The organism is Serratia inhibens (assembly GCF_003591175.1).
Classification (GTDB): Bacteria; Pseudomonadota; Gammaproteobacteria; order Enterobacterales; family Enterobacteriaceae; genus Serratia; species Serratia inhibens.
On sequence record NZ_QYYG01000008.1, the window covers coordinates 1 to 56438 of the forward strand.

Here is a 56438-nt window from a genome sequence, read left to right on the forward strand (position 1 = left end):
CTTTTTCTTCTGGCGCGTTATCGATCTGGTCGAAAGCACGTGCAGAACCGCCGTAGGTTTTAGCCAGAACGGTGGTGATTGCTGCAGTCAGGGTAGTTTTACCGTGGTCAACGTGGCCGATAGTACCAACGTTAACGTGCGGTTTGGAACGTTCAAATTTTTCTTTAGACACGGCTATATTCCTTACTCTTATGCTCCCTCCTCATGGAGAGAGCACTGATCAATGTGTTAAACCCGACAGCTTATTTACCACGGGCTTCGATAACGGCCTGAGCGACGTTGTTCGGCGCATCATCGTACTTCAAGAACTCCATGGAGTAAGAAGCACGGCCTTTGGTCAGAGAACGCAGTTGAGTTGCGTATCCGAACATCTCGGACAACGGAACTTCAGCGTGAATCTGAACGCCAGTAGCGTTGGATTCCTGACCTTTCAGTTGACCACGACGACGGCTAAGGTCACCGATGACGTCACCAGTGTTCTCTTCCGGCGTTTCAACTTCAACCTTCATAATCGGCTCAAGCAAAACAGGTTTCGCTTTCTTAAAGCCATCTTTAAAGGCGATAGACGCAGCCAGTTTAAACGCCAATTCGGAGGAGTCAACATCGTGGAAAGAACCGAAATGCAGACGCACACCGAGATCAACAACCGGATAACCGGCCAGTGGACCAGACTTAAGCTGCTCCTGGAGGCCTTTATCAATGGCAGGGATGTATTCCGTTGGGATCACACCACCTTTAATGTCATTGATGAACTCGTAGCCTTTCGGATTTGAGCCCGGCTCCAGCGGGTACATGTCGATAACAACATGACCATACTGACCACGACCACCAGACTGCTTGGCGTGTTTACCTTCGATATCGGTAACTTTCGAGCGAATCGCTTCACGGTAAGCAACCTGTGGTTTACCCACGTTCGCTTCAACGTTAAATTCACGACGCATACGGTCAACCAGGATATCCAAGTGAAGCTCACCCATACCTGCGATGATAGTCTGACCAGATTCTTCGTCAGTCCATACGCGGAATGATGGATCTTCCTTCGCCAGACGACCCAGAGCCAGACCCATTTTTTCTTGGTCAGCTTTGGTTTTTGGTTCAACTGCAACGGAGATTACCGGCTCAGGGAACTCCATACGCTCCAGAATGATCACGTGGTTTGGATCACACAGAGTGTCACCGGTAGTCACGTCTTTCAGACCGATCGCTGCAGCGATGTCGCCCGCACGAACTTCTTTGATCTCTTCACGCTTGTTAGCGTGCATCTGAACGATACGGCCCAGACGCTCACGTGCAGCCTTCACTGAGTTCAACACGGTGTCACCGGAGTTAACGATACCGGAGTACACGCGGAAGAACGTCAGGTTACCCACGAATGGGTCGGTAGCAATTTTGAACGCCAGTGCAGCAAATGGCTCATCATCGTTAGCATGACGCTCAGCCGGCGTATCTTTACCGTCGTCCAGGATACCGTTGATTGCAGGTACGTCAGTTGGTGCCGGCAGATATTCGATAACCGCATCCAACATTGCCTGCACGCCTTTGTTTTTAAAGGCAGAACCACAGGTAACCAGGATAATCTCGTTGTTCAGCACGCGCTGACGCAGAGCTGTCTTGATTTCTTCCTCGGTCAGCTCTTCGCCGCCCAAGTATTTTTCCATCAGCTCGTCTGAAGCTTCAGCGGCAGATTCAACCAGGTTCTGGTGCCATTCTTCGGCCAGTTCTTGCATGTCCGCAGGGATCTCTTCGTATTCGAAGGTCACGCCCTGGTCAGCGTCGTTCCAGTTGACTGCTTTCATTTTCACCAGGTCAACGATACCGGTGAATTTCTCTTCTGCGCCGATAGCCAGCTGCAATGGCACTGGATTCGCGCCCAGACGAGATTTGATCTGACCAACAACTTTCAGGAAGTTAGCACCCATACGGTCCATTTTGTTAACGAACGCGATGCGTGGAACTTTGTATTTGTTAGCCTGACGCCATACGGTTTCAGACTGTGGCTGAACGCCACCAACAGCACAGTAAACCATTACAGCGCCATCAAGAACACGCATGGAACGTTCTACTTCGATGGTGAAGTCAACGTGCCCTGGGGTGTCGATGATGTTTACGCGGTGCGGCTCAAACTGCTTGGCCATACCAGACCAGAAAGCGGTAGTCGCTGCAGAAGTGATGGTAATACCACGCTCCTGCTCCTGCTCCATCCAGTCCATGGTGGCAGCGCCGTCATGAACTTCACCGATTTTGTGGTTTACACCGGTGTAGAACAGAATACGTTCGGTAGTGGTCGTCTTACCGGCGTCGATGTGAGCGCTGATACCGATGTTACGATAGCGCTCAATGGGTGTTGTACGAGCCATTTGATTCCTCTATTGCCTTAGGCGTTCAAGTTCGGTTAACCCAAGCGGGTTGGCTTCTTGAAGCGCCCGCTTGGTTAGCATAACTACTGCGTGGCAATTACCAGCGGTAGTGGGCGAACGCCTTGTTGGCTTCTGCCATACGGTGAACGTCTTCACGTTTCTTAACAGCAGAACCTTTGTTCTCAACTGCATCAGAAAGTTCGTTCGCCAAGCGCAGAGCCATGGATTTATCACCGCGTTTACGAGCAGCATCAACGATCCAGCGCATTGCCAAAGCATTACGACGGACCGGGCGGACTTCAACTGGTACCTGATAAGTAGAACCACCAACGCGGCGCGACTTAACTTCTACAGTCGGGCGAACGTTGTCGAGAGCTACTTCGAAAGCTTCCAGGTGATTTTTACCAGAACGCTGAGCCAGGGTCTCCAGCGCGGTATACACGATAGCTTCTGCAGTAGATTTTTTACCGTCTACCATCAGGATATTTACAAATTTAGCCAACAGCTCGGATCCGAACTTAGGATCTGGCAGGATTTTACGTTGGCCTATTACGCGACGACGTGGCATGGAAATACTCCGTTGTTAATTCAGGATTGTCCAAAACTCTACGAGTTTATTTTGACATTAAAGTGAAAATGTTTGGCCTTACTTAACGGAGAACCATTAAGCCTTTGGCTTCTTCACGCCGTACTTGGAACGAGCTTGCTTACGGTCTTTAACACCGGAGCAGTCAAGTGCACCACGGACGGTGTGGTAACGCACACCTGGCAAGTCTTTAACACGACCGCCACGGATCAGGATCACGGAGTGTTCCTGCAGGTTGTGACCTTCACCACCGATGTAGGAAGTCACTTCGAAACCGTTAGTCAAACGCACACGGCATACTTTACGCAGCGCGGAGTTTGGTTTTTTCGGGGTGGTGGTATATACGCGGGTACATACACCACGTTTCTGCGGGCAGGCTTCCAGCGCTGGAACGTTGCTTTTAGCAGCCTTCACAGAGCGTGGTTTGCGAACCAGCTGATTAATTGTTGCCATTAAAAAAGCTCCTGGTTTTGCTTCGTTTGTTGCTTCGTAAACATGTGATAAATCCCCTCGTATGCACTACTGGCAAAGTACGAGGCCGCAGAATTTTATGGCTGAGTGGTAGAGGTGTCAAGAAATATACAACATCACTCTCATCACCAAGCCATTTGGCTGTGGTGTTTTTCGGTTAATTCAACGAAGTGATTATAGCCGACGACCGTGATTTTGTGTGAAAAATGACCAATAAGACCTCTGGCTTCCAGGTCGTCCTTCAGCGCATAAAGTGATATGGGGGCATTGAGCAGCAATTCAAGGTGTGCGCTACCGGCCAACCCGGCCAGTACGCCATCCTGCAGCAGCAGCAGATCGTCGCCTTGTGTGGTCAAGCGCAGCAGCGCAGGCAAATCGCATTGAGTGGGAGAGTGGCTAAGGGTATACAGCATCGAATATCCTAAAAAGTCATTACCGCGTCATAACCGGCCAGCTGTTGGCGCAACTCATCCGGGGCCAGCACCTCGGCCTCCAGCACCCAGTCGGTCACCTGGCTCAGACCGCGCTCCTGCAAAGATGCCTGGCACAGATAACACTGCTCGACGTCATACAGCGGCAGTACCCCAAAGGTGGCGATATAATTGCGCGCCAAAATTTTTTCCGGTTGCTGCCCCGGCAATAGCTGCAATACGCCATCGCCGATAAAAAACACGCCCAGATCTTCGCTCAGCGCCGAAGTCGCCAACAACGCATCCAACCCTTCCCTGCCGCCGGCGCTACCGTGCGGGCCTTGAGTAAAAACAAAAGCGACTCGTTTCATAAATTCTCTCAGAACTGCACCAGACGGTCGCAACTCAGCGCCGCCTCTGCCAACGAACCCAACCCGCTAAGGGTAAAACCAGGGTGCAGATTAGCGGTTCCCAGCCCCTGCTGCGCAGCTTCCTGTTCATCGGTCACGCCGCGACGCAGCGCAGCGGCCACACAAACATTGAGTGCAATACCGTGCTGCTGCGCCAGTTGTACCCAGCCGCGCACCAGATCGAACTCATCGCTGGCAGGCGATGTCAGTTGGTTGGCGTTCAGTACCCCTTCACGGTAGAAAAACACGCTGGAGATACGATGCCCTTTCGCCAGCAGGGCTTGTGCGAATTGATAGGCGCTGCTGGCCTGTTGAGTGCCGTACGCCGGGCCGGTGACCAAAAGGCAGTAATCCAGCATCAGCGCTCGGTTCCCAGCAGGTCACCGCTTTTGAACTGGCGGATATACAGATACACGGTGTGCTTGGAAATATTCAGGCGATCCGCCACCTGATTAATCGCATCTTTGATATCAAAAATGCCTTTTTCATAGAGATTCAGCACCACCTGACGATTTTTGGCGTTGTTGGCGACATTACGATCGGCATTAACTTCCTCAATGGTGAACTCCAGCGTCTGTGCCACCAGATCGTCTACGGAAGAGGCAAAATTGACTGAGGGGGCCACTTCCTGAGTTTCCGGCGGCATGAAAGTTTGCATCACCTGGGAGAACGGCACGTCGAGGTTCATGTTGATGCACAACAGGCCGATCACCCGCTGCTCGCGATTGCGGATGGCGATAGTGACCGATTTCATCAGCACGCCGCTTTTGGCGCGAGTGAAGTAGGCCTTCGACACGCTGCTGTCATCCCCTGCCATATCATGCAGCATGCGCAGCGCCAGATCGGTGATCGGCGAACCGATCTGCCGCCCGGTATGTTCGCCGTTGGCGATACGCACCGCCGAGCATTTCAAATCTTCCAGCGCGTGCAGCACTATCTCGCAGTGACCGCCGATCAACATCGCCAGGCCATCGACCACGGCTTCATAAGACTTCAGAATTTCATGATCCGTCTGGCTAAACGGACGTTCATTCAGCAAATCAAGTTCGCTGGCTTCGCTGGATAAAAGCGAATTAGACATCGAAAATACCACCCTCAAAGATCGCCTGTGCCAGGGGGCGCAGCTAAAACGGCTCGTGCAGGCTCCCTTTTCACAGGCGGCATACCCTTGAGGATCTACAGGGCAGGCAGGCTGGTATCAGCATGAAACAGCACGACGGGCGTCCGCAGGCCAAACACGGCCGGGAACAGTTTTAGGTACACGCCCTAAGGGGCAGACGGATGACTCATAAGTCCGGATTATTAGTCTAGCAAAACTGCCAGAGTAAAGTCCTTGCGTTTGCGCGTGGTATTGACGTTAAGCCCGATGCCCGGCAGGCGTCAAGCAAACAGTGGGAGAGGGAAGTAAAAGTTACGCGTAATGGGGCATTCATCAGAGAGACTGAAATGAACACCGCCGCGAAAAAAATTCGCGGCGGTGAGGGTAATCAGACAGGCTTATTGCGCTTTGGCGTCAGCCGCTGCGTCAGCCGGTTTTTCAGCCTTGGCGTCTGCTTTCGGTGCAGCTTTCACATCCAGCAGCTCAACGTCGAATACCAGGGTAGAGTTAGCCGGAATACCCGGAACGCCCGTTTTACCGTAGGCCAGCGCCGGTGGGATGACCAGCTTGATTTTGCCGCCTTTCTTGAGGTGTTTCAGGCCTTCGGTCCAGCCTGGGATCACACCGTCCAGACGGAATGACAGCGGTTCGCCACGGGTGTAGGAGTTGTCAAACTCGGTGCCGTCGGTCAGGGTACCTTTGTAGTTCACTACCACAGTGTCGCTGTCTTTAGGCGCTTCACCCGCACCCGGTTTTTCTACCTTGTACAGCAGGCCGGATTCGGTTTTCTTCACGCCTTTTTCTTTGGCGAAGGTCTCACGGTACTTGGCGCCTTTCGCTTCGTTATCTTTGGCGTCTTGTTCCATCTTCGCCTGAGCGGAAGCCTTCACGCGCGCTTCGAAGCCCTGCAGCGTTTTTTCGATGTCCGCATCGTTCAGCTTGCTCTTGTTGGCGAAAGCGTCCTGAACGCCTGAGATCAACTGGTCTTTATCCAGTTTGATACCCAGTTTTTCTTGTTCTTTTAGAGAGTTGTCCATGTAACGACCCAGGGATGCGCCCAGTGCGTAGGCCGCTTGCTCGTCATCGTTCTTGAACTTGCCGGTGCTTGGCGCTGCAGCTGCAGCGTCCGCTGGTTTAGCGGCTTCTGCCGGTTTAGCCGCATCGGCAGCCATAACCTGAGTCGCATTCAGAGCAAAAGCCATGGTGGTTGCCAGAAGCGTGACTTTAAACAAAGATTTCATCCATTTCTCCAGTGTCTGAAGCGGTGCCCCAAACAATCATTAAGTAAGATAACCGGGCTACTATAGCTGTCTGAAAGAAAACAAAACAGTCACACAGGTAACCAATCGAGTCAAAGTGTGACTCCGGGTTTAAGGAGAAGTTTCCTTAAATGTGCTACCCGTATGATAAATCAGATTTTTCTTGCACTCACGCCATCGACGGTAACAAAATCAGCCAAGATAAGCGCTCTATTTTTCAGCACTTTACACCCTGTTCCGGCGCTTGTGGTTATCCCCCATTTCGGGAGGGGTGAAATAGCGCAGCGCAAAGCCGGCGGCAGCTGTTAACATAGCGCCAGATTCAGGATTAACCCGCTTCAGAGGTAGCATCATGCACAACGCCGATACCCAAAGCCTGTTACTGCGGCTGGAAGAACTGGAGAGCCGCCAGGCTTTCCAGGAAGTCACCATTGAGGAACTCAACCAGACCGTGGTGCAACACCAGCTTGAAATGCTGAAATTGCAGGAACACCTGCGCGTGCTGACCGATAAACTGCGCTCGACCCAAACATCGATGATCGCCTCGCAGTCGGAAGAGACTCCACCGCCACATTATTGATAAACAATAAAAAAGGGCAGCCGATGGCCGCCCTTTTTTGCAATTGCCGCGCCGCGATTAGTGGCAGCCGCAACCACCGTTACCGCAACCGCCTTTCTTAGCCTGATCCTGGTCATGCGCATGGTCATGATCGTGATCGTGGCCATGACCGCCGCAGCAACCGTCACCGTGCTCGTGGTGGTGATCGTGCTCGCCGTGTACGTGACCGTGCGCCAGTTCTTCAGCGGTAGCTTCGCGGATCGCGACAACTTCCACGTTGAAGTTCAGGTTCTGACCCGCCAGCATGTGGTTACCGTCAACCACTACGTGATCGCCGTCCACTTCGGTGATTTCGACCGGAACCGGGCCCTGATCGGTGTCAGCCAGGAAACGCATGCCAACTTCCAACTCGTCAACGCCCATAAAGACGTCTTTCGGCACGCGCTGCACCAGGTTTTCGTCGTAGTTGCCGTACGCATCGTTAGCGCCAACATTCACGTCAAAACGATCGCCTGCTTCGTGGCCTTCGAGTGCTTTTTCCAGACCTGCGATCAGAGAACCATGCCCGTGCAGATAGTCCAGCGGCGCACTCACCGGAGACTCATCAACCAAAACACCGTCTTCTGTACGTACTTGGTAAGCCAGGCTGACCACCAAGTCTTTTGCTACTTTCATGATATCTCCTACCGTTGGACACTTGGACGCAGCCCATCATCGGGTGCTGCGCCTTTACCGGACAGATTGTATCGGAAATCTGCCCCGCTGTACCCTTCAGCATAAAAAAACGCACCCGATAACGCTATTCCGGATGGAAAATACCTATCACCTGCTCCTGCGGCCGGACGTGCTTTTCTACCTGTTGTTCGGTCTGTCGCTGATGATGACCGCACTTGACGCACTCCACCACTTCGACCTGGTCTTCGCGCCAAACTGCCAGCGTATCCATAGCCTTACAGCTCGGGCAGACCGCCCCGGCGATAAATCTTTTACGTGTTGCGGACATCTTCTGTGCTCCAAATTATTCGTATTCATCCCAGCCGTCGAACTGGCGACTCTCTTTTTGCATTTCGCGATGGAAAAGTTCCTCCAGCTCGCGCCGCGCCTCTTTCACGCGGGAAATCTGCGCCACATCGCCATGATGCGGCGGCATCAGCTCACGCAGCATTCGCATGTCCAACCGGCGGAAGTGCTGCTGCGCGCGATAGGCCTGATGAGGATGCATACCCAACTCCATCAGTGCCTTGCGCCCCAGTTCCAGTGCGCTGGAGAAGGTTTCGCGGCTGAACTGTTTGACCCCGGCCTGCAGCAGTTCGTGCGCCTCCACGCGTCCGCGCGCGCGCGCCAGAATGCTCAACTCCGGAAAGTGCTGCTGGCACAAGCGCACGATCTCCATGGTGTCTTCCGGCTCATTGCAGGTGATGACAATCGACCTGGCCTTCGCCGCACCGGCCGCACGCAGCAGCTCGAGTTCGGTGGCGTCGCCGTAATACACCTTGTAGCCGTAGCGACGCAACACGCCGACCGCACTGACATCGCGCTCCAACACGGTAATGCGCATCTTGTTGGCCATCAACAGGCGGCCGATCACCTGACCAAACCGCCCGAAACCGACAATGATCACCTGCGGATCATCGTCCTCCACATACGGCGTTTCTTCGTCTTCATCCCTGGCGTTATACCGGCGCGCCAGGATGCGATCGATAATCTGCATCAGCAGAGGTGTAGTCATCATCGACAGGGTCACCACCACCAACAGCAAGGCGAGTTGGTCAGACTGCAACACCTTCTGCGCGCCCGCGGCGGAAAACAACACAAAGGCGAACTCCCCGCCCTGGCTGAGCACGCCGGCGAACTGCAAACGCACCGAACTGCGCAAGCCAAAGATACGCGACAGCGAGTACAGCACCCCCGACTTGATCGCCACCAACAGCACCACGCCGAGCAACACTTCGGCCAGATGGGTATAGAGCACGCCGATATTCAGCGCCATCCCCACCGAGATAAAAAACAGGCCCAGCAGCAGCCCCTTGAACGGCTCGATGGCGATCTCCAGCTCATGGCGATATTCGCTCTCCGCCAACAGCACACCGGCGATAAAGGTGCCAAGCGCCATCGACAGGCCGAGCGTATCCATAAACAACGCCGCCCCCAATACCACCAACAAGGCGGCGGCGGTGAAAATTTCGCGCACCCCGGAAGAGGCGATATAGCGGAACAACGGCCGCAGCAGGAAACGCCCGCCGATCAACATACCGCCGAACGCGGCTACCTTGATCGCAATTTCCGCCCAGTCGTCGCTGGTGCCGCCGGCGCCGGCCAAGATAGGGATCAGCGCCAGCGCCGGGATCACCGCCATATCCTGGAACAGCAGCACCGAGAACCCTAACTGGCCGCCTTCATTGCGGTTCATGCCCTTCTCGCGCATCAGCTGCAACGCCATCGCCGTCGATGACATCGCCAGCCCGATACCACCGATAACGGCGGCCTGCCAGGCGAAATGGCTCAGATAAAGCAGCGCCCCCAACACCGCGGCGGTGATCAACACCTGCCCGGCGCCAACGCCGAATATCGAACGCCGCAGTTCCCACAGCTTGGTCGGATTCAGCTCCAACCCGATGATAAACATCAGGAACACCACGCCCAGCTCGGAAAAGTGCAGGATCTCATCCACGTCGCGGATAAAGCCCAGCCCCCAAGGGCCGATGGCGATACCGGCGATCAAATAGCCCAGTACCGCGCCAATCCCCAGACGGCGGGCGATGGGCACCGTGACCACGGCGGCGAACAGGAACAGTAAAATTGCGGTCAGTAACGTCGAGCCTTCCATGATCATCGTCCTCCATGCGGCAGCGGGTTACGCAGCCAGTCGCCATAGGCCGTGGCGTGGCTTTCCAGCACCTCAGGCTTCTGCCGGCGCGCCCAATACACCAGCATCGGCGTCAGCCAGTGCATATGGCACATGGCGGCGGTCAGTTCGAACGGGCGCAGGATATCTTCCATCGGGTAACGGTTATAACCGCCGGTACGGTAGGCGCCTTCAGGTTCCCCGGTGGTGATCACCGAACGCCAGTATTTGCCCGCCAGCGCATTGCCGCCCATGCCGCTGGCAAACCCGCGCGACAGCACGCGATCCAGCCATTCTTTCAGCAATGCCGGGCAGCTGTAGGTATAGAGGGGATGTTGAAAAACAATGACCTGATGTTCACGCAGCAGTTGTTGTTCGTGGTGAATATCGATAAAAAAGTCAGGATAGTGCGCGTATAAATCGTGCACTGTGACATGTTCCAACTGCTGCGCCGGTCGAAGCAAAACCCGATTCGCGACCGAGTCATGGGATTCCGGATGGGCATACAGCAGCAAGACCTTGGGCGGCTGCGACATCATTCCCCTCCAAAGCGTCGTCAGGGTAACGGTTTTCCGTTACCATGCTCCGCAAAGACTAATAATAGGACAGCCTGTGTCCTGTTAACTTAGAATCCTCTCAATTTAACATACTCTGAACATACGGCGCTTTATGATTGTATTCTCCTCGCTACAAATCCGACGCGGCACCCGCGTCCTGTTGGACAACGCCACGGCGACGGTTAATCCAGGTCAGAAGGTCGGCCTGGTGGGTAAAAACGGTTGCGGCAAATCCACGCTGCTGGCGTTGCTGAAAGGCGAAATCGCCGCGGACGGTGGCAGTCACACCTTCCCCACTAACTGGGCGCTGGCCTGGGTCAACCAGGAAACGCCGGCATTGGACGTGCCGGCCATTGAGTATGTTATCGACGGCGATCGCGAATTCCGCCAGCTTGAAGCCGAATTGGAATTGGCCAACGAGAAAAACGACGGCCACGCCATCGCCACGCTGCACGGCAAACTGGACGCCATCGACGCCTGGACCATTCGCTCCCGCGCCGCCAGCCTGCTGCACGGCCTGGGCTTCTCCAACGAACAGCTGCAAAGCCCGGTGCGCGCTTTCTCGGGCGGCTGGCGCATGCGTTTGAACCTGGCGCAGGCGCTGGTCTGCCGTTCGGACCTGCTGCTGCTCGACGAACCGACCAACCACCTGGATCTGGACGCGGTCATTTGGCTGGAACGTTGGCTGAAGGGTTATCCTGGCACGCTGGTGCTGATTTCCCACGATCGCGACTTCCTCGATCCGATCGTCGATAAAATTCTGCATATCGAACAAGAAACCATCAACGAATATACCGGCAACTACTCCTCGTTCGAACGCCAGCGCTCGACCAAACTGGCGCAGCAGCAGTCGCTGTATCAGCATCAGCAGGAAAAAGTGGCGCACCTGCAAAGCTATATCGATCGCTTCCGTGCGCAGGCCACCAAAGCCAAACAGGCGCAGAGCCGCATTAAAATGCTCGAGCGCATGGAGCTGATCGCGCCGGCTCACGTCGATAACCCGTTCAGTTTCAGCTTCCGCCAGCCGGAAAGCTTGCCGAACCCATTGCTGCGCATGGAGAAGGTCAGCGCCGGTTACGGCGACAAGGTGATCCTGAAATCGATCAAGCTCAACCTGGTACCCGGCTCGCGCATTGGCCTTCTGGGCCGTAATGGTGCCGGTAAATCTACCTTGATCAAAATGCTGGCCGGCTCGCTGGAGCCGCTGAGCGGTGAGATTGGCCTGGCGAAGGGCATCAAACTGGGCTACTTCGCTCAGCATCAGTTGGAGTTCTTGCGCGCCGACGAATCGCCGTTGCAACACCTGAGCCGCATCGCTCCCCGGGTACTGGAACAGCAACTGCGCGACTACCTGGGCGGTTTCGGCTTCCAGGGCGACAAAGTCACCGAGGCCACCGAGCGTTTTTCCGGCGGCGAAAAGGCGCGGCTGGTACTGGCCCTGATCGTCTGGCAGCGCCCTAACTTGCTGCTGCTCGACGAACCGACCAACCACCTGGATCTGGACATGCGCCAGGCGTTGACCGAAGCGCTGATCGATTTCGAAGGCGCGCTGGTGGTGGTCTCGCACGACCGTCACCTGCTGCGCTCCACCACCGACGATCTCTATCTGGTGCATGATGGCCAGGTCGAAGTTTTCGAAGGCGATCTGGACGACTACCAGCAATGGCTTAGCGACCTGCAACGGCAGGAAAACCAGCAGGATGCGCCAGAGAAAGAAAACAACGGCAACAGCGCACAGGCGCGTAAAGATCAGAAGCGACGCGAAGCCGAATTCCGCACCCAGACTCAACCGCTGCGCAAGCAAATCGCCAAGCTGGAGCAGCAGATGGAAAAATTGGGTGCCGAGCTGGCGGCGGTAGAAGAGAAGCTGGCGGATTCTGCGCTGTATGACATCAGCCGCAAGGCCGATCTGACGGAGTGTCTGCAAAAACAAAGCCAGGCCAAATCCGCACTGGAAGAGACGGAAATGACCTGGCTGGATGCGCAAGAGCAGTTGGAACAGCTGACGAACGAGTTTGAATTGTAGGAGCGCAGCACGCTGCGCCCACGGCTTCACGCCTTGTAAAAAGGCTTATCCCCTAAAATGGTCGCACGGTGCATGATGCGCCGCTGCGGCAGATAATCCGCGTTGGCGTAATGCTGCGTCACGCGGTTATCCCAGATCGCGATGTCATTCTCCTGCCAGCGCCAGCGCACCTGGAACTCCGGCTTGGTAATGTGGGCAAACAGGAAGCTCAGCAATGCCTCGCTCTCCTTCGGCGCCAGATCGGCAATCCGCGTAGTGAATCCTTCATTGACGAACAGCGCCTGCCGCCCGCTTACCGGATGGGTACGCACCACCGGGTGCAGCAACGGCGGGTTTTTCTGCTTCGCCACCTGCCAGCGCTGATGCTCCTCGTCGCTCGACAAATGCTTATGCTCCGGGAATGACTTGGTGAAGTCATGTTCCGCCTTCAACCTGGCCAGCAGTTGCCTGAAGGGCTCAGACAGCGCCTCATAGGCCGCGATGCCGCTGGCCCACAGAGTATCGCCGCCGAAAGACGGCAGCGTCTTCGCCGCCAGTATCGCCCCCAGCGGCGGGTTTTCGATAAAGGTGACGTCGGTATGCCAGTTATCGTTGTCCGGCGGGTTATCGTCATGGGTATCCAGCACGATGATCTCTTCCACGTCGGTGGCGTGCGGGTAAACGGGATGGATGTGCAGATCGCCGAAGCGGCCGGCTAAATCACGCTGCTGCAACGGTGTGATCGGCTGATTGCGGAAGAACAGCACCTGGTGTTTGAGCAACGCATGATAAAGCTGCTCAAACTGGCCGTCGCCCAGCGGCCGTGCCAGCGCAACGTTGTCCACCAGCGCGCCGATGTAAGGCCCCAGTGGGGTAATCTTCAGACGTTCGTTCATTGCTGTACTCCATGCCACGGGGTCAATCGGCGCTGCAAGGCACGCAGCCCCAGCTCCAGCCCAAATGCAATAATCGCAATCACGCCGATCCCGGCCAACACCACGTCGGTGGCCAGAAACTCACCGGCGGATTGCACCATAAATCCCAGACCGCGCGTAGCGGCGATCAGTTCGGCTGCCACCAGCGTCGACCAACCGACGCCCAGCCCAATGCGAATGCCGGTCAAAATCTCCGGCAGTGCGCTCGGCAGCACCACAAAACGCAACACCTGCCAGCGGTTGGCGCCTAAAGCGCGGGCGGCTCGCACCCGTACCTGTGCCACGCTGCGCACGCCGGCTACGGCAGATAGCGCAACCGGGGCGAAGATCGCCAGGTAAATGAGCAGAATTTTCGAGGTTTCGCCGATGCCGAACCAAATCACCATCAGCGGCAGGTAGGCCAGCGGCGGCACCGGGCGGTAAATCTCAATCAGCGGGTCGAGAATGCCGCGCACCCTGTCGTTCAGCCCCATGGCGATGCCCACCGGAACGCCGATAATCACCGCCGCCAGCAGCGCCACCAAAATGCGTCCCAGGCTGGCCGCCAGGTGTTGCCACAGCGTAGCGTCCATAAAGCCCTGCGGGCTGGCGATGACCAACAATTGGTGCAAGACCTGCTGCGGCGCCGGTAAAAATAACGGGCTGATCAGATTCAGTGCGGTCACGCCCCACCAGGCAGCCAATACCACCAGCAAGGTAGCACCGCTCAGCAAGAGGTTACGGGGTATGCGAAAACGGCGCGGCGCCGCAACCTGCGGTTGGGCAACCTCTTTGAGGGCGGAATGCAGGCTCATAGCAATGCCTCGCGCTGTTGGAACACTTTGCCCAGCACATATTCGCGCTGCGCGATAAATTCAGGATCGGATTTGATCGACCGACATGCCTCGCCGTTGGCATAGCGCCGGCCGAAGTTCAGCGAAAGACGCTCCACCACCTGCCCCGGCCCCGGCGACAGCAGCAACAGTTCGCTGGCGAGGAAAACCGCCTCTTCAATATCGTGGGTGATCAGCAATACCTGCTTGCCGGTATCACGCCAAATGGTCAGCAACAGTTCCTGCATCTGCTCGCGGGTGAAAGCATCCAGCGCGCCGAACGGCTCGTCCAGCAGCAGCAAGCGCGGATCGGCGGCCAGCGCGCGGGCAATGCCGACCCGCTGGCGCATACCGCCGGAAAGTTGCCAGATAAAGTGCTGCTCGTAACCCGCCAACCCCACGCGTTGCAACATCTGCTGCGCCACCTCGCGGCGCTCCTGCTTGCCGATACCGGCCAACTGCAGGCCAAACTCGACGTTATCCACCACGTTGCGCCACGGAAGTAAACCCTCATGCTGGAACACCACGCCCCGCTCGGCTCCTGGGCCGTTAACGGACGCTCCATCGAGCGTGATGCTGCCAGCTGAAGGCTCAATAAACCCGGCGATCAAATTCAGCAGCGTGGTTTTGCCGCAGCCCGACGGGCCGAGCACCACCACCAGTTGCCCGGCGGCAATCTGGAACGAGACGTCGCGCAGCGCGGGGCGCCCCTGATAGTCTGCTGAAAGATGGTTAACGTTTAGCATGCGGCTCCCCTACGACTGCGGCGCAGCCTGCACCTGTTTCACAAAGCGGTCGGTCACATAGGCACTGTAATCGCTGTCGACCTGCGGAATTTTGCCCTGCTGTTTGAGGAACTCGGCGGTATCACGAATCGCCTTGTCCACCGGCTGACCAAGCTGGGTAATCTGCTCGGCCACCGGCAGATAGGTGTTGCCCTTCACCAGCACCGGCACCTGCTCCTCCGGCACGCCACTCAGGCGGGACAGCGTACCGAGATTGCTTTTGTCCTTCAGCCATTGCTCCGGTTGTGCCAGATAGGCTTTCTGGGCGTTCAACGCGCTGGCGGCAAAGGCGGTCACCACCTCCGGGTGTTTTTCGGCAAAGTCCTTGCGTACCACCCAGACGTCGAGCGTCGGCGCCCCCCACTCCCCAACCTGTGCGGAATCGGTCAGTACCTTGCCCTGTTTGGCCAGCTCGTTGACCACCGGCGCCCAGACGTAGGCGCCGTCGATATCACCGCGCTGCCAGGCGGCGGCGATGGCCGGCGGCTGCAGATTGAGGATCTTGACCTGTTCAGGCTTGATGCCCCAATGCTTGAGAGAAGCCAGCAGGCTGTAGTGGGTGGTGGAGATAAACGGCACCGCAATGCGTTTACCGATCAGATCCTGCGGGCCTTTAATGTCCTTCTTCACCACCAGCGCTTCGGAACTGCCGAGCTGCGAGGCGATCAGGAACACTTCGATAGGGAGTTTCTGGCTGGCGGCCACCGCCAGTGGGCTGGAACCGATATTGCCGATCTGCACATCGCCGGAAGCCAGCGCGCGCAACACGCTGGAACCGCTGTCGAATTTGCGCCAGTCAACGCTGGCACCGGACTGTTTGGCAAAGCTGTTTTCCGCCTGCGCTACCTTGGCCGGTTCCGCCGAAGTTTGATACGCCACGGTAACGTCGACCGCCTGCGCACTGGCCGCGCCGAGCGATAACACCAGTAGCGTTACGCCGCGTAATGAAAAGAGTTTGCTCGCCATGATCCGCTCCGTTGATAAAAGTCTGTTCAGTTGCTGACAGTTTTATCCGAGCGGTGACGAGCGATAAAAGAATAAAAAAATATTCTTTATTACCTATGGAAATATGAATCCCGTCAATTCGACCCACTCTCCCCCGGCTGCACTGCTGCGCTGGGCGGCATCGATAAACGCCATCCCTTGCACGCCTGTTTCAATCCCAGGCAATAAGGGGGCAGCCTGTGGCCCTTCCCGCAGTCGAAGGGCAGCTTCGCGGTAAATCTGGCCAAACCCTTCCAGATAGCCTTCAGGGTGGCCCGCCGGCACCCGTGCCAGCAAACGGTTCTCCACATACTGAAATGACGCCGCGCGGGTGATGCAATACGCCGGGGCATCTCGTGGGCGGATCCATAGCTGATTAGGCTGTTCCTGACAAAACGACAGACTGCCCTCGCTGCCGTATATCCGCAGCCGCAGGCCATTCTCATGGCCACAAGCGACCTGGCTGGCCCACAGTCGCCCTTTTGCGCCATTGGCGTAGCGCATCTGCACTCGTACGTCGTCGTCCAGCCTGCGCCCCGGAATAAACGAGCTCAGTTCAGCGCTGATCGCCTGCGGCAGCAACCCGCTGACAAACTGCGCCAATTGCCAGGCGTGAGTGCCCACGTCACCAATGCAGCCCGCGCCGGCCTTCTCCGGCTGCGCACGCCAACCCGCCTGCTTGTTGTCGGTCAGTTCCAGCGGCTGTGCCAGCCATTCCTGCAGATACTCTACCTCGATAAACCGGACTTCTCCCAGTTCACCGGCCAGCACCCGGCTGCGCGCCTCGCGCACCAGCGGATAAGCACTGTAGTTGTGAGTCAAGATCAACTGCCTGCCGCTGCGCCGTACCGTTTCGGCCAGTTGCAACGCCTCGGCGTAGCTGTTGCACAGCGGTTTGTCGCAAATCACATCAATACCGGCATTGAGAAAGGCAGTCGCTACCGGCGCATGCAAATAATTAGGGGTAACAATCGCCACCGCGTCGATGCCGTCGGCCCGCGCCGCCTCGGCCAGCGCCATCGCGTTAAAATCACGATAGCAGCGTGCCTCGTCCAGGTGCAGTGACGCGCCGGTGCGGCGGCAGTTTTCCCAGTCGGATGAAAACGCCCCGGCCACCAGCTCAAACTCATCGTCCATCCTCGCCGCCAATCGGTGCACCGCACCGATAAACGCGCCTTCGCCACCACCGACCATGCCCAGCCGTAACCTCATGATTTCTCCCCTATACCCAGCATTTTCCGGACCTGTTGGCGATCGCCGCTGCCGGCGGCAAAATCATCAAACGCCCGATCGGCGATCGGAATGATATGGCGGGCGATAAATGCCGCCCCCTCACGTGCTCCTGCCTCCGGCGATTTCAGACAGCACTCCCATTCCAGCGTCGCCCAACCGGCGTAACCGTACTGCGTCAGCTTGCTGAATATTGCCGGGAAATCGATCTGCCCGTCACCGAGCGAGCGAAAACGCCCCGGCCGTTCCAGCCACGGCTGATAACCACCGTATACCCCGCTGCGGGCGCTGGGCCGGTACTCGGCGTCTTTGACATGAAACGCCCGAATACGCGCGTGATAAACGTCGATAAAACCGAGGTAGTCCATTTGCTGCAAATGCAGATGGCTGGGGTCATACAGAATGTGGCAGCGCGGATGATTGCCGACCTGTCGCAGAAAGCGTTCGAAGGTGACGCCGTCGTGCAGATCCTCCCCCGGATGCAGCTCATAGCAAAGGTCCACACCCGCATCATCGAAAGCATCCAGGATCGGCCGCCAGCGCTGCGCCAACTGGCTGAACGCCTCATCCAGCAGCAAAGCGTTGTGCGGCGGCCAAGGGTAAAAATAGGGCCAGGCCAGCGCACCGGAGAAGGTTGCATGCGCCGTCAGCCCGAGTCTTTGCGACGCCTGTGCCGCCATCAGCAACTGCTCCGTCGCCCACGCCTGCCGCGCCTGCGGTTTGCCGCGCACCTGCGGTGGGGCAAAACCGTCGAAGGCCAGATCGTAGGCGGGATGCACCGCCACCAATTGCCCCTGCAAATGGGTGGACAGTTCGCTAATTGCCAGGCCGTGCCGGGCCAGGCATCCGAGCACCTCGTCGCAATACTCCTGGCTGTGTGCCGCCAGCTCAAGATTAAAGATCTGCGGCTGGCCGGTGGGGATTTGCAGGCTTTTAAATCCCAGCCCCGCCGCCCAACCGGCCAATCCATCCAGTGAATCAAAAGGTGCCTGCGCGCCGATAAACTGCGCCAGAAACAGCCCTGGTCCCTGAATCGTCTTCATATTACCTCCCTAGCATTACCGTTCTTTGGCTGCGTACCGCTTCGTCCGCCGCCAGCACCACACGCAAGCTGTTTAACGCATCCTGCCAATGTCGGCCGAGATCCAGCCCGCCCCGTATTGCCTGAAGAAAATAGCGCTGCTCGCTCAGGCACAATGCCAGATGGTCCGGCTCATCCTGGCAATCAATCCAGCGATCCGGCCGTACAAACTGATTGTTTTCATCCAATGCCGCATGATGAATGCGCAGCGATTCCGTACGAGTATGGGCGTCGACGTTATCGGACGCCCCCGCCGCCGTGTGGCGTGCAACGATCGAAATCGCGCCTTTCGGCCCAATCACGTCTTTCACGAAGAAGGCCGTTTCGCTGATCATTGGCCCCCAGCCAGCCTCATACCAGCCCACAGAACCGTCGGCGAAGCGCACCTGCAACTGGCCGTAGTTGTACATACCCGTTGGCAACTCTTCGCTAAGCCGCGCACCAATGGCACTGACGCTAATCGGTTCCGCCTGCGTCATCTGACACATCACGTCGAGGTAATGCACTCCGCAATCGACAATCGGTGACAGCGACTGCATCAGGTTGCGATGCACGTCCCACATCCGGCCGTGGCTCTGCTGATTAAGGTTCATGCGCATCACCAGCGGCTTACCCAGCCCGCGCGCCAGTTCCACGAATTGCTGCCATGACGGGTGATGACGCAGGATATAGCCCACCACCAGCTGCCGTCCGGCCGCACGCGCCGCCGCGATCACCCGCTCGGCGCCGGCCACGGTAGTGGCGAGCGGTTTTTCAATGAACAGGTGGCAGCCTGCAGCCAGAGCGGCCAGCGCATAAGCCTCATGGGTATCGGGCCAGGTGGTCAGACAGACAGCATCCGGCCGCGATGCCGCCAGCGCCTCGCTGAAGTCACCGTACTCCGGGTAACCGCCGCCCAGCAGGGCATTGAGCCGACGACGCGAATCACCGCGCGCCACCAATCCGCAAATCTCGACCCCCTCCAGAGAGTGATAGGCTGCGGCGTGTGACGCCCCCATATTGCCGCAGCCCACCACCAGCACGCGTAAATCAGCCGTCACGTTTCTCCCCCTCCGGAGTTTCCCGGTAGTTGAAAGTGAAGAAGAACAATGCCGCGATCACCAGAGCGCCGATGGCCGGATACCACCAGAAGTTTTGCCACTGCGGCAACGCCGCCGCCCCTTCCGCAGTCACCATGCGATTGAACAGCGCACCGCTGATCTGCGAACCGATCAACATGCCAAGGCCGTAAGTAAACAGCACCAGCAGGCTCTGAGCCTGACCTTTCACCTTGTCGCCTGCCACCTTGTCGGTGTAGATAAATCCGATCACAAAGAAGAAGTCGTAACACATGCCATGCAAGATGATGCCGAGGTAGATCATCCAGCGCAGCTCTTCGGTGATACCCAGCGCGAACATCACGTAACGCAGGCACCACGACAGCATGCCAACCAGCAACATCACCTTGATGCCCAAACGGACAAACAGGAACGGGATCAACAGCATAAAGAACAGTTCGGACATTTGCCCGAGCGACATCACGCCACCGACATTGGTGAATCCGGTTGCCGCCACGAAGGGCGCGGCATAAGCGTAGTAAGCCGCCAGCGGGATCGAAATCAGCGTGGCGCAGATGATAAACACCAGGAAATGGCGCTGTTTGAGCATGGCGAAAGCATCGGCGCACAGCAGGTCGCGCATTTTCACCGGTTTACCGCGTTCCGGCGCCGGGGTGTGCGGCAGGGTAAAGCTGTAAATGCCCAACGCCAGCGAGGCCGCCGCCGCCAACGTGAAGATGCCGGTACTGTCCGACAGGCCGCTGGCGCCGACAATCAACCCGGCGACAATCCAGCCCAGGGTGCCGAACGCTCGCACCACCGGGAAAGCTTTATCACTGTTGCTCAGGCTGTAAAACGCGACGTTGTTGCTCAGGGCTATGGTCGGCATATAGCAAAGCATATAGCCGAAGATAATCCACAGCAGGCCACTCTGACCGGAGGAAAAGAAGCCGGGCATCAGCCACAGCAACCCCGCGCCGATCAAATGCAAGATGCCCAGTACCTTCTGCGAAGCGAAGAAGCGATCCACCACCATGCCAAGCACGAAGGGTGACAGGATCGAGGCAATCGGCCCCGTGGAATAGGCATCACCTATGATGGCCGCCAGCCCGTATTTGCCCATTACCACGCCAAGCGTGACGTACCAGGCGCCCCAGACAAAAAACTGCAGAAACATCATCAGCGCCAACCGCGGCACCGCCCATTTGAATGCGACACTTCCGGCCCTCAGGACCACGCTGTCAGTTTGCATAACTCCCCCATCGGTATTGTTGTGATGTTGTCTAACCGCTTTCCGGCAGGAAGGACGGCATAACCACACCGCCGGGTTGCTGCGCTCGGCCTTTCACCTGCGCCAAATGTAATTCGCAAATCCGCCCGCCCCACTGCAACAGCACCTGGCTGAGAGCGGAACGTCGCGCCGGCACCAGCACCACCGGCACGCTGCCGCGATGATGACGATCCAGCATCCAGCCCAGCAGTTCGAGGGCAATCTCTTCGCTGTGGCAGCAACCCGGCCCGAGCAAACGTGAGGCCGGATGCGCCACCGAAGCCAGATAGCCGCCAATGCCGCCATCAAGCTCCCACACCGCGACGCGCCATAGCCCGCTCGCGTCATTAAGGAAATAGTCGATATCGTTTCGGCGTTCGATACCCAGCAGTTCACGCTCCAGCAGCAGGATGCCGGGCAAATCTTCCGGCCGTGCGGCGCGCACCCGACCGCGCGTCAGCCGGGGAAATGAAAAGCCCTGCGCCGGTACCGCTATCGCCATGTCCTGATAAACGGCATAGGGTGCAAAACCGGCGCGGTGATACAACGCATAGGAATCCAGATTCAGCGCGCTGGACAGCAGCCGCACCGGCAGATCGCCCGCCAATTCGTCGGCCTTGGCCAGCAACTGCGCGGCGATGCCGCAACCAAAGTAATCCGGATGAACATTCATGATGCCCAGCCCGAGATGAGTGTCACGCGGGTGGAAGAAACAGGAACCGCAAAGCACGCCTCGCTCGTCGCGGGCAATCCAGTGATGCCCGCGGTCCAGTCGATGGTAAATATCAACAAACAATTCGCAGCTGTCCGGCCCGGCGGGGAAAATAGCCTCCCGGCCATGGCGCTGATACCAGGTATTGGTCGAAAGATGAATCAGCCGAGCAATCTCACTGCGATCGCCACTTTCCGCCGGCTTCAGTTGCACTCGCATTCGCCACCTCTTTTCGGTTCTGAACTGAGCGAAATGATGCGAAATCGTAAAATGTAATCGATTTCATTTTCACCATGAGCAAAATGTAATCGATTTCTTTTTTTCAGCAACCTGATTAATGTAGGGAGAGGCATTCATTATTTGAATTTGTAAGCAACGTCACAAACCTGAGGTCGGGGTCATACTTTATCCCGAGCTTCGGCATATTGTGCGAGGCAAATGGGCAGAAGGAACAGCAAACCATGTCGATCGAAAAAGTGGCGAAAATGGCCGGAGTTTCCGCAGCCACGGTATCGCGGGTATTGAACGGCCAGCAGATCGTCAAACCGGTCACCCGGGAAAAGGTGCTGGCGGCAATCCGCGAATGTGATTATCAGCCCAATCTGCTGGCACGCCAGCTGCGCACCTCCCGCAGCCGTATGCTGCTGGTGCTGGTATCCAGCATCACCAATCCCTTCTGTTCGCTGGTGGTGCGCGGCATCGAGGAAGAGGCCGAACGTCACGGTTACCACATTCTGTTGTGTAACTCCGAATCCAATCCGACAAGGGAATCCGCTTACCTCAGCCTGCTAAGCGGCAAGGTGGTCGACGGCGTGATCACCATGGATGCCGTCAGTTGCCTGCCGGGCCTGACCGCCATGATCGGCGACTTTCCCTGGGTGCAATGCGGCGAAGGCGATCCTGACTTCCGCGCGTCCTCCGTGACCATCGATAACCATCAAGCCGCCGTTGCCGGCGTACGTCATCTGGCAGATCGGGGCCGCCGACGTATCGCATTGATCAACAGCGATATGCGCTACCTCTATTCGCAACAGCGGGAACAGGGCTACCGTCAGGCGCTGACCGATTTGGGACTGGAATATTGTCAGGTGGAGTACGTAGAGGGGCTGGAGTATGCCGCCGGCGCACAGGCGATGGCGCGCCTGTTGAGCGCCGAACAGCGGCCCGACGCGGTTTTCGCCATCTCGGACGTGATTGCCGGCGGTGCGATGAGCACCTTGCACCAGCAAGGATTGCGCATTCCCGAAGACGTCGCGGTGATGGGTTTCGACGGCGTGCCGTTCGGCGCTATCACCACCCCGCCGTTGACCACCATCGAACAACCTATGCATCAGTTTGGCATTCGCAGCGTGCAGCTATTGCTGGAGAAAATTAAAAACCCGCAGTTACCGCCGAGCAATGAAGTGCTGACATGGCGCCTGATAGAGCGAGGTTCAGGCTGAACGCCCGACGTCGGCGGCACGCGTTCCCCGCACCTTGCACCAGCGGTGCCGTGAATCCTTAAGGCGTGATATCTCCACGTAAAAACGTCCGTGCATAGCCGCCAATCAGCGTGCGATCGCCTTTCCATTCGCAAAACAGCTCACCGCCGCGGGCGGAAATCTGCCGGGCATGCAGTTTATGGCGCCCCAGGCGTGCAGCCCAATAAGGTGCCAGCGAGCAGTGCGCAGAGCCGGTCACCGGGTCTTCGCCGCCGTCGAGGGTAAAATAACGCGAGACAAAATCTACCTTTTCACCCGGGGCACTGACGATGACCGCGCGGCCGGCCAGCGCGATTAACGCCGGAATATCCGGCTGCAACGCCCGCACCTGAGCTTCGCTATCCAGCAACACCAACAACGCGGTGGCCTGCCATACGTCCTGCGGTTTCACGCCGAGCAGCGCCGTCAACCCGGCCGGCTCTGCTACCTTTTGCGGTAATCGCGAAGGGAAATCCAGGATCAACCGCTCGCCGTCGTCGGCATCACGCTTGACGTACAGCTCACCGCCGACCGAGCGGAAACGGATATCCTGCAGCGCCGGATTCATCGCGCTGAACATCACATGTGCCGCCGCCAGCGTACCGTGGCCGCAGAGATCCACCTCACGCTGCGGGGTGAACCAGCGAATCGCCGACATATCGCCATCGTCCCAGACAAAACTGGTTTCCGGCAGGCACAGCTCATTGGCAATGGCCTGCATCTCGGCAGTCGACAACGGTTGTTTCAGCAGGCATACACCCGCCGGATTGCCACGCAAGCCTTCACCGGTAAACGCCACTACGTGGAAGTAATTTTCCGCCATCCGCAATTCCTTAATGCCAGATAAGTAACACGCAGGCCGCAGTTAACAGCCCCATGGAAAGGTTAAAAATGATCCAGGCCTTTTTGCTGCGCAGCAAACGGCCAATCACCGTGCCGAACCCCAGCCAAATCACCCCGGCTACGACATTCACCACGAAAATACCCAGCGCAATCGCCAGAATAGAAGCGTTATATTTATCGCCCGCCAGACTGAAGCTCGCCACCGCGCCCAATGCCATCAGCCAGGCCTTGGGGTTGAGGAACTGCAACAGCCAGCCCTGATACAACCCTATAGGCTGCGGCGGCGCCACGTCGGTTTCCAGCTTTTCATAGGCGGCGGTAGCGACTTTCCACGCCAGCCATAACAGATACAGGCTGCCGAGGACTTTCAGGAGCAGGTGCAGCGCAGGGTAAACCAAAATCAGGCTACCGACGCCGAATGCCACCAGCAGCAAAATGCTTTGCATGCCGAGCATAATGCCCATCATCAACAGCAGTGAGCGCATAAAGCCAAAGTTGGCGCCGGAGGTGGTCAGTAACATATTGTTGGGGCCAGGCGTGATCGCGGCCACCCACAGGAAGCCTAACATCGAAAGAAATAAACTCGGTTCCATGAAGCGGGTGCTCCTCACCCGGGGTGTTTTTTGCAGTATTATTGTTAACTAATGGTATTGAAGCTAACAGTGCGCTATTGATCAGACAATAGCCGCCAATAAGATTTTTACTCAGGTTATGCATGAATCCTTTCGCCCTTTGACCGGGGCCAGTAACCCACATTTGCAAACGCTGCTGCCACGGCTGGTGCGCCGCCGCGTGCGGTTGAAACCGCACTGGCAGCGGCTGGAATTGCCCGACGGCGATTTTGTCGATCTCGCCTGGAGCGAAGATCCGGCGCAGGCCGCCGGCAAGCCGCGCGTGGTGCTGTTTCATGGGCTGGAAGGCAACTTCTACAGCCCCTATGCCCATGGTTTGCTCAGCGCCTGGCGTGAAAAAGGCTGGCTCGGGGTCGTTATGCATTTTCGCGGTTGCAGCGGCGTACCGAACCGCAAACAACGCATCTATCACTCCGGGGAGACGGAGGATGCACGATTTTTTCTGCGGTGGCTGCGTGCCACCCACGGCGAAGTGCCGACGGCGGCGGTTGGCGTCTCGCTCGGCGGCAACATGCTGGCCTGCTACCTGGCGCAGCAAGGGGCAGACAGCCTGTTGCAGGCGGCGGTGATCGTGTCCGCACCGCTGATGCTGGAGCCCTGTTCATTGCGAATGGATCAAGGGTTCTCGCGCGTTTATCAGCACTATCTGCTCGGGCAATTGAAACAAAACGCCACCCGCAAGCTGCTGCACTATCCCGACACCCTGCCGCTCAAACTGCCGCAACTCCGGGCGCTGCGCCGTATCCGAGATTTTGACGATGTCATAACCTCACGCGTCCACGGCTTCAGCAACGCCACCGATTACTACCGCCGTTGCAGCGCGCTGCCGCTGTTACCGGCAATTCAGACGCCGCTGCTGATCATCCATGCCAAAGACGATCCCTTCATGACCGACGCAGTGATCCCCGACATCGCCAACCTGCCGCGCAACATTGAATACCAACTGACCGAGTTTGGCGGCCACGTCGGCTTCGTCGGCGGCAGTTTGAACAAACCCCACATGTGGCTGGAATACCGTATTCCATCCTGGCTTTCCCCTTATCTGGAACCCGCAACGTGATTATCCCCTGGAAAGAACTGGAAACCGAGACCCTGAACAGCCTGATCGAATCCTTTGTGCTGCGCGAGGGCACCGACTACGGCGAACACGAACGTTCGCTGGAGCAGAAAGTGGAAGACGTTCGCCGCCAGTTGCAAAACGGCGAGGTACTGCTGGTATGGTCAGAACTGCATGAAACCATCAACATCATGCCGCGCGGACAGTTCCGCGCCGGGCAGGAAGAAATTTAGTGCCTGCCGGTTCTATGACTGACGGAAAAAATCAGGTAACAATGAACCATTGCAAACCCGCGCGCGGAATTTTGCCCTTGGCGAAAGGGCGTCAAACAGACCAATAACCCTACTCTGACGCCGGCGCATTTAACACGGAGTGACAACCACATGTCCGCCAAACATCCCGTTATCGCAGTGACCGGCTCCAGCGGCGCCGGCACCACCACCACCAGCGTAGCGTTTCGCAAGATATTCCAGCAGTTGAACATCCGCGCGGCGGAGCTGGAAGGCGACAGCTTCCACCGCTATACCCGGCCGGAAATGGACGCGGCGATCCGCAAAGCGCGCGATCTGGGTCGTCATATCAGCTATTTCGGGCCTGAGGCCAACGACTTCGGCCTGCTGCAACAGAGCTTTATCGAGTACGGCAAGAACGGCACCGGACGGTCGCGCAAGTATCTTCATACCTACGACGAAGCGGTACCCTATAACCAGGTACCCGGCACCTTTACGCCGTGGGAAGCGCTGCCGGCGCCGACCGACGTGCTGTTCTATGAAGGGTTGCATGGCGGCGTGGTTACCGAACATACCGACGTGGCCAAACATGTCGATCTGCTGGTCGGCGTGGTGCCAATCGTTAACCTGGAATGGATCCAAAAGCTGATCCGCGATACCGGCGAGCGTGGCCATTCCCGTGAAGCGGTGATGGATTCTGTGGTGCGTTCGATGGAAGACTATATCAACTACATCACGCCGCAGTTCTCGCGCACCCACATCAACTTCCAGCGCGTGCCGACGGTCGATACCTCCAACCCGTTCGCCGCCAAAGCCATTCCTTCACTGGATGAAAGCTTCGTGGTGATTCATTTCCGTGGGCTGGATCAGATCGATTTCCCTTATCTGCTGGCGATGCTGCAAGGCTCTTTTATCTCGCACATCAATACGCTGGTAGTGCCGGGCGGCAAGATGGGGCTGGCGATGGAGCTGATCATGGCGCCGCTGGTGCAGCAACTGCTGGAGGGCAAAAAAATCGGGTAATGGGCCGGAGTGCGGCGGCAGGCCGCGCCCCTTTATTCTTGCGCTTTACGCCACGTCGCGGATTTCAAAGCTGTGGGTCACGCTGGCGGCCTTGTTCAGCATCAGCGATACCGAGCAATATTTCTCGGCGGAGAGGTTCACCGCACGTTCAACGATCTTGTCCGTCAGATCCTTACCGGTCACGATAAAATGCAGGTTGATATGGGTAAATACGCGCGGCGCTTCTTCACGCCGTTCGGAGGTCAGTTTCACCTCGCAATCACGCACGTCATTCCGCCCTTTTTTCAGGATCGACACCACGTCGATAGCGCTGCATCCGCCCACCGACATCAGCACCATTTCCATTGGGCTGGGCGCTTTATCACCGGCGTTGCCATCCATCAATACCTGATGGCCGGACGAGGACTCCCCCAGAAACGTCAACCCTTCTACCCACTTAACTCTTGCCCGCATGCTGGTCACTCCGGTTAATTTCTTAAAATCAGGGTACGCTTTCGCATAGAAACTGGCAACGGAACCTGATGCTAATCATGTGCGAGCAAGACAACACGAGACACTCGCCTCACTCTGTGCTACAAACAGAGCCGCAATAAATCTTTCCGGGACACTGATTTCAGGGAAACTCCCAGAGAAAGGCTCCTTTACCGGTATGTTAATAGAATGTAGCTTGCAGCTCTCCCGGCAAGTTAATATGCTAGAGCGACAGCGTATATTTATGACACGCCTCAAAACCTGCTGCCAGCCACCCTTAAAACAACGGCGACAGCACGTTTTACAGGGAACTCTGACCCCTGTGACACAAGGCAGCGATAACAACAGAGGATAACAGCGAATGGTTCTCGGCAAACCGCAAACAGACCCTACACTCGAATGGTTCCTGTCTCATTGCCATATCCACAAATATCCATCCAAAAGTACGCTGATTCACCAAGGTGAAAAAGCCGAAACGCTTTACTACATCGTAAAAGGCTCCGTCGCGGTGCTGATTAAAGATGAAGAAGGTAAAGAGATGATCCTGTCCTACCTTAACCAGGGGGATTTCATCGGCGAGCTTGGATTATTTGAAGAAGGCCAGGAGCGTAGCGCCTGGGTCAGGGCGAAGACCGCCTGTGAAGTGGCTGAGATTTCTTACAAGAAATTCCGCCAGCTGATTCAGGTCAACCCGGACATCCTGATGCGCCTGTCAGCGCAGATGGCAAGCCGCCTGCAAGTAACCTCAGAGAAAGTGGGTAACCTCGCCTTCCTGGACGTTACCGGCCGCATCGCGCAAACGCTGCTGAACCTGGCGAAGCAGCCCGATGCCATGACTCACCCAGACGGCATGCAGATCAAAATCACCCGCCAGGAAATTGGCCAGATCGTCGGTTGTTCACGTGAAACCGTCGGCCGCATTCTGAAAATGCTGGAAGATCAAAACCTGATCTCCGCCCACGGCAAAACCATTGTCGTTTACGGCACGCGTTAATCACTGAAAAAACGGCGCGATGATTCGCGCCGTTTTTTTATGCCCCGACCGATCATGTGGCGTCGACTGATTTACCACCCGGAAGTCAATTACGCACTGCGGCAAACGCTGGTGCTGTGTCTGCCGGTGCTCCTTGGCCTGCTGATCGGCCACCTGCAACTCGGCCTGCTGTTTTCCCTGGTTCCCGCCTGCTGCAACATCGCCGGGCTGGACACGCCCCACAAACGTTTTTTCAAACGCCTGATCGTCGGCGGCTCACTGTTCGCACTCAGCAGCCTGTTGCTGCAGCAGGCATTGCTGTGGCAACTGCCGCTGCCGGCGTTGATGCTCGGCCTGGCGCTGCTGCTCGGCGTCAGCGGCGAAATCAGCCCGTTGCATGCCCGCCTGCTCCCCGCCGCGTTGATCGCCGCCATCTTTTCTCTCAGCATGGCCGGCACGGTGCCGCTGTGGTACGCCCCCTTACTGTATGTGGTGGGTACCGCCTGGTACGGCCTGTTCACCTGGTTCTGGTTCAAGCTGTGGAAAGAACAGCCGATGCGCGAATCGCTGAGCCAGCTTTATCTGGAACTGGCCGACTACTTTGAAGCCAAGTATTCCCTGTTAACCCAACATACCGATCCGCAAAACGCGTTACCGCCATTGCTGGTGCGCCAGCAAAAAGTGATGGACCTGATCAGCCTGCTGTATCAGCAACTCAACTTTTTGCCGCACGCCAATAATCTCGAGCAAAAGCGCCTGCAACGGACCTTTCAGGTCGCGTTGGATCTGCAGGAACACATTACCGTCAGCCTGCACCTGCCGGAAGAAGTGCAAAAGCTGGTGGAGCAAAGCCAGGCCGAGGCGATTATCCGCCGCAATGCGCAGGTGATTGCCGGCCGGCTGCGCACGGTGGCGCACGATATTCTCTACCATCAATACTCCCAGCGCTTCAGTATGACCCACGAGCTGGCGGCCCTGGAGAAAGTGGCCGCACAACACCCCGACAACCCGGTGGGCCAGTTCTGTTACTACCACTTCAGCCGTATCGCGCGCCTGCTGCGCACCCAGCATCCGTTATACCGTCGCGACCTGATGGCCAATCAAAACCGCCTGCCGTTCTGGCCGGCACTGTTCAGCTACCTGTCGCTCAAGTCCAATGCCCTGCGCAATGCGGCCCGGTTAGGAGTGATGTTGGCGGCAGGCAGTAGCCTGGGCATGTTTTTCAATCTGCCAAAACCTTACTGGATCCTGCTGACCATCATGCTGGTGAGCCAGAACGGCTACAACGCCACCCGGGTACGCATCCAGCACCGTGCGCTCGGCACATTGGCCGGGCTGGTGATCGCCGCCGGGTTGCTGCAGTTGCAAATGCCCGAGGGCGCTACCCTGAGCGTGATGTTGGTCATTACGCTGGCGGCCTATCTGGTTGCGCGTAAAAACTACGGGCTGGCGGTGATAGGCTTTACGGTGACGGCGGTCTATACCCTGCAACTGCTGGCGCTGAACGGCACGCATTTCCTGATACCTCGTCTGATCGACACTCTGATCGGCTGCGTGTTGGTGTTCAGCGGCACCATCTGGCTGTGGCCACAGTGGCAAAGCGGCCTGCTGCGCAAGAACGCCCATCAGGCGCTGGAGAAAGATCAACAGGCGCTTCGCCTGCTGCTGGAAGAGCAGGAACCCGATCCCAGCGCGCTGGCTTACGCGCGCATGCAGGTGAATCAGGCGCACAACGCGCTGTTCACCTCGCTCAACCAGGCGATGCAGGAGCCGGGGTTTGAATCCAGCTATCTGGCAGATATGCGCCTGTGGGTGACGCACAGTCAATTCATTGTCGAACACCTGAACGCCATGACCATTCTGGCGCGCGAGCACTATATGCTGACGCCAAAGCTGGCGCAGGAGTATCTGCAAACCTGTGAGATCGCGCTGCAAAGCTGCCAGCAGCGGCTGGAATACGACGGGCCGAGCGGCAGCAACAGCATCATGCAGCCACCGGATTTACACCCGGAAATGCCGGTCACCGAGATGGAGCGCCACCTGCGCCGCATCCTGTCCCACCTGAGCGTCATGCACACCATTTCGTCGCTGGCCTGGCGTCAGCGCCCGCATCACGGCATCTGGCTGAAACGCAAACTGCGCGATCAATAAGGGCGCCCTGCGGCGCCCCTTGTCATTCCTGGATGGAATTAAGCGTTAATCACGTCCTGCACCGCCAGTTCAAACAGTGCCATGCCATCCTCGATGTCTTTCAGTTCCACGACCAGAGAAGGGGCAAAGCGGATCACATTAGGGCCGGCGTTGAGGATCATCAGCCCACGCGCGGCCGCGGCGGTGAGGAAATCGCGCGCCTTGCCGTGATACGGTGGCGTCAGTTCAGCGCCAATCAGCAACCCCATGCCGCGAATGTCGCTGAAAATACCGTATTTCTCGCCAATTTCCCGCAATGCCTGCACGTACAGATGATGACGCTGTTCGATGCCGCTCAGCACTTCCGGGGTATTGATCACGTCCAGCGCCGCTTCCGCCACCGCACAGGCCAGCGGATTACCGCCGTAAGTGGTGCCATGGGTACCCACCTGCATCACCGAAGCAATCTCTTCGGTGGTCAGCATGGCGCTGACCGGGAAACCGCCGCCCAGCGCTTTGGCGGTGGTGAGGATATCCGGCGTCACGCCATAATGCATATAGGCGAACAGCTTGCCGCTGCGCCCCATGCCGCTTTGCACTTCGTCGAACACCAGCAGCGCTTGGTGCTTATCGCACAGTTCGCGCACACCTTTGAGGAATTCGGCGTCCACCGGAGTTATCCCGCCTTCGCCCTGGATCGGCTCCATCACCACCGCACAGGTATGGTCGTCCATCACCGCTTTTACCGCCGCCAGATCGTTGAACGGCACGTGCACGATATCCGCCGGTTTTGGGCCAAAACCATCAGAATACTTGGCCTGCCCGCCCACCGAAACGGTGAACAGCGTGCGCCCGTGAAAGGCGTTATAAAACGCGATGATTTTGGTTTTATACGGACTGTGGCGGCTAATGGCGTAGTGACGCGCCAGCTTGAAGGCCGCTTCATTGGCTTCCGCGCCTGAGTTGGCGAAAAACACCCGATCGGCAAAAGTGGCATCAATCAGTTTGCCGGCCAGCCGCAACGCCGGCTCATTGGTGAAGACGTTGCTGGTATGCCACAAGGTTTCCCCCTGCTGCTTCAGCGCCTCAACCAAGGCAGGATGGCAATGCCCTAACGCCGTGACCGCAATGCCGCCGGAGAAATCGATGTACTCTTTCCCCTGCTGATCCCACACGCGGCTGCCTTTGCCCTTCACCGGGACAAACTGGGCAGGTGCATAAACAGGCAAGATAACCTGATCAAAAGTGCTGCGGCTTACTGGGTATTTTTCGGTCATTATGGGGTCCACCCTAAAATTGATTCGGTACTTTCACTGCCATTAAGTGAAAATATAATCACAAAATATGCATAAAAAACCAATAAAGGGCAAACGCAAATCGTCTTCGTCGGCAAAAAAAAACTAACTGATTAACTTTTAAGGAAATTATCCAGCAGTTGGTGACCCTGCTCGCTCAAGATGCTCTCAGGATGGAACTGCACCCCTTCCAGTGCCAGCTGACGGTGGCGGATGCCCATGATTTCATCGCGAATACCGTCGCGCTCGCTCCAGGCAGTGACTTCGAAGCAGGCAGGCAGCGTGGCGGCTTCCAGCACCAGCGAGTGGTAGCGGGTAACGGTCAACGGGTTGTTCAGCCCGCGAAATACGCCGCTGTCGAGATGGCGGATCGCTGAGGTTTTACCGTGCATCACCTCGCGGGCGCGCACCACCTTTGCACCAAACGCCTGGCCCAGCGCCTGATGCCCCAGGCAAACGCCGAGGATCGGCAGCTTACCGGCAAAATGACGGATCGCGGCCAGCGAGATGCCGGCTTCGTTCGGGGTGCAAGGGCCAGGGGAGATCACCAGACGCTGCGGCGCCAGCCGTTCGATATCGGCCAGTTGCAGCTCATCGTTACGCTTCACCAGCACCTCGGCGCCTAATTCGCAGAAGTACTGGTAAAGGTTATAGGTAAAAGAGTCGTAGTTATCGATCAACAGCAGCATAGTGTTTCCAACGGACATCATCGTAGGGGGCAAGTATCTCGCCCCGATTTACACGGGCGCAGTATACAACGCCCCTGCAATACTGCCGCTATCGATAATTTCCGCTTACTTTTTACGGCCGCCCATGATCGAACCCAGCACGCCGCGCAGGATCTGGCGGCCGAGATCGCGCGCCATGCTCTTGGCGGCGGTCTGGACAATACCGTCGCGCTTGCCGCCGCGCGGGCCGGTGGAGCCGAACAGAATTTCGTTCAGGCCGCCCATCAGGCCACCGCCCGCCTGCTGCTGCGCCTGCGGTTGTTGCGCCGATTGGCCCGGCTGCGGGCTGCCGACGGTGGCGAACCCTTCCGACGACAGCTTCTCATAAGCCGATTCGCGATCGACCATATCCTCGTAGCGGCCATACAGCGGTGACTTGTTAATTGCGCTGTTTAGCCCTTCAGCCCCCAGCATGCCCATTTTGGACTCCGGCGCGATCACCATCGCACGCTCCACCACGTTAGGCCGCCCTTTCTCGTCGAGGAATGACACCAGCGCCTCGCCCACGCCCAGTTCGGTGATCGCCGTTTCCGCGTCGAAAGCCGGGTTGGCGCGCAGGGTTTGCGCTGCGGCTTTCACCGCTTTCTGATCGCGAGGGGTAAAGGCGCGCAGGGCATGCTGCACGCGGTTGCCCAACTGACCAAGCACGCTGTCCGGGATATCCAACGGGTTTTGGGTGACAAAATAGATGCCGACGCCTTTGGAGCGGATCAGGCGCACCACCTGCTCGATTTTGGTCAGCAGCGCTGCCGGCGCATCGTTGAACAGCAGGTGCGCTTCGTCGAAGAAGAACACCAGTTTCGGCTGTTCCGGGTCGCCCACTTCCGGCAGGTGTTCGAACAATTCGGCCAGCAGCCACAGCAGGAACACCGAATACAGCTTCGGTTGATTGATCAGCTTGTCCGCCGCCAGCAGGTTAATGATGCCATGGCCGTTGGCGTCGGTTTTCATCAGGTCGTTGATGTCCAGCATCGGCTCGCCGAAGAACTGATTGGCGCCCTGCTCCTCCAGCGTGAGCAGGCCGCGCTGAATAGCGCCGACCGAGGCGGAAGAGATATTGCCGTACTGGGTCTGGAACTGTTTGGCGTTGTCGCCCACGTATTGCACCATGGCACGCAGGTCTTTCATGTCCAGCAACAACAGCCCATTGTCGTCGGCGATTTTGAATACCAGTTGCAGCACGCCGCTTTGCACATCGTTCAGATCCAGCAAGCGCCCTAACAGCAGCGGCCCCAGATCGGAAACGGTCGCACGGATCGGGTGGCCCTTCTCGCCATAGATATCCCAGGGAATGATGGTGCAGGCCTGTGGCTGCCAGTCGCTAACCCCAATCGCCGACAGACGCGCTTGCAGCTTTTCGGAGGGCACGCCTTCGGTGCCGATCCCCGACAGATCGCCCTTCACGTCCGACAAGAACACCGGTACGCCGATACGCGAAAACTGCTCGGCCATTCTTTGCAGCGTCACGGTTTTACCGGTCCCGGTCGCGCCGGTAATCAGGCCATGGCGATTCGCCAAAGCGGGCAGGATCGCCAGATCCTGTACCGGTTTCCCGTCCTTCATCGCTTTGGCGATAATCCGTGCTTCACTCATTTTCTTTTCCTTTGACGCTGACCCGGCGCGAAAAGCGCCTGTTGATGTCAATAAAGCTATAAGCGCGGCGTAACCCCGTCAAGGACAAACAAAAAGGGCGTCATCAAGACGCCCATAAAGCCAATAATTTCAGAATCTGCTGATCCTCGTACTGGCAGTTTCTACCTGCTTGAACAATAAGCCACCGGTGATATAGTAAGATTTACGTTGTATATACGAGGTCATTATCATGTCTGAATCTACCGTGGTTATCCGAGTGGATGAGGAATTAAAAATCGCCTTTGCCAGCGCTGCCAAAGCAGCTGATCGCACCGCATCTCAGTTGCTGCGTGATTTCATGCGTGATTTTGTCAGTCGGCAAACTCATCAGAAAGAGTATGAGCAGTGGCTACAGGAAAAAGTGGATTTGAGCCGTAAAGCGCTTAATGAAGGAAAAATCACTGATAATGAAGCAGTTGAGGCCTACTTCGCTGAACGCAGGTCAAAACTGATAAGGTAATGCGATAAGGAAATATCGTGACACTCAAGTGGACGGAACCCGCGATTGCCGATCGTATGGCAATTTATGATTACCTGGAAACAAAGAATCCGGCCACAGCTATAGAAATTGATAGCTTGATTTCGGCAGATGCGACACGACTCTCACAAAACCCATCCAGTGGAAAACCAGGCCGAGTGCCCGGTACGCGTGAAATGGTTATTCATCATTCCTATTTTCTGGTTTATGAATTAATCAACGGATTAATCATTATGCTGGCCGTAGTTCATGCCCGCCGTCAGTGGCCCGCCAATTAATCATCCCCGCAGCCCCAGCTCTTCCTTCAGGGCTTTCAGGTAGCGACGGCTGACCGGCACCGGTTCACCGGCCGGCATGATCATCTCCGCCGCACCGCTGTCCTCGAAGCGAATTTCGCGCACCTGCTCCAGATTGACCAGATACTGGCGGTGGCAGCGCACCAGCGGCGTACGGAGCTCCAGCGTCCGCAGCGTCAGCTCGGTGAAACACTCCATGCCGTCATTGCGCACCACAAATACCCCGCTCAACCGCGAACGGACAGCCACCACCTCGTCAAAACGCAGCAGGTAGATGCGGCTGTGGCCGGTGCAGGGAATGTATTTCAGATAGCCGGCACTCTCATCCAGTGCGGCGACATTCTGCTGCCCACGGTGCTGCTGCAGGCGCTGCAGCGTTTTGCTCAACCGCTTCGGCTCCGCCGGTTTCAGCAGATAATCAAACGCATGTTCTTCAAAAGCCTGCACCGCGTACTCGTCGTAGGCGGTCAGGAATACGATATGCGGCATGCGGTTGGGATCGAGCATCCCCACCATCTCCAGCCCGGTGATGCGCGGCATCTGAATATCCAGGAACACCACGTCCGGCTGCAGACGGTGGATCCCACTGATGGCTTCTATCGCGTTGGCGCATTCGCCGACGATGCAGATGCCGTCTTCCGCCTCCAGTAAATGCCGCAGGTTATCGCGTGCGGAAGGTTCGTCATCGACAATCAGTACGTTTAACATCAGGCAACCCTCGCCAGCGGTACGTTGAGCGTAATGCGGGTGAATGTTTGCGGCTCGCAGGCTACCTGAACGCCATAACCGTCGCCGTAGCGTACGCGTATACGCTTATCCACCAGGTTCATCCCCAGCCCGCTGTTGTTCGGCTGCGGCTGGAACAAGCCAGCGTTATCAGTCACTTGCAGCAGCAGGCACGCCCCCTCGCGCCGCGCACCGATATCAATCCGTCCCACGCCCAACAGTTGCGACGTGCCGTGCTTGATGGCGTTCTCGACGATCGGTTGCAGCGAAAAGGCCGGCAACCGCACCGCCAACAGTTCTGCCGGCAGCGAAACCGCGATCTCCAGCCGATCGGCAAAACGCGCCTGCTCAATTTGCAGGTAGGCGTTCACGTGTTCAAGCTCGTCCGCCAGGCTGACCTCGTCATCCGAACGTTTCAGGTTTTTGCGGAAAAAGGTGGAAAGATACTGCACCAGCTCACAGGCCCGTTCGCCATCACGCCGGATCACCGCCACCAGCGTATTCAGGGCGTTAAACAGGAAGTGCGGGTTAACCTGTGCATGCAGCAGCTTGATTTCGGACTGCGCCAGCAGCTGTTTATGGCGCTCATACTGCCCGGCCATAATCTGCGCGGACAACAGGCTGGCGATACCCTCGCCCAGCGTACGATTGATGGTGCTGAACAACCGACTTTTGGGCTCGTACAGCTTGATGGTGCCGATCACCCGCTGATTCTCGCCGCGCAGCGGGATCACCAGGGTCGAACCCAGCTTGCAGTTGGGGTTGATCGAGCAGCAGTAGGAAAGCTCGTTACCGTCGGCGTACACCACTTCGTTGTTATCGATAGCGCGGTGCGAATGCCCCGATGAGATCGGCGTGCCCGGCAAATGGTGGTCATCGCCAATGCCGATAAACGCCAGCAGCTTCTCGCGATCGGTTATCGCCACCGCGCCAATGCCCAGTTCCTGATAGATCACCCGCGCCACCTTCATGCTGTTTTCCTGATCGAACCCCTGCCGCAGAATACCTTCGGTGCGTTCGGCAATCTTCAGCGCCTTGGCGGAAAACGCGCTGGTGTATTTCTCGAACATCGCCCGCCGGTCCAGCAGGATTTGCATGAACATCGCCGCCCCCAGGGTATTGGCGATCAACATCGGCAAGGCAATGTGCTCCACCAGCCGCAGCGCCTCGTCGAAAGGCCGCGCAATCGCCAGAATAATCGCCATCTGCAACACTTCGGTGACCAACGCCACGCCGGCGACAAACAACGGATTAAACAGCAGGTCGATACGTCTGTGACGCATGGCGATGCTGTGTACCAGCCCGCCGACCAACCCTTCCGCTACCGTGGATACCGCGCAGGCAATGTCGGTCATGCCGCCCAGCGTATAACGGTGCAGACCTCCGGTCAGCCCCACCAGAAAACCGACCGAAGGCCCGCCCAGCAGGCCCCCCAGCACGGCGCCGATGGCGCGGGTATTGGCTATCGAGCCTTCGACGTGCAGGCCGAAATAGGTGCCCATGATGCAGAACACCGAGAAGATGAGGTAGCACAACAATTTATGCGGCAGCCGGATGGTCACCTGCGTCAGAGGAATAAATAGCGGGGTTTTGCTCAGCAAATAAGCAATGACAAGATAAACGCACATCTGCTGCAACAACAGCAGAACCTGGGTAAATTCAAACATGGCAGCCGCTCATTCCGAGAGAAAACAAAGGCAAAACGCCGGGTTTCCGGTCTGATTATAAGCGGGCTATTAAAACATGCGGCGGGGAAGAAAACAGTGATGCAGGCAAAGCTTCGGAAGGAAGGAATGGCCGACCCCGGCGGGATCGGCGCAAAAAATTTATGGCAGCACTTTGGCTGACAAGATGACGATAGGCTTGCTCGGCACATTCTGGTACGGGCCCACATTGCCGGTCGGCGCCTGGGAAATTTTGTCCACCACGTCCATACCCTTAACCACTTTACCGAATACCGCATAACCGAAGTCGCGCTGGCCGTGATCCAGGAAGGCGTTATCCGCCACGTTCAGGAAGAACTGGCTGGTGGCGCTGTCTTTATCGGCAGTACGCGCCATCGAGATGGTGCCGCGCAGATTGCGCAGGCCGTTATCGGCTTCGTTCTTGATTGGCGCGTTAGTGGTTTTTTGCTGCATATCCGCAGTAAAACCGCCGCCCTGAACCATAAAGCCCGGGATCACGCGGTGGAAAACGGTGTTGTTGTAATAGCCGCTGTTCACGTAGTCGACGAAGTTCTTGGTGGAAACCGGAGCCTTCTGACTGTCGAGCGCCAATTCGATATTCCCTGCCGAGGTGGTCAGCATGACATGAGTTTCACCGGCGGCGAGCGCAGCGGGTGTCATTGCTGTCAGGGAACACAGCGCAACGAAGGTCACTAAAGTACGTTTGAACATTAACGGGTCCTTTCTCTGAGAGACAAACAACGGAAAAGCGCTTTGATTCTAAAGAGCTGTACCTGCGAGTGCCAGCCATTTACCTATATTTACGCAATTGAGGGGGCATATCTTGGCCAGCCGCAGTTTTTACTGCCAAAAGTATGATCGCCGATACCCTTTTTGCCAACTGCATCACGCCTTTTTTGCCCTTTTCACACCTTCGTCGTTTTTTGCGACACAACTCCCGGTTTAGTTCTCGATTCCCGTTACTCTAGACAAATGAGAGCGCTCTCATTTTAGAGAGACCGAGTTAACGCAGGTCCGCCGGCACCGCTGTCGCGCGATAACAGGAGAAATAACGTGAGTGAATTGATGACTGAAATCAGCCCCGATTTTGAAAGCACCATCATGGAACTGTTGGTGTTCTCCGGTGGTGCCCGCAGCAGTGCCCTGATGGCGTTGCAACAAGCGCGTGCCGGGGACTTTACCGCTTCAGCCAAACACATGGCCGAATCGAAACAGTCGGTGAAAAAGGCGCATCTTATCCAGACCCAGTTGATCGGCCTGGATGAAGGCTGCGGCAAACTGGCCATCAACCTGATTACCGTACATGCTCAAGACCACCTGATGAACGCCATGGTGATCCAGGATCTGGCGGACGACATGATTGAACTTTACCGCCGTCAGGCACTGTTGGAGACTCGCGCATGAATTCGTTGAAAATCGCCGTTATCGGCGGCGGCAGCAGCTATACGCCAGAGTTGGTCGATGGGTTGATCCAACGCATCGAAGAACTGCCGGTGACCGAATTGGCGCTGGTAGACGTTGAACCGGGCCGCGAGAAGGTAGAGATCATCGCCGCGCTGACCCGCCGCATGCTGGCGCGCAATGGGCTGGAACAGGTGAAGGTCAGCGTGCATTTTGAGCTGGATGACGCCATTCGCAACGCCCATTTCGTCCTGACCCAGTTTCGCATCGGCCAGTTGCCGGCGCGCGCCGCCGACGAACGTCTCGGCCTGAAATACGATTTGATCGGCCAGGAAACTACCGGCGTGGGCGGCTTCGCCAAAGCGCTGCGCACCATCCCGGTCATGCTGGATATTGCGCGCAGAGTGGAAAAACTGGCGCCGGACGCCTGGATCATTAACTTCACCAACCCGGCAGGCATCGTCACCGAAGCGGTCTCCCGCTACACCAAAGCGAAAATTATCGGCCTGTGCAACGTGCCAATCAGCATGCACCACATGATCGCCACTATGCTAAAAAGCCCCTATGAAGACGTGCAGCTGCAGTTCGCCGGGCTGAACCACATGGTGTGGGTACATCAGGTGCTGCAAAACGGCCATGACGTGACCGCCAGGGTGATCGACATGCTGTGCGACGGTGCAGCGCTGACCATGAACAACATCAAGGAAGAGCCTTGGCAACCGGACTTCCTGCGCGCCGTAGGTGCTATCCCCTGCCCGTATCATCGTTATTTCTACCAGACCAAAGAGATGCTGGCCGAAGAAGTGACCGCGGCGGCCGAGCGCGGCACCCGTGCCGAACAGGTGATGAAGGTAGAGAAAGAGCTGTTTGAGCTGTATGCCGATCCTCAGCTCGACAGCAAGCCTGAACAGCTGAGTTTTCGCGGTGGATCATACTATTCGGAAGTGGCGCTGGAGCTGATTCGTGCGATCCATAATAATCTCGGTACGCAATTAGTCGTCAATACCGCAAACCGGGGCGCCATTCGCGGCTTACCGGACGATGCCGTGATAGAAATCAACTGTATCGTCGATGCGCAAGGTGCGCACCCGCTGACCTTCGGCACGCTGCCGGACGCCATGCACGCACTGACCCAGCAGGTGAAGGCCTATGAGCGCCTGACCATCGAAGCCGCAGTGCATGGCGATCGCCGCAGCGGGCTGCTGGCGCTGGTCACCAACCCGCTGGTGGCCAATGCCAACGTAGCGCAACCGCTGCTGGAAGACGTGCTGGCGGTGAATGCGCCTTATCTGCCGCAGTTTAAATAACCGTCTGACGGGACGCGGTTGCTGATACATTGCTATACCTATATGCAGGGGTTCGGTACGCCGAACCCGGTTCAAGCCGTAATCAGGAGTCGGATGATGGTGACACTGGAAGATGTCGCAGCTTTGGCGGGCGTGTCCCGCGCCACCGTGTCACGCGTAGTGAATGGCGATACCAACGTTAAAGCGCCGACCCGCGAGAAGGTTGAACGGGCGGTAGCTCAACTCGGCTATACCCCCAATCCCGCCGCCCGCGCGCTGGCTTCCAGCCACAGCAATACGCTGGGCCTGGTCACCACCTCGTATCGCGGCGGTTTCTTCGGCGCGCTGATGGACTTTGTGCAAACCGAGGCGGAATCCCAGGGTAAACAACTGCTGGTGACCCAGGGCCGCAACAGTGCGGAAAACGAATGGCGGGCGATCCAGCGGCTGTTCAGCCTGCGCTGTGACGGAGTGATCCTGCATGTGCGTTTCCTCAGCGACGATCAACTGCGCCAATTGGCGGCGGAGCAACGCTGCTTTGTGCTGCTCGATCGCCTGGTGCCCGGTCTGGAAGACCGCTGTGTCACCTTTGATCACCCGCTCGCCAGCCGCATGGCGACGCAGCAGTTGATCGATGCCGGCCACCGGCGCATTGCCTGCATCAGCGGCCCAAGCGAACGGGCTTCCAGCCGGCTGCGGCTGCAGGGTTTCGAACAGGCGATGCAGGCCGCGCATATCAAGCCGCTGGCCTGCGTGGAAGGCGTTTACGACCTGGAGAGCGGCTACCGCTGCACCGACCGGCTGCTGCAACTGCAAACCTTGCCTACCGCCATTTACTGCTGTAACGAAGAGATGGCCATCGGCGCATTGTTGGCGCTCAACGAGCACCGCCTGCGAGTGCCGCAAGATATCTCGCTGATCTGTTACGACAGCGGCGAACGCGCCCCCTTCGTTCGGCCGGCGCTGAGCAGCGTACATTTTCCGATTACCGAAATGGCGCAATACGCCACGCGGCTGCTGATTGATCCCGCCACGCCGCACATCAGCTTCGCGCCGACGATCGTCAGCCGCGACTCGATTGTGACGATAAGCAAATAGATCACAAAAAAATTTCACGACCTTTCATTGATTGCATCAAAAAGTCGACAACCATCACAAAAACTCCCGTTGTCTGTGCTAGGATCCGCTCCCTGGTGGCCTGATCGGGACTTTTCCGCTTTTACCAGGAAAAGCCAGCGGCCTTAACCCAGCGTTATACCCTATGAATTTCAAATTGCAGCTGGGCGCCCAACTGCGGTCTGAAAGGCGACGGGAATAATCCTAACAGACATAATCAGGCCCATATAATGAATGACAGCAACCGTCTACGGCTTACCTGGATCAGCTATTTTTCTTACGCGCTGACCGGCGCTTTAGTTATCGTCACAGGGATGGTGATGGGGAACATTGCGGAGTACTTTAATCTGCCGGTTTCCAGCATGAGCAACACCTTTACTTTCCTTAACGCCGGCATCTTGATTTCGATCTTCCTCAACGCCTGGTTGATGGAAATCATTCCGCTGAAGCGTCAACTGATGTTTGGCTTTATCCTGATGGTGCTGGCTGTCGCCGGGCTGATGGTGACCAAGAGCCTGACGATGTTCTCCCTGTGCATGTTTATCCTTGGCGTGGTCAGCGGTATCACCATGTCGATAGGCACCTTCCTGATCACCCATATGTACGCCGGCCGCCAGCGCGGTTCCCGCCTGCTGTTCACTGACTCCTTCTTCAGCATGGCCGGGATGATCTTCCCGATTGTCGCCGCGATGCTGCTGGCGCGTCAGATCGGCTGGTACTGGGTGTATGCCTGCATCGGCCTGCTGTACGTAGGTATCTTTGTGCTGACCCTGTTCTCCGAGTTCCCGGTGCTGGGCAACAAAGGCGCCAATGCCGGCCAGCCGGTAGCAAAAGAGAAATGGGGCATCGGCGTGCTGTTCCTGTCGATCGCCGCGCTGTGCTATATCCTCGGCCAGTTGGGCTTTATCCAATGGGTGCCGGAATACGCCACCAAATCCTTCGGTATGGACCTTGGCCAGGCCGGTAAGCTGGTGAGCGATTTCTGGACTTCGTACATGGTTGGCATGTGGGTGTTCAGCTTTATTCTGCGCTTCTTTGACTTGCAGCGCATCGTCACTGTTCTGGCCGCTCTGGCGACCGGCGCGATGTACCTGTTCGTCAGCACCGACAATCCGCAACACCTGGGTTACTACATTATGGCTCTGGGCTTCGTTTCCAGCGCGATCTACACCACGCTGATCACCCTCGGCTCGCTGCAAACCAAGGTGTCTTCACCGAAGCTGGTTAACTTCATCCTGACCTGCGGCACCATCGGCACCATGCTGACCTTCGTGGTCACCGGCCCGATCGTGGCCAAAGGCGGTGCACACGCTGCGCTGACCACCGCCAATGGCCTGTACCTGGCGGTGTTCGTCATGTGTCTGCTGCTCGGTTTCGTGACCAAGCACCGCAGCCACGGTCACGTGACGCACTAATCTGCCGTCAGTGATGTGAAAAAGCATTTCGGCGTGATGGCGTTCAGTTAAGCAAAAATGCTTGACCATCATTGCAAAAAATCAAAGTCCGGTGAGCCTCCCTCACCGGACTTTTTACATATGCCGGCGGGCACAATGAGGTTATGCCACCGACAGTTGCCAATTCAGCACCTCCGATCACCGCCTCCGCTTGCTGTTCCGCAAAACTCTGGGCTCGTAAACATGGAGCAATAAGCGTTTTGCCACTCGCTATCAAGACCTCAACTAATTAAAGCGACTTTTAATGAGCATCCATGTTATTAAAGAGTTGTTTAATAATATTCATTCTTATTAAAGGAGAGTTTAATGAAGCGCATATCTGGCCGATTTGTGACAACCCAAAGTCATCAGGAAACCGTTAGTGCCTTTGTGCCCGCACCTTTACCACCATCTGCCCCTGACCTTAATTCCAAATCCTATCAAGAACTCAATCAGCGAGCTGAGCTTGCTCTGGCCAAACTATCGGGTATGACTGGCCTGGTGACATCCGGAGAGTGGCTCATCTACAGTGCAATACGGCGAGAAGCTTTACTCACTTCTCAGATTGAAGGGACTCAGGCGACGCTGACAGATGTTTTTGATGAAGAAGCCGGATTGTCTGTAACAAATGCGAATGATGTAGAGGAAGTCACCCGGTATCTACAGGCGTTCAGGTTTGTCCGTGAGCAGATACTCTCCCCGTCTGGATTACCTGTCTCGGTCCGCTTGCTCACTGAAGCCCACAAAGTGCTTCTGGATGGCGTTCGTGGTGCAAATAAGCAGCCGGGTAGTATACGAACCAGTCAAAACTGGATTGGCGGCACACGCCCAGGCAATGCAGCCTATGTTCCTCCGCCGCCAGAGCATGTCTCCGATTTACTGGCAGATCTGGAGATTTTTATACACGATGAAAACCCAACCTTACCACCACTGGTGAGGATAGCTTTGGCGCATGCCCAGTTTGAAACTATTCACCCTTTTCTTGATGGTAATGGTCGTATAGGTCGTCTGCTAATCGCCATGTTACTTGAAACATGGAAGCTTTTGCCCGAGCCATTATTGTATGTGTCGGGTTATCTGAAGGCGCATCAGGCGGAGTACTATCGTTGTTTATCTGAAATCAGGAACAATGGAGACTGGGAATCGTGGGTGATTTTCTTTCTTGAAGGCGTTGAAATAGCTGCGGAGGAAGCACAACGAAGCATCATTCAGATAGCTTCGCTGATCGCAACCGACAGGAAAAAAGTTCTCGGAACCGCATCAAGTACATTACAAACATTGCGCCTTTTTGAGTTATTACCAACAATGCCAAAATTGACCGTGGAACGCGCTCAGGCGGAGTTAGCCGTTTCCTTCCCTACAGCCAACGCCGCCATCAAAGCGCTGGAAAATGCAGGGGTACTGATGGAGACGACAGGCCGCCTGAGAGGCAAAAGCTACGTCTACCAGACCTACGTAGATATATTGCGCAATGATTAAAAACAAAGTGTGATATGGCTTTTGTAGCAAAAGATAAAGAGTAATGCCCAAGCTTTAGCGCCGGAAATCTACCTTCTCATCCTGTGCCAGATACAGCGTGGTTTCCGCCGGCCGGGTCTCGGCAATCACCGCCCCCTGACGAATCGAATAGCGTACAGGGGTCTGGCGGCGTACCGCATCGAAACCGCTTTCCGCCGGCAGGATCACCAGGTTGGCGCTGTTGCCCGCCGCCAGGCCGTAATCGGTCAGGTGCAGGGTGCGCGCGCTGTGGCTGGTGATCAGTTTCAGCCCGTCGTCAATTTGGCCATATCCCATCAGTTGGCAGACGTGCAGCCCCATGTGCAGGACTTGCAGCATATTGGCGGTTCCCAGCGGATACCAGGGATCGAAGACGTCGTCGTGGCCAAAGCAGACGTTAATCTCCGCCTCCAGCATTTCTTTCACCCGCGTGATGCCGCGCCGTTTCGGGTAACTGTCGAAACGCCCCTGCAGGTGAATATTGACCAGCGGATTAGCGACAAAGTTAATGCCGGACATTTTCAACAAACGGAACAGCCGCGAGGTGTAAGCGCCGTTGTAAGAGTGCATCGCCGTGGTATGGCTGGCGGTGACCTTGTCGCCCATATCCAGCTTCAGCGCCAGCGCCGCCACGGTTTCGACAAAACGCGACTGCTCATCGTCAATCTCATCGCAGTGCACGTCCACCAGCCGATCGTACTTTTGCGCCAGCGCAAAGGCCTTGTGCAGCGATTCTACGCCGTATTCGCGCGTAAACTCGAAGTGCGGAATGGCCCCCACCACGTCAGCCCCCAACCGCAGCGCCTCTTCCAGCAATGCCTCGCCGTTGGGATAGGACATAATGCCCTCCTGCGGGAAAGCGACGATTTGCAGCGTTACCCAGGGCGCGACCTCCTGCTTCACCTCCAGCATGGCGCGCAACGCGGTCAGGGTCGGATCGGAGACGTCAACATGGGTACGCACGTACTGCACGCCGTTGGCGATCTGCCATTTCAGCGTCTGCCAGGCGCGTTGTTTGACGTCCTCATGGGTCAACATTGCCTTGCGCTCGGCCCAGCGTTCTATGCCTTCAAATAGAGTACCGGACTGGTTCCAGGCCGGCTGCCCGGCGGTCTGGGTGGTGTCCAAATGGATATGCGGCTCGACAAACGCCGGCAACGCCAGCCCACCCTGCGCATCAAGCACGTCGCTGCGCCACTCCTGCCCCTCAGGTTGCGGCACCAGATGGGCAATGCGCCCCTGCTCAATGGCCAGTTGCCACAGCCCTTCATGCCCGCTCAAACGCAGGTTGTCGATAAACTTCAATGGACTCTTGGCCACCCTTCACCTCTGCTGTTGCGGCTCGTTTTACTCATCATACTGGCAGCGGATCCGGCTGACAAAGCCGCAGAAGGTTTATTACTCCCTCAGCTACTCCTGCAGGGGTAAGGTTCGCGTCAACTGGCTCGTTTCAGCTAAAGGTGAATAAAAACCGCAACTTATCAAATATCGAGAAAAATCACCCATATACCACATTAGAGGTATATGAAGGTGTAATTGATTTGCATCAATAAATTGCCCGTGGGGAGGCATAAGGTAAGCTCAGGAAATCAGAATTTTGAGGCAATAATGAGCAGAGTCAAACTTGCTGTCATCGGGAACGGCATGGTCGGCCACCGGTTTATCGAAGATCTGCTGGAAAAAGCAGACAAGGACCAGTTTGAGATCACCGTATTTTGTGAAGAACCGCGCATCGCCTATGACCGCGTGCACCTGTCTTCTTATTTTGCCCACCATACCGCCGAAGAACTTTCGCTGGTGCGCGAAGGCTTTTACGAAAAACAGGGCGTAAAAGTGTTGGTCGGCGAACGCGCCATTACCATCAACCGCAGTGAGAAGGTCATTCACTCCAATACCGGCCGCTCCCTTTACTACGACAAGCTGATCATGGCCACCGGTTCTTACCCGTGGATCCCGCCGATTAAAGGCTCGGAAAGCCAGGATTGCTTCGTCTACCGCACCATTGAAGATCTGAACGCCATCGAAGCCTGCGCACGCCGCAGCAAACGCGGCGCCGTAGTTGGCGGCGGCCTGCTGGGGCTGGAAGCCGCCGGTGCGCTGAAAAGCCTGGGTGTCGAAACCCACGTCATTGAATTCGCGCCAATGCTGATGGCCGAACAGCTCGATCCTATGGGCGGCGATCAGTTGCGCCGCAAGATCGAACGCATGGGCGTCAAAGTGCACACCGGTAAAAACACGAAAGAGATCGTCAACGGCGGGGAACAGGCGCGCAAAACCATGCAGTTCGCCGACGGCACCGAGCTGGAAGTGGACTTTATCGTGTTTTCCACCGGCATCCGCGCTCAGGACAAGCTGGCTCACCAGTGTGGCCTGGCTACCGCCCGCCGTGGCGGCATCGTGATTAACGACAGTTGCCAAACCTCCGATCCGGACGTTTACGCCATCGGTGAGTGCGCCTCCTGGCATGAGCGCACCTTCGGCCTGGTGGCGCCGGGCTATAAAATGGCGCAGGTCACGGCCGATCATCTGCTGGGCCGTGAAAATGCCTTCCAGGGTGCCGACATGAGCGCCAAGCTGAAGCTGCTGGGCGTAGACGTTGGCGGCATTGGCGATGCCCACGGCCGCACTGAAGGCGCACGCAGCTACGTTTATCTGGATGAAAGCAAAGAAGTCTATAAGCGCATCATCGTCAGCGCCGACAACAAAACCCTGCTCGGCGCGGTGCTGGTCGGCGACACCAGCGACTACGGCAACCTGTTGCAACTGACGCTGAACGCCATTGAACTGCCGGAAAATCCGGACGGCTTGATCCTGCCGGCGCACGCGGGCAGCAAACCGGCCATCGGCGTAGATTCATTGCCGGAAACCGCGCAAATCTGTTCCTGCTTCGACGTCACCAAAGGCGACATCATCAAGGCGGTCGGCATGGGTTGCCACACCGTCGCGGCGATAAAATCAGAAACCAAAGCCGGTACCGGCTGCGGCGGCTGTATTCCGCTGATCACCCAGGTGCTGAACGCCGAGCTGAGCAAACAGGGCATCGAAGTTAACCATCACCTGTGCGAACACTTCGCCTATTCACGCCAGGAGTTGTACCACCTGATCCGCGTTGAAAGTATCAAGTCCTTCGACGAACTGCTGGCCAAATACGGCAAAGGTTACGGCTGCGAAGTCTGTAAACCGACCGTCGGCTCGCTGCTGGCCTCCTGCTGGAATGAGTTCGTGCTCAAACCGCAGCACACGCCGCTGCAGGACACCAACGACAACTTCCTCGGCAATATCCAGAAAGACGGTACCTACTCGGTGATCCCGCGTTCCGCCGGCGGTGAAATTACGCCGGATGGGCTGATGGCGGTCGGCCAGATTGCCAAGGAATACAACCTGTATACCAAGATGACCGGTTCTCAGCGCATCGGCATGTTCGGCGCGCAGAAAGACGACCTGCCGGCCATCTGGAGCAAGTTGATTGCCGCCGGTTTTGAAACCGGGCACGCCTACGCCAAGGCGTTGCGCATGTCGAAAACCTGCGTCGGCAGCACCTGGTGCCGCTTTGGCGTGGGTGACAGCGTCGGGTTTGGCGTCAAACTGGAACACCGCTACAAAGGCATCCGCACACCACACAAAATGAAGTTCGGCGTTTCCGGCTGTACCCGCGAATGCGCTGAAGCGCAGGGCAAGGACGTCGGCATCATCGCCACCGAGAACGGCTGGAACCTGTACGTGTGCGGTAACGGCGGCATGAAACCCCGCCACGCAGACCTGCTGGCGGCGGATCTCGACAGCGCTACGCTGGAGCGTTATCTCGACCGTTTCATGATGTTCTATATTCGCACCGCCGATAAGCTGCAACGCACCTCGGTGTGGCTGGAAAGCCTGGAAGGCGGCATCGATTATCTGCGCAAGGTGATCATTGACGACAAACTGGGCATCAACGATCAGTTGGAAGCCGAAATCGCCCGCCTGCGTGAGGCGGTGATCTGCGAGTGGAAAGAAGCCGTCGAAGATCCGCAGGCCCAGGTGCGTTTCGCCCACTTTATCAACAGCAGCCTGCGCGATCCGAACGTACAGGTCGTGGCCGAGCGCGAACAGCATCGGCCGGCACGTCCGGATGAACGCATTCCCGTCACCCTGCTGGAAGCTGAGGAGAACAACCTATGAGCCAGTGGATCACCCTTTGCCCCGTCACTGATATCTTGCCAGGCACCGGCGTGTGCGCCCTGATCGGCGAACAGCAGGTGGCGATATTCCGCCCCCATGCCGATGAGCAGGTGTTTGCTATCAGCAATATCGACCCTTTCGCCCAGGCCAGCGTGCTGTCACGTGGCCTGATCGCCGAACATCAGGGGGAACTGTGGGTCGCCAGCCCGCTGAAAAAACAGCATTTCCGCCTGCACGACGGCTACTGCCTGGAAGATGACAGCCGCTCCGTCGCGTATTTCACCAGCCGGGTAGTCGACGGCATGGTGCAGGTCGCGGCCTGACATTTTCACTTTAACCTCAGGGGAAGCAGCATGTTCACCGATACCATCAACAAATGCGCCGCTAACGCGGCACGCATCGTCAGGCTGTCGAAAGACAGCCCACTGGGCTTCTGGATCAGCTCGGCGATGGCCGGGGCTTACGTCGGCCTCGGCATCATTTTGATCTTCACCCTTGGCAATCTGGTCGATCCGTCCCTTCGGCCATTAGTGATGGGCGCCACCTTCGGCATCGCGCTGACGCTGGTGATCATCGCCGGTTCCGAGCTGTTTACCGGCCACACCATGTTCCTGACGCTGGGCGTCAAAGCCGGTACCATTCGCCACAGCCAGATGTGGGCGGTACTGCCGCAAACCTGGTTGGGTAACCTGCTGGGATCGGTGCTGGTGGCGCTGATGTATTACTACGGCGGCGGTAGTCTGCTGCCGGTGGACACCAGTCTGATACATACTGCGGCACTGGCGAAAACCACCGCCCCGGCCGAAGTGCTGTTCTTCAAGGGCGTGCTGTGCAACTGGCTGGTTTGCCTGGCAATTTGGATGGCCATTCGCGTCGAGGGCGCCGCCAAATTCATCGCCATCTGGTGGTGCCTGCTGGCCTTTATCGCTTCCGGCTATGAACACTCCGTCGCCAACATGACGCTGTTCGCCCTGTCCTGGTTCGGCCATCACAGCGAAGCCTACACGCTGAGCGGGATCGGCCATAATCTGCTGTGGGTGACGCTGGGCAATATCCTGTCCGGTTCGGTCCTGATGGGCCTGGGTTATTGGTACGCCACCCCGCGCGCCGAACGTCCGCAGGCCGAGAAAACCGCAGCGCGCCAGGCTGCATAATATTCCGGGGGCGCACTGCGCCCCCGCTGCCGATTGCTCCGAGGATTGCCAATGGATTACCTGCCGATTTTCTGCCAACTGCAACACAAAGCCTGCCTGCTGGTCGGCGGCGGTGAGGTCGCCGAACGCAAGGCGCGTCTGCTGCTGGATGCCGGCGCGTTGCTGACCGTCAACGCCTGCGCATTCAGCCCGCAGTTCCACGAGTGGGCAGCCCTTGGCCGGGTTACGCTGGTGGAAGGGGAATTCAGTGCGGCATTGCTGGCGGAGAAATGGCTGGTCATCGCCGCAACCGATAGGGTCGAGGTCAACGCGCTGGTCTATCAGTGTGCCAACCAGCAACGGGTCTTCTGCAACGTTGTCGATGACCCCAAACGCGCCAGTTTTATCATGCCGTCGATTATCGATCGCTCGCCGATCATGGTCGCGGTGTCCTCCGGCGGCAAAGCGCCGGTGCTGGCGCGGCTGCTGCGTGAAAAGCTGGAAGCCGTGTTGCCGCAGCATCTTGGCAAGCTGGCCCAACTGGGCGGTTCATTGCGCCAACGGGTGAAACGGCACTTTACCGGCGCGGGCGCCCGCCGTCGTTTTTGGGAAAAGCTGTTTGCCCATGACCGACTGGCGCAATCGCTGGCCAATGATGACCCGATATTGGCGGAACGACAGATAGAACAGCTGTTCAACTGCCCTGCGGAGGAGTCCGGCGAAGTGGTGCTGGTGGGTGCCGGGCCGGGGGACGCCGGTTTGCTGACTCTCAAGGGTTTGCAACAGATCCAGCAGGCCGACGTAGTGGTTTACGATCGGCTGGTGTCCGATGAAGTCATGACGCTGGTACGCCGTGATGCCGAACGTATCTTCGTCGGCAAGCGCGCCGGCCATCATTGCGTACCGCAGGAGCAGATCAACCGCATCCTGCTGGAGCAAGCGCAACAGGGCAAACGCGTAGTCCGGCTGAAAGGCGGTGACCCGTTTATTTTCGGTCGTGGCGGCGAAGAGCTGGAAACCCTGGCCGATGCCAACATCCCGTTCTCGGTGGTACCGGGTATTACCGCCGCCTCCGGCTGTTCGGCCTACAGCGGCATTCCCCTCACCCATCGCGACCATGCGCAGAGCGTGCGACTGGTGACCGGCCACGCCAAGAGCGACGGCGGGTTGGACTGGGCGACGCTGGCCGCCGGGCAACAAACGCTGGTGTTTTACATGGGCCTGACGCAGGCGGCGGACATCCAGCGCCAGCTGATTGCTCATGGCCTGCCCGCTACCACGCCGGTGGCGCTGGTGGAAAACGGCACTTCATGCCGTCAGCGGGTGATCGAAGGCGAGCTGAACCAACTGGGGATACTGGCCCAACAGGCCGCCAGCCCGAGCCTGATTATCGTCGGCAGCGTGGTGGGCCTGCGCAGCAAGCTGAACTGGTTCTCCAGCCGGGAAACGCCGCAAAAGCTGGCTCAAATGGCCTGATACCGACGTAAAAAAAGCGGCTCATGGCCGCTTTTCTATCTGCGTAAAGCATTACGGCTGTGATACGAAGCCTACCGCCTGGTAAACCTTCGCCAGCGTTTCCTGAGCGCGCGCACGCGCCTTGGCCGCACCGTCACGCATAACCTGCTGCAACAAGGCCTCGTCATTGCGGAAGTTGTGATAACGCTCCTGCAACTCGCCCAGCATACCGGATACCGCGTCGGCAACCGCGCCTTTCAGGTGGCCGTACATCTGGCCTTCAAATTCGGCTTCCAACTGAGCGATGTTCTTGCCGGTCACACCCGAGAGAATATCCAGCAGATTGGATACGCCCGGCTTGTTCGCCACATCGTAACGAATCACCGGCGGCTCTTCGGAGTCGGTCATCGCACGCTTGATTTTCTTGGCCACCGCTTTCGGATCTTCCAGCAGGCCGATCACGTTATTGCGGTTATCGTCCGACTTGGACATCTTCTTGGTCGGATCCTGCAACGACATCACGCGCGCGCCGGACTTGGGAATGAACGGCTCAGGCACCTTGAACACATCGCCGTACAGCGCGTTGAAACGCTGGCCGATGTCACGGCTCAATTCCAGATGCTGTTTCTGGTCTTCGCCGACCGGCACCTGGTTGGTCTGATACAGCAGAATGTCCGCCGCCATCAGCACCGGGTAACTGAACAGGCCGGCATTGATGTTTTCCGCATAGCGCGCGGATTTGTCTTTGAACTGGGTCATGCGGCTCAGCTCGCCGAAATAGGTGTAGCAGTTCAGCACCCAGCTCAGTTGAGTGTGTTCCGGCACGTGCGACTGCACAAAGATGGTGCTCTTTTGCGGATCGATGCCGCAGGCCAGATACAGCGCCAGCGTATCCAGCGTAGCCTTGCGCAGTTTTTCCGCGTCCTGGCGTACGGTGATGGCGTGCAAATCGACGATGCAGTAAATGCAGTCGTAATCGTCCTGCAGCTTAACCCACTGACGCAGCGCACCCATGTAGTTGCCAATGCTCAGTTCACCGGACGGCTGCGCGCCGCTAAATACGATGGGCTTACTCATGTTTAAATTTCCTGATTCTCTAAAGATGACAGCCCAAGAGAGGGCAACAAATCGGCAAAGCGCTCCAACACGCGGTCGGGATGGCTCAGGGCTATCGCCTCGCCGTAGTTATAACCGTAGGTCAGCGCAGCGCTTGGGCAACCCGCCCCCTGTGCCGCCTGAATATCGTTGCGCGAATCGCCCACGAACAGCAGCTCATTGGCGCGCAGGCCAAGCTTGCCGAGCACCAGATACAGCGGCGCCGGGTGCGGTTTTTTTTCCACCACGTCGTCACCGCCGATGATCAGCGAGAAATAATCGATAATGCCCAACGCAGTCAGTAACGGCGCGACGAACGGCGTCGGTTTGTTGGTCACCAGCGCCATCGGATAACCCTGTGCAGCCAGGCGGGCCAGCGTTTCTTTCACCTGTGGGAACAGGCGGCTGCCGCTGTCGACGGTTTGCGCGTAGAAGTGATCGAAGCGTTCACGCAACTGGCGACTGTGTTCCGGCGTGGCTTCCACTTCGGCCCAACGCAGCGCACGCTGCACCAGCACGTCGGCGCCATTGCCAATCCAGGTACCGACTCGCGCTTCGCCGGCCTGCGGCAGGCCCATTTCGGCCAGCGCCAGATCGATGGCTGCCGCCAGCCCCGGCGCGCTGTCTACCAGCGTGCCGTCGAGATCGAAGGCCAGAGCGCGAACCGCGCTGAAATCAGCCATGGGTCACTTTCGCCAGTTCGCTGCGCATTTCGTCGATCACTTTGCGGTAATCCGGCTTGCCGAAGATCGCTGAACCGGCGACAAACATGTCCGCGCCCGCTGCGGCAATCTCGGCGATATTGTCTACCTTCACGCCACCATCGACTTCCAGACGGATATCGCGACCGCTTTCGTCAATCAGCTTGCGCACCTGACGCAGCTTATCCAGGGTGCCGTGAATAAACGACTGGCCGCCAAAGCCGGGGTTGACCGACATCAGCAGGATCACGTCGACTTTGTCCATGACGTAATCCAGGTAGCTCAACGGCGTCGCCGGGTTGAATACCAGACCGGCCTTGCAACCGTGCTCTTTAATCAGCTGAATGGTGCGATCGACGTGTTCAGAGGCTTCCGGATGGAAAGAGATGTAGTTGGCGCCCGCGGCGGCGAAATCCGGGACAATGCGATCAACCGGTTTCACCATCAGGTGCACGTCAATCGGCGCGGTGATGCCATAATCGCGCAGCGCCTGGCAAACCATCGGCCCGATGGTCAGATTGGGTACGTAGTGGTTATCCATTACGTCGAAGTGCACCACGTCGCCGCCAGCGGCCAGCACGTTAGCGGTATCTTCACCTAACCGGGCAAAATCTGCCGACAGAATGGACGGGGCAATCAAAAACTTTTTCATCCGCAATCTCCAAACGTAGGGTTCGAATTGTTATCCCCTTCGCGTTTCAAGCCGCAGCGTTGCCGGCTGAGCTCGAAATGCACCGGGTATATACGCCGGGGCGTACCCCGGTTTAACGATACAGCGCCAAAAGCTCGTTCACTTTACTGCGACCAAGAATATTGCGGCTGATCGTGCGACGCGCTTTCACCACATACAGCGCAGCATGCTGGTACCAATCACGCGTCAGCTCGGTGTCATGGTTGGAAATCAATACCGGCACCTGGCTTTCCACAGAAAGCTGACGCGCCATTAACGCCAGGCTCTGTTGATCGGCAATGCTGAAGCTGTTGGTGTGGTAAGCGGTAAAATTAGCCGTCGCCGATAATGGCGCATACGGCGGATCGCAATATATCACCGTCCCGCGCTCGGCTTTTGCCATGGTATCGCGGTAATGCTCACAGACAAACGTGGCGTTGCGGGATTTTTCAGCGAACCAGTACAGCTCTTCTTCCGGGAAGTACGGTTTCTTGTAACGCCCAAACGGGACGTTGAACTCACCACGCAGATTATACCGGCACAGGCCGTTATAACAGTGGCGGTTCAGATAGAGAAACAGCAGCGCGCGGCGATAGGCATCGGCGCTCGTATTAAACTCTTCGCGCAGCAGGTAAAACTGATCCGAATTATTGAATTCATCGGTGAAAAGAAGGCGGGCATCACGCACGAAATCATCCGTACGCAGCTTAACGATGTTATACAGGTTGATAAGATCGCTGTTGATGTCGGCGAGAATATAGGCGTCGTACTCCGTGTTCAGGAAGACTGAACCCGCACCCACGAAGGGCTCGATTAAGCAGTCGCCCGCCGGCAGATGACGACGGATCTCGTCAACCAGCGGGTATTTTCCACCAGCCCATTTTAAAAAAGCGCGGTTTTTCTTCATGCCGTCAGTTAGCTACTTATACAATTCAGAGCGGCGGATTGTACTCTGTTTCAGACAGCACATCAGCGCACAAATTTAAATGATTAATACCCTTCATCTTTCAAGCTGGAGCCATGTTGGCTGCGTGCAGTTGTTCGACCTGTCCGTGGGCCTCACCCCTCTCGGGACCAGCGCAGGGGGTGTGCAAATCTGCTCACGGCAAACTTGCCCCCCAACATGGTAGGGGGCAAAAAACTTCACCCCGCTTACACGGCCGCAGCATGTCCATCTCTACCATGCATGCAATTCATGCCCTGGCTGCAGCTTGAAATCTATTGGGTTACTTTTTCAGGTCCTGCTGCACCTGACGTACCGGCTTGGCCCACGGCTTTTTCGCCTGAACATCCGCCGGCAGCGACGCGATTGCACGCTTGGCTTCAGCCGCAGAGGCGTAGTTACCGCTCACCAGCACATACCATGCCTTGCCGTCACGCTGGGTGGCGTATACCTGATAATTCTGCAGTTTCTGCTGCTTGGCGTAGGCGTTCAGCGTATCGGAACGCGAAGCGCTGCTCAGTTGCAGGGTGTAATGGCTGGCCGGAGCAGACTGCAGCGAATTGCCGCTGCCGCTGACAACGCCCGTCTTGGCACTCGTCGTTCCCGTTTTACTGCTTGTCGCTCCCGGTTTGGCGGAAGGGGCCGGCGCATACACCGTGGTTGGCGCTTTATGCTGCGTAGCCGCAGGTTTGCCGGCGGTTTTTGCCGGTGTCTTATGTTGCTGTGGCGCAGTGCCCTGAACCGGGCGCGTTGTTTCTTTCGCTGCGGTCGCAGCGGCGCCGTTCATCAGGGTGGCCGGAGCCGTAGGCAGCGTTGAAGCCGGGCCACTCATGCCCTGCGTCGCCGCATCAACCTGGCCCTGCTGGGCAGATAACGCATCCGACATATTGCCCGGCAGATCGACACGCTGCTGCGCGCCATCTTGCACCGGCTGCGGTTGCGCTTCCGTCGGAGTACTGGAGATTGGCGGAACGCTGACGTTTTGCGGCTGTTGCGCAGAAGTGCTGCTCACGCCGTTGTTGTCATTGGTATCGGTCGTGCCGCCCGGAACACCGGTGTTACCGGCGGTCAGCGACGAAGAACCGGACAGGTTGATGTCTTTGGCCGCGCCGTTTTGCGCGCCTTCCTGTGCCGCTTCGTGCTTGGTTGGCGCCTTCAGTGCCGAGCCGATGCCGATAATCAGCAGCAGTAGCACCAGAATACCGATACCAATCATTAAGTGCTGACGTGAAACGGCAAAGCGTGGTCCCGGAGCCGGTTTACGCGAACGTGCAGGACGACGATCGCTGCTATCAGGTCTGAGATCGTCTTCCGGTTTAAACTCATCCATCTGAAACCCTCCAACTAGAGGCAAAAGCCCACCACCGTAGACCTACCGTGGTACGAGCAGATTAACCCGATGATGGCAAAGCGACATCAGTCATGCTTTGCACACTATTAATATAGATGTAAACGGCGGCTAAGCCACTGTTACTTCGTCCGATTTACTCAGGCATGCCCTTCAGGAAGGCAAGCTGCGATAGAAGCGAGCACCAAATCATGCCCGACTCCGCTACGAACTTCCGCCTGACCGATAGCCGTCGGCAGTACCAGACGCAGTTCGCCGGCCAACACTTTCTTGTCGCGCATCATGTGCGGCAAATAAGATTCCGGCGTCATTTCCTGCGGCCCGCACACCGGTAAACCAGCGCGTAACAACAGTGTTTTAATGCGTTCAATATCGTCGGTGGAGAACTGACCGAGACGATGCGCGGTTTCCGCAGCCATCATCATGCCGGCTGCCACCGCTTCGCCGTGCAACCATACACCATAGCCCATTTCCGCTTCGATCGCATGGCCGTAAGTATGGCCCAGATTCAGCAGCGCGCGCAGACCGCTTTCGCGTTCATCAGCGGCAACCACCTCGGCCTTCAGCTCGCAGCAACGGCGGATACAATAGCCCAGGGCATTCATATCCAGCGCAACCAATGCATCGATATTGTTTTCCAGCCAGACGAAGAAATCACGATCGAGAATAATCCCGTACTTGATCACTTCAGCCAGACCAGAGGAGAGCTCACGCGCCGGTAAGGTTTTCAGGCAATCCAGATCAACCACCACTGAAGCAGGCTGATAGAATGCGCCGATCATGTTTTTACCGAGCGGATGATTGACGGCGGTTTTACCGCCAACGGAAGAGTCCACCTGCGAAAGCAATGTGGTAGGAACCTGAATAAAGCGGACACCGCGCTGATAGCAAGCCGCGGCAAAACCGGTAAGATCGCCCACCACGCCGCCGCCGAGCGCGATCAATGTGGTATCGCGACCGTGGGGCTTTTGCAGCAGCGCCGAGAACACCAGCTCAAGCACGGCAAGGGATTTATACTGTTCGCCATCAGGCAGAATCACCTGATCCACCATTATGCCAGCCTGCTCAAGCACCTTCCGGACCCGGTCCAAATAGAGCGGCGCCAGGGTTTGGTTGGTGACCAGCATGACCTGTTCACC

57 protein-coding genes (1 of these 57 running past the window's edge) are annotated in these 56438 nt (G+C 57.3%); 19 read left to right on the plus strand and 38 right to left on the minus strand.

The features are described 5' to 3' along the window. The 9 genes from D4100_RS20080 to fkpA all read right to left on the minus strand — a co-directional run. Positions 1 to 172: GTP-binding protein (locus D4100_RS20080; RefSeq protein ID WP_235163334.1), on the minus strand; the 172-nt coding region annotated here is incomplete at its 3' end. 70 nt (positions 173 to 242) lie between these two features. After that, a complete protein-coding gene (gene fusA, locus D4100_RS20085; protein WP_006318976.1) occupies positions 243 to 2357 on the minus strand; it encodes an elongation factor G in 2115 nt (704 codons plus the stop codon). Positions 2358 to 2454: 97 nt separating this feature from the next. Further along, on the minus strand, positions 2455 to 2925 hold the full coding sequence (gene rpsG / locus D4100_RS20090) for a 30S ribosomal protein S7 (protein ID WP_004951199.1): 471 nt from the start codon (positions 2923 to 2925) through the stop codon (positions 2455 to 2457). A 96-nt stretch (positions 2926 to 3021) separates the two neighbouring features. Continuing rightward, positions 3022 to 3396, minus strand: a complete 375-nt coding sequence (gene rpsL, locus D4100_RS20095) for a 30S ribosomal protein S12 (RefSeq protein ID WP_004930426.1) — start codon at positions 3394 to 3396, stop codon at positions 3022 to 3024. A 143-nt stretch (positions 3397 to 3539) separates the two neighbouring features. Next, the gene (gene tusB, locus D4100_RS20100; protein ID WP_006318977.1) at positions 3540 to 3827 is read right to left on the minus strand and encodes a sulfurtransferase complex subunit TusB; all 288 of its coding nucleotides are present in this window, start codon (positions 3825 to 3827) and stop codon (positions 3540 to 3542) included. Between the two features lie 8 nt (positions 3828 to 3835). Continuing rightward, positions 3836 to 4195: a sulfurtransferase complex subunit TusC gene (gene tusC / locus D4100_RS20105; protein ID WP_006318984.1), complete on the minus strand. Its 360-nt coding sequence runs from the start codon at positions 4193 to 4195 to the stop codon at positions 3836 to 3838. An 8-nt stretch (positions 4196 to 4203) separates the two neighbouring features. Further along, positions 4204 to 4593: a sulfurtransferase complex subunit TusD gene (tusD, locus tag D4100_RS20110; RefSeq protein WP_006318986.1), complete on the minus strand. Its 390-nt coding sequence runs from the start codon at positions 4591 to 4593 to the stop codon at positions 4204 to 4206. After that, positions 4593 to 5315: a helix-turn-helix transcriptional regulator gene (locus tag D4100_RS20115; protein ID WP_006318988.1), complete on the minus strand. Its 723-nt coding sequence runs from the start codon at positions 5313 to 5315 to the stop codon at positions 4593 to 4595. Before D4100_RS20115 ends, tusD begins: the two co-directional genes overlap by 1 nt. A 416-nt stretch (positions 5316 to 5731) precedes the next feature. Continuing rightward, entirely contained in the window at positions 5732 to 6574 is an 843-nt protein-coding gene (gene fkpA, locus D4100_RS20120; RefSeq protein ID WP_006318994.1) for an FKBP-type peptidyl-prolyl cis-trans isomerase, read from the minus strand. A 370-nt stretch (positions 6575 to 6944) separates the two neighbouring features. Between fkpA and D4100_RS20125 the strand changes: the two genes are divergently transcribed. After that, positions 6945 to 7172 carry a SlyX family protein gene (locus tag D4100_RS20125; RefSeq protein ID WP_004951219.1) on the plus strand — a complete coding sequence of 76 codons (228 nt, stop codon included), beginning with the start codon at positions 6945 to 6947 and terminating at the stop codon, positions 7170 to 7172. Between the two features lie 57 nt (positions 7173 to 7229). On the opposite strand, the gene slyD is transcribed toward D4100_RS20125, so the two are convergent. From slyD to kefG, 4 genes are all read right to left on the minus strand, one after another. Further along, entirely contained in the window at positions 7230 to 7826 is a 597-nt protein-coding gene (gene slyD, locus D4100_RS20130; RefSeq protein WP_006318995.1) for a peptidylprolyl isomerase, read from the minus strand. A gap of 124 nt (positions 7827 to 7950) precedes the next feature. Next, positions 7951 to 8154 (minus strand): YheV family putative zinc ribbon protein, encoded by a 204-nt coding sequence (locus D4100_RS20135; protein ID WP_004951224.1) that lies wholly within the window; start codon positions 8152 to 8154, stop codon positions 7951 to 7953. Between the two features lie 15 nt (positions 8155 to 8169). Beyond that, positions 8170 to 9978, minus strand: a complete 1809-nt coding sequence (gene kefB / locus D4100_RS20140; RefSeq protein ID WP_006318997.1) for a glutathione-regulated potassium-efflux system protein KefB — start codon at positions 9976 to 9978, stop codon at positions 8170 to 8172. Between the two features lie 2 nt (positions 9979 to 9980). After that, positions 9981 to 10532, minus strand: a complete 552-nt coding sequence (kefG, locus tag D4100_RS20145) for a glutathione-regulated potassium-efflux system ancillary protein KefG (protein ID WP_004951227.1) — start codon at positions 10530 to 10532, stop codon at positions 9981 to 9983. A gap of 133 nt (positions 10533 to 10665) precedes the next feature. On the opposite strand from kefG, the gene D4100_RS20150 reads away from it, so the two are divergent. Beyond that, on the plus strand, positions 10666 to 12579 hold the full coding sequence (locus tag D4100_RS20150) for an ABC transporter ATP-binding protein (protein WP_006318998.1): 1914 nt from the start codon (positions 10666 to 10668) through the stop codon (positions 12577 to 12579). 26 nt (positions 12580 to 12605) lie between these two features. On the opposite strand, the gene tauD is transcribed toward D4100_RS20150, so the two are convergent. The 9 genes from tauD to D4100_RS20195 form a co-directional block, all read right to left on the minus strand. Then, positions 12606 to 13454, minus strand: a complete 849-nt coding sequence (tauD, locus tag D4100_RS20155; RefSeq protein ID WP_119805100.1) for a taurine dioxygenase — start codon at positions 13452 to 13454, stop codon at positions 12606 to 12608. Beyond that, positions 13451 to 14287, minus strand: a complete 837-nt coding sequence (gene tauC, locus D4100_RS20160; protein WP_119805101.1) for a taurine ABC transporter permease TauC — start codon at positions 14285 to 14287, stop codon at positions 13451 to 13453. The genes tauD and tauC overlap by 4 nt, the downstream gene beginning before the upstream one ends. Continuing rightward, positions 14284 to 15051 carry a taurine ABC transporter ATP-binding subunit gene (gene tauB / locus D4100_RS20165; RefSeq protein ID WP_006319003.1) on the minus strand — a complete coding sequence of 256 codons (768 nt, stop codon included), beginning with the start codon at positions 15049 to 15051 and terminating at the stop codon, positions 14284 to 14286. The genes tauC and tauB overlap by 4 nt, the downstream gene beginning before the upstream one ends. Positions 15052 to 15060: 9 nt before the next feature. Then, the gene (gene tauA / locus D4100_RS20170; protein WP_006319005.1) at positions 15061 to 16056 is read right to left on the minus strand and encodes a taurine ABC transporter substrate-binding protein; all 996 of its coding nucleotides are present in this window, start codon (positions 16054 to 16056) and stop codon (positions 15061 to 15063) included. 93 nt (positions 16057 to 16149) lie between these two features. Next, on the minus strand, positions 16150 to 17286 hold the full coding sequence (locus tag D4100_RS20175; RefSeq protein ID WP_119805102.1) for a Gfo/Idh/MocA family protein: 1137 nt from the start codon (positions 17284 to 17286) through the stop codon (positions 16150 to 16152). Next, the gene (locus D4100_RS20180) at positions 17283 to 18347 is read right to left on the minus strand and encodes a sugar phosphate isomerase/epimerase family protein (protein WP_119805103.1); all 1065 of its coding nucleotides are present in this window, start codon (positions 18345 to 18347) and stop codon (positions 17283 to 17285) included. The genes D4100_RS20175 and D4100_RS20180 overlap by 4 nt, the downstream gene beginning before the upstream one ends. 1 nt (position 18348) lies before the next feature. Beyond that, positions 18349 to 19425 carry a Gfo/Idh/MocA family protein gene (locus tag D4100_RS20185; RefSeq protein WP_119805104.1) on the minus strand — a complete coding sequence of 359 codons (1077 nt, stop codon included), beginning with the start codon at positions 19423 to 19425 and terminating at the stop codon, positions 18349 to 18351. After that, positions 19415 to 20674, minus strand: coding sequence for an MFS transporter (locus tag D4100_RS20190; protein ID WP_119805105.1), 1260 nt, complete (start codon positions 20672 to 20674; stop codon positions 19415 to 19417). The genes D4100_RS20185 and D4100_RS20190 overlap by 11 nt, the downstream gene beginning before the upstream one ends. A 31-nt stretch (positions 20675 to 20705) precedes the next feature. Beyond that, the gene (locus tag D4100_RS20195) at positions 20706 to 21623 is read right to left on the minus strand and encodes a GNAT family N-acetyltransferase (protein WP_119805106.1); all 918 of its coding nucleotides are present in this window, start codon (positions 21621 to 21623) and stop codon (positions 20706 to 20708) included. A 242-nt stretch (positions 21624 to 21865) separates the two neighbouring features. On the opposite strand from D4100_RS20195, the gene D4100_RS20200 reads away from it, so the two are divergent. Next, positions 21866 to 22846, plus strand: a complete 981-nt coding sequence (locus D4100_RS20200; RefSeq protein ID WP_119805107.1) for a LacI family DNA-binding transcriptional regulator — start codon at positions 21866 to 21868, stop codon at positions 22844 to 22846. A 58-nt stretch (positions 22847 to 22904) separates the two neighbouring features. Here D4100_RS20200 and D4100_RS20205 read toward each other — a convergent pair whose 3' ends face one another. Together D4100_RS20205 and D4100_RS20210 are read right to left on the minus strand one after the other, a co-directional pair. After that, positions 22905 to 23687 carry a PhzF family phenazine biosynthesis protein gene (locus D4100_RS20205; RefSeq protein ID WP_119805108.1) on the minus strand — a complete coding sequence of 261 codons (783 nt, stop codon included), beginning with the start codon at positions 23685 to 23687 and terminating at the stop codon, positions 22905 to 22907. 10 nt (positions 23688 to 23697) lie between these two features. Beyond that, positions 23698 to 24300, minus strand: a complete 603-nt coding sequence (locus D4100_RS20210) for a LysE family translocator (protein ID WP_006319018.1) — start codon at positions 24298 to 24300, stop codon at positions 23698 to 23700. Between the two features lie 118 nt (positions 24301 to 24418). Between D4100_RS20210 and D4100_RS20215 the strand changes: the two genes are divergently transcribed. The 3 genes from D4100_RS20215 to D4100_RS20225 all read left to right on the plus strand — a co-directional run bounded on the left by D4100_RS20215 (position 24419) and on the right by D4100_RS20225 (position 26649). Further along, positions 24419 to 25399, plus strand: a complete 981-nt coding sequence (locus D4100_RS20215) for a hydrolase (RefSeq protein WP_006319019.1) — start codon at positions 24419 to 24421, stop codon at positions 25397 to 25399. Further along, on the plus strand, positions 25396 to 25629 hold the full coding sequence (locus D4100_RS20220; protein WP_006319020.1) for a YheU family protein: 234 nt from the start codon (positions 25396 to 25398) through the stop codon (positions 25627 to 25629). Before D4100_RS20215 ends, D4100_RS20220 begins: the two co-directional genes overlap by 4 nt. 150 nt (positions 25630 to 25779) lie before the next feature. Beyond that, a complete protein-coding gene (locus D4100_RS20225) occupies positions 25780 to 26649 on the plus strand; it encodes a phosphoribulokinase (RefSeq protein ID WP_004951251.1) in 870 nt (289 codons plus the stop codon). 45 nt (positions 26650 to 26694) lie between these two features. On the opposite strand, the gene D4100_RS20230 is transcribed toward D4100_RS20225, so the two are convergent. Further along, a complete protein-coding gene (locus tag D4100_RS20230) occupies positions 26695 to 27102 on the minus strand; it encodes an OsmC family protein (RefSeq protein ID WP_006319021.1) in 408 nt (135 codons plus the stop codon). Between the two features lie 379 nt (positions 27103 to 27481). Here D4100_RS20230 and crp point away from each other — a divergent pair, with 379 nt between their 5' ends. Then, complete coding sequence (gene crp, locus D4100_RS20235; RefSeq protein ID WP_004090925.1) at positions 27482 to 28114, plus strand: cAMP-activated global transcriptional regulator CRP; 633 nt, start codon at positions 27482 to 27484, stop codon at positions 28112 to 28114. Between the two features lie 54 nt (positions 28115 to 28168). Continuing rightward, a complete protein-coding gene (locus tag D4100_RS20240; RefSeq protein WP_119805109.1) occupies positions 28169 to 30244 on the plus strand; it encodes a YccS/YhfK family putative transporter in 2076 nt (691 codons plus the stop codon). Positions 30245 to 30282: 38 nt separating this feature from the next. Here the strand turns inward: D4100_RS20240 and argD are convergent, their stop codons facing one another. The 3 genes from argD to D4100_RS20255 form a co-directional block, all read right to left on the minus strand. After that, complete coding sequence (gene argD / locus D4100_RS20245; protein ID WP_006319029.1) at positions 30283 to 31500, minus strand: bifunctional acetylornithine/succinyldiaminopimelate transaminase; 1218 nt, start codon at positions 31498 to 31500, stop codon at positions 30283 to 30285. A gap of 131 nt (positions 31501 to 31631) precedes the next feature. After that, positions 31632 to 32207 carry an aminodeoxychorismate synthase component II gene (locus D4100_RS20250; RefSeq protein WP_006319031.1) on the minus strand — a complete coding sequence of 192 codons (576 nt, stop codon included), beginning with the start codon at positions 32205 to 32207 and terminating at the stop codon, positions 31632 to 31634. Positions 32208 to 32312: 105 nt separating this feature from the next. Beyond that, positions 32313 to 33839, minus strand: coding sequence for a helicase HerA-like domain-containing protein (locus tag D4100_RS20255; RefSeq protein WP_119805110.1), 1527 nt, complete (start codon positions 33837 to 33839; stop codon positions 32313 to 32315). Positions 33840 to 34068: 229 nt separating this feature from the next. Between D4100_RS20255 and D4100_RS20260 the strand changes: the two genes are divergently transcribed. Together D4100_RS20260 and D4100_RS20265 are read left to right on the plus strand one after the other, a co-directional pair. Further along, positions 34069 to 34338, plus strand: coding sequence for a hypothetical protein (locus D4100_RS20260; protein WP_004951261.1), 270 nt, complete (start codon positions 34069 to 34071; stop codon positions 34336 to 34338). Between the two features lie 17 nt (positions 34339 to 34355). Then, a complete protein-coding gene (locus D4100_RS20265) occupies positions 34356 to 34634 on the plus strand; it encodes a type II toxin-antitoxin system RelE/ParE family toxin (RefSeq protein WP_119805111.1) in 279 nt (92 codons plus the stop codon). Here the strand turns inward: D4100_RS20265 and btsR are convergent, their stop codons facing one another. The 3 genes from btsR to ppiA form a co-directional block, all read right to left on the minus strand. Next, positions 34635 to 35360, minus strand: a complete 726-nt coding sequence (btsR, locus tag D4100_RS20270; RefSeq protein WP_006319049.1) for a two-component system response regulator BtsR — start codon at positions 35358 to 35360, stop codon at positions 34635 to 34637. Beyond that, positions 35360 to 37045 (minus strand): sensor histidine kinase, encoded by a 1686-nt coding sequence (locus tag D4100_RS20275; RefSeq protein WP_119805112.1) that lies wholly within the window; start codon positions 37043 to 37045, stop codon positions 35360 to 35362. Before D4100_RS20275 ends, btsR begins: the two co-directional genes overlap by 1 nt. A gap of 159 nt (positions 37046 to 37204) precedes the next feature. Further along, complete coding sequence (gene ppiA / locus D4100_RS20280) at positions 37205 to 37774, minus strand: peptidylprolyl isomerase A (protein WP_006319053.1); 570 nt, start codon at positions 37772 to 37774, stop codon at positions 37205 to 37207. 354 nt (positions 37775 to 38128) lie between these two features. Here ppiA and D4100_RS20285 point away from each other — a divergent pair, with 354 nt between their 5' ends. The 5 genes from D4100_RS20285 to D4100_RS20305 all read left to right on the plus strand — a co-directional run bounded on the left by D4100_RS20285 (position 38129) and on the right by D4100_RS20305 (position 43778). Then, positions 38129 to 38467 carry a PTS lactose/cellobiose transporter subunit IIA gene (locus D4100_RS20285; RefSeq protein WP_006328508.1) on the plus strand — a complete coding sequence of 113 codons (339 nt, stop codon included), beginning with the start codon at positions 38129 to 38131 and terminating at the stop codon, positions 38465 to 38467. Then, positions 38464 to 39771 carry a 6-phospho-beta-glucosidase gene (locus tag D4100_RS20290; RefSeq protein ID WP_119805113.1) on the plus strand — a complete coding sequence of 436 codons (1308 nt, stop codon included), beginning with the start codon at positions 38464 to 38466 and terminating at the stop codon, positions 39769 to 39771. The genes D4100_RS20285 and D4100_RS20290 overlap by 4 nt, the downstream gene beginning before the upstream one ends. A gap of 96 nt (positions 39772 to 39867) precedes the next feature. Then, complete coding sequence (locus D4100_RS20295; protein ID WP_043912473.1) at positions 39868 to 40848, plus strand: LacI family DNA-binding transcriptional regulator; 981 nt, start codon at positions 39868 to 39870, stop codon at positions 40846 to 40848. A 248-nt stretch (positions 40849 to 41096) separates the two neighbouring features. Further along, a complete protein-coding gene (gene tsgA, locus D4100_RS20300) occupies positions 41097 to 42281 on the plus strand; it encodes an MFS transporter TsgA (protein WP_006319059.1) in 1185 nt (394 codons plus the stop codon). 345 nt (positions 42282 to 42626) lie between these two features. After that, a complete protein-coding gene (locus D4100_RS20305) occupies positions 42627 to 43778 on the plus strand; it encodes a Fic family protein (protein WP_119805114.1) in 1152 nt (383 codons plus the stop codon). A gap of 54 nt (positions 43779 to 43832) precedes the next feature. On the opposite strand, the gene D4100_RS20310 is transcribed toward D4100_RS20305, so the two are convergent. After that, positions 43833 to 45101: a cytosine deaminase gene (locus tag D4100_RS20310; protein WP_269465878.1), complete on the minus strand. Its 1269-nt coding sequence runs from the start codon at positions 45099 to 45101 to the stop codon at positions 43833 to 43835. A gap of 303 nt (positions 45102 to 45404) precedes the next feature. Between D4100_RS20310 and nirB the strand changes: the two genes are divergently transcribed. From nirB to cysG, 4 genes are read left to right on the plus strand one after another with little or no spacing between them, the layout of a single operon-like run. Then, entirely contained in the window at positions 45405 to 47954 is a 2550-nt protein-coding gene (nirB, locus tag D4100_RS20315; RefSeq protein WP_006319064.1) for a nitrite reductase large subunit NirB, read from the plus strand. Further along, a complete protein-coding gene (nirD, locus tag D4100_RS20320) occupies positions 47951 to 48277 on the plus strand; it encodes a nitrite reductase small subunit NirD (protein WP_119805115.1) in 327 nt (108 codons plus the stop codon). The genes nirB and nirD overlap by 4 nt, the downstream gene beginning before the upstream one ends. A 30-nt stretch (positions 48278 to 48307) precedes the next feature. Continuing rightward, positions 48308 to 49108 (plus strand): nitrite transporter NirC, encoded by an 801-nt coding sequence (gene nirC, locus D4100_RS20325; protein WP_006319066.1) that lies wholly within the window; start codon positions 48308 to 48310, stop codon positions 49106 to 49108. Positions 49109 to 49159: 51 nt separating this feature from the next. Beyond that, positions 49160 to 50563 carry a siroheme synthase CysG gene (gene cysG / locus D4100_RS20330; protein ID WP_119805116.1) on the plus strand — a complete coding sequence of 468 codons (1404 nt, stop codon included), beginning with the start codon at positions 49160 to 49162 and terminating at the stop codon, positions 50561 to 50563. A gap of 51 nt (positions 50564 to 50614) precedes the next feature. On the opposite strand, the gene trpS is transcribed toward cysG, so the two are convergent. The 6 genes from trpS to aroB form a co-directional block, all read right to left on the minus strand. Then, complete coding sequence (gene trpS / locus D4100_RS20335) at positions 50615 to 51619, minus strand: tryptophan--tRNA ligase (RefSeq protein ID WP_006319068.1); 1005 nt, start codon at positions 51617 to 51619, stop codon at positions 50615 to 50617. Between the two features lie 2 nt (positions 51620 to 51621). Then, a complete protein-coding gene (locus D4100_RS20340; RefSeq protein ID WP_006319069.1) occupies positions 51622 to 52320 on the minus strand; it encodes a phosphoglycolate phosphatase in 699 nt (232 codons plus the stop codon). Then, positions 52313 to 52990: a ribulose-phosphate 3-epimerase gene (rpe, locus tag D4100_RS20345; RefSeq protein ID WP_006319070.1), complete on the minus strand. Its 678-nt coding sequence runs from the start codon at positions 52988 to 52990 to the stop codon at positions 52313 to 52315. Before rpe ends, D4100_RS20340 begins: the two co-directional genes overlap by 8 nt. A 112-nt stretch (positions 52991 to 53102) precedes the next feature. Continuing rightward, the gene (gene dam, locus D4100_RS20350) at positions 53103 to 53915 is read right to left on the minus strand and encodes an adenine-specific DNA-methyltransferase (protein WP_006319076.1); all 813 of its coding nucleotides are present in this window, start codon (positions 53913 to 53915) and stop codon (positions 53103 to 53105) included. 319 nt (positions 53916 to 54234) lie between these two features. Beyond that, the gene (locus tag D4100_RS20355; RefSeq protein WP_119805117.1) at positions 54235 to 55281 is read right to left on the minus strand and encodes an SPOR domain-containing protein; all 1047 of its coding nucleotides are present in this window, start codon (positions 55279 to 55281) and stop codon (positions 54235 to 54237) included. A gap of 158 nt (positions 55282 to 55439) precedes the next feature. Then, positions 55440 to 56438: the 3' portion of a 3-dehydroquinate synthase gene (gene aroB, locus D4100_RS20360; RefSeq protein ID WP_119805118.1), read on the minus strand. The gene runs 99 nt beyond the window's last position; the window shows 999 of its 1098 coding nt (coding positions 100-1098); its start codon lies off the right edge, out of view; its stop codon occupies positions 55440 to 55442.

Excerpts from the sequence above, each read along its gene's own strand:
- D4100_RS20190 (WP_119805105.1), bottom strand. The coding sequence starts at position 20,674 with ATGCAAACTGACAGCGTGGTCCTGAGGGCCGGAAGTGTCGCATTCAAA.
- D4100_RS20295 (WP_043912473.1), top strand. The coding sequence starts at position 39,868 with ATGGTGACACTGGAAGATGTCGCAGCTTTGGCGGGCGTGTCCCGCGCC.
- dam (WP_006319076.1), bottom strand. The coding sequence starts at position 53,915 with ATGAAGAAAAACCGCGCTTTTTTAAAATGGGCTGGTGGAAAATACCCG.
- D4100_RS20135 (WP_004951224.1), bottom strand. The coding sequence starts at position 8,154 with ATGTCCGCAACACGTAAAAGATTTATCGCCGGGGCGGTCTGCCCGAGC.
- slyD (WP_006318995.1), bottom strand. The coding sequence starts at position 7,826 with ATGAAAGTAGCAAAAGACTTGGTGGTCAGCCTGGCTTACCAAGTACGT.
- rpsG (WP_004951199.1), bottom strand. The coding sequence starts at position 2,925 with ATGCCACGTCGTCGCGTAATAGGCCAACGTAAAATCCTGCCAGATCCT.
- D4100_RS20210 (WP_006319018.1), bottom strand. The coding sequence starts at position 24,300 with ATGGAACCGAGTTTATTTCTTTCGATGTTAGGCTTCCTGTGGGTGGCC.
- tusC (WP_006318984.1), bottom strand. The coding sequence starts at position 4,195 with ATGAAACGAGTCGCTTTTGTTTTTACTCAAGGCCCGCACGGTAGCGCC.
- ppiA (WP_006319053.1), bottom strand. The coding sequence starts at position 37,774 with ATGTTCAAACGTACTTTAGTGACCTTCGTTGCGCTGTGTTCCCTGACA.
- D4100_RS20175 (WP_119805102.1), bottom strand. The coding sequence starts at position 17,286 with ATGAGGTTACGGCTGGGCATGGTCGGTGGTGGCGAAGGCGCGTTTATC.
- nirB (WP_006319064.1), top strand. The coding sequence starts at position 45,405 with ATGAGCAGAGTCAAACTTGCTGTCATCGGGAACGGCATGGTCGGCCAC.
- kefB (WP_006318997.1), bottom strand. The coding sequence starts at position 9,978 with ATGGAAGGCTCGACGTTACTGACCGCAATTTTACTGTTCCTGTTCGCC.
- D4100_RS20200 (WP_119805107.1), top strand. The coding sequence starts at position 21,866 with ATGTCGATCGAAAAAGTGGCGAAAATGGCCGGAGTTTCCGCAGCCACG.
- tsgA (WP_006319059.1), top strand. The coding sequence starts at position 41,097 with ATGAATGACAGCAACCGTCTACGGCTTACCTGGATCAGCTATTTTTCT.
- cysG (WP_119805116.1), top strand. The coding sequence starts at position 49,160 with ATGGATTACCTGCCGATTTTCTGCCAACTGCAACACAAAGCCTGCCTG.
- D4100_RS20260 (WP_004951261.1), top strand. The coding sequence starts at position 34,069 with ATGTCTGAATCTACCGTGGTTATCCGAGTGGATGAGGAATTAAAAATC.
- tusD (WP_006318986.1), bottom strand. The coding sequence starts at position 4,593 with ATGCTGGATTACTGCCTTTTGGTCACCGGCCCGGCGTACGGCACTCAA.
- crp (WP_004090925.1), top strand. The coding sequence starts at position 27,482 with ATGGTTCTCGGCAAACCGCAAACAGACCCTACACTCGAATGGTTCCTG.
- D4100_RS20180 (WP_119805103.1), bottom strand. The coding sequence starts at position 18,347 with ATGAAGACGATTCAGGGACCAGGGCTGTTTCTGGCGCAGTTTATCGGC.
- D4100_RS20250 (WP_006319031.1), bottom strand. The coding sequence starts at position 32,207 with ATGCTGCTGTTGATCGATAACTACGACTCTTTTACCTATAACCTTTAC.
- rpe (WP_006319070.1), bottom strand. The coding sequence starts at position 52,990 with ATGAAAAAGTTTTTGATTGCCCCGTCCATTCTGTCGGCAGATTTTGCC.
- tauD (WP_119805100.1), bottom strand. The coding sequence starts at position 13,454 with ATGAACGAACGTCTGAAGATTACCCCACTGGGGCCTTACATCGGCGCG.
- D4100_RS20205 (WP_119805108.1), bottom strand. The coding sequence starts at position 23,687 with ATGGCGGAAAATTACTTCCACGTAGTGGCGTTTACCGGTGAAGGCTTG.
- argD (WP_006319029.1), bottom strand. The coding sequence starts at position 31,500 with ATGACCGAAAAATACCCAGTAAGCCGCAGCACTTTTGATCAGGTTATC.
- D4100_RS20225 (WP_004951251.1), top strand. The coding sequence starts at position 25,780 with ATGTCCGCCAAACATCCCGTTATCGCAGTGACCGGCTCCAGCGGCGCC.
- D4100_RS20125 (WP_004951219.1), top strand. The coding sequence starts at position 6,945 with ATGCACAACGCCGATACCCAAAGCCTGTTACTGCGGCTGGAAGAACTG.
- D4100_RS20115 (WP_006318988.1), bottom strand. The coding sequence starts at position 5,315 with ATGTCTAATTCGCTTTTATCCAGCGAAGCCAGCGAACTTGATTTGCTG.
- rpsL (WP_004930426.1), bottom strand. The coding sequence starts at position 3,396 with ATGGCAACAATTAATCAGCTGGTTCGCAAACCACGCTCTGTGAAGGCT.
- tauC (WP_119805101.1), bottom strand. The coding sequence starts at position 14,287 with ATGAGCCTGCATTCCGCCCTCAAAGAGGTTGCCCAACCGCAGGTTGCG.
- tusB (WP_006318977.1), bottom strand. The coding sequence starts at position 3,827 with ATGCTGTATACCCTTAGCCACTCTCCCACTCAATGCGATTTGCCTGCG.
- D4100_RS20355 (WP_119805117.1), bottom strand. The coding sequence starts at position 55,281 with ATGGATGAGTTTAAACCGGAAGACGATCTCAGACCTGATAGCAGCGAT.
- tauA (WP_006319005.1), bottom strand. The coding sequence starts at position 16,056 with ATGGCGAGCAAACTCTTTTCATTACGCGGCGTAACGCTACTGGTGTTA.
- D4100_RS20230 (WP_006319021.1), bottom strand. The coding sequence starts at position 27,102 with ATGCGGGCAAGAGTTAAGTGGGTAGAAGGGTTGACGTTTCTGGGGGAG.
- D4100_RS20240 (WP_119805109.1), top strand. The coding sequence starts at position 28,169 with ATGTGGCGTCGACTGATTTACCACCCGGAAGTCAATTACGCACTGCGG.
- D4100_RS20275 (WP_119805112.1), bottom strand. The coding sequence starts at position 37,045 with ATGTTTGAATTTACCCAGGTTCTGCTGTTGTTGCAGCAGATGTGCGTT.
- fkpA (WP_006318994.1), bottom strand. The coding sequence starts at position 6,574 with ATGAAATCTTTGTTTAAAGTCACGCTTCTGGCAACCACCATGGCTTTT.
- D4100_RS20255 (WP_119805110.1), bottom strand. The coding sequence starts at position 33,839 with ATGAGTGAAGCACGGATTATCGCCAAAGCGATGAAGGACGGGAAACCG.
- fusA (WP_006318976.1), bottom strand. The coding sequence starts at position 2,357 with ATGGCTCGTACAACACCCATTGAGCGCTATCGTAACATCGGTATCAGC.
- D4100_RS20340 (WP_006319069.1), bottom strand. The coding sequence starts at position 52,320 with ATGGCTGATTTCAGCGCGGTTCGCGCTCTGGCCTTCGATCTCGACGGC.
- nirD (WP_119805115.1), top strand. The coding sequence starts at position 47,951 with ATGAGCCAGTGGATCACCCTTTGCCCCGTCACTGATATCTTGCCAGGC.
- btsR (WP_006319049.1), bottom strand. The coding sequence starts at position 35,360 with ATGTTAAACGTACTGATTGTCGATGACGAACCTTCCGCACGCGATAAC.
- D4100_RS20195 (WP_119805106.1), bottom strand. The coding sequence starts at position 21,623 with ATGCGAGTGCAACTGAAGCCGGCGGAAAGTGGCGATCGCAGTGAGATT.
- trpS (WP_006319068.1), bottom strand. The coding sequence starts at position 51,619 with ATGAGTAAGCCCATCGTATTTAGCGGCGCGCAGCCGTCCGGTGAACTG.
- D4100_RS20285 (WP_006328508.1), top strand. The coding sequence starts at position 38,129 with ATGACTGAAATCAGCCCCGATTTTGAAAGCACCATCATGGAACTGTTG.
- tauB (WP_006319003.1), bottom strand. The coding sequence starts at position 15,051 with ATGCTAAACGTTAACCATCTTTCAGCAGACTATCAGGGGCGCCCCGCG.
- nirC (WP_006319066.1), top strand. The coding sequence starts at position 48,308 with ATGTTCACCGATACCATCAACAAATGCGCCGCTAACGCGGCACGCATC.
- kefG (WP_004951227.1), bottom strand. The coding sequence starts at position 10,532 with ATGTCGCAGCCGCCCAAGGTCTTGCTGCTGTATGCCCATCCGGAATCC.
- D4100_RS20150 (WP_006318998.1), top strand. The coding sequence starts at position 10,666 with ATGATTGTATTCTCCTCGCTACAAATCCGACGCGGCACCCGCGTCCTG.
- D4100_RS20305 (WP_119805114.1), top strand. The coding sequence starts at position 42,627 with ATGAAGCGCATATCTGGCCGATTTGTGACAACCCAAAGTCATCAGGAA.
- D4100_RS20290 (WP_119805113.1), top strand. The coding sequence starts at position 38,464 with ATGAATTCGTTGAAAATCGCCGTTATCGGCGGCGGCAGCAGCTATACG.
- D4100_RS20215 (WP_006319019.1), top strand. The coding sequence starts at position 24,419 with ATGCATGAATCCTTTCGCCCTTTGACCGGGGCCAGTAACCCACATTTG.